The organism is Flexivirga sp. (assembly GCF_051955415.1).
Lineage (GTDB): Bacteria > Actinomycetota > Actinomycetes > Actinomycetales > Dermatophilaceae > Flexivirga.
Genome location: NZ_JBQCGS010000064.1, coordinates 1 through 50,634, shown reverse-complemented (window position 1 = coordinate 50,634; position 50,634 = coordinate 1). Strand labels below are relative to the sequence as shown.

The 50,634-nt window shown below is 69.9% G+C and carries 43 protein-coding genes and 1 pseudogene; 16 read left to right on the top strand and 28 right to left on the bottom strand.

Going from position 1 to position 50,634, the window contains the following annotated elements; genetic code table 11:
- Window positions 1-336: pseudogene (locus tag ACTHL4_RS11000) on the top strand (aminotransferase); the annotation flags it as partial.
- 93 nt (window positions 337-429) lie between these two features.
- Window positions 430-924, top strand: coding sequence for a M23 family metallopeptidase (locus ACTHL4_RS10995; protein WP_440282804.1), 495 nt, complete (start codon window positions 430-432; stop codon window positions 922-924).
- A gap of 14 nt (window positions 925-938) precedes the next feature.
- Here ACTHL4_RS10995 and ACTHL4_RS10990 read toward each other — a convergent pair whose 3' ends face one another.
- From ACTHL4_RS10990 to ngcE, 14 genes are all read right to left on the bottom strand, one after another.
- A complete protein-coding gene (locus ACTHL4_RS10990; RefSeq protein ID WP_440282803.1) occupies window positions 939-1,817 on the bottom strand; it encodes a DUF3152 domain-containing protein in 879 nt (292 codons plus the stop codon).
- Between the two features lie 115 nt (window positions 1,818-1,932).
- Window positions 1,933-2,856 carry a tyrosine recombinase XerC gene (locus tag ACTHL4_RS10985; RefSeq protein ID WP_440282802.1) on the bottom strand — a complete coding sequence of 308 codons (924 nt, stop codon included), beginning with the start codon at window positions 2,854-2,856 and terminating at the stop codon, window positions 1,933-1,935.
- 27 nt (window positions 2,857-2,883) lie between these two features.
- Window positions 2,884-4,134, bottom strand: coding sequence for a DNA-processing protein DprA (gene dprA / locus ACTHL4_RS10980; RefSeq protein ID WP_440282801.1), 1,251 nt, complete (start codon window positions 4,132-4,134; stop codon window positions 2,884-2,886).
- Window positions 4,131-5,663, bottom strand: coding sequence for a YifB family Mg chelatase-like AAA ATPase (locus ACTHL4_RS10975; protein WP_440282800.1), 1,533 nt, complete (start codon window positions 5,661-5,663; stop codon window positions 4,131-4,133). The genes dprA and ACTHL4_RS10975 overlap by 4 nt, the downstream gene beginning before the upstream one ends.
- A 136-nt stretch (window positions 5,664-5,799) precedes the next feature.
- Window positions 5,800-6,210 (bottom strand): YraN family protein, encoded by a 411-nt coding sequence (locus ACTHL4_RS10970; protein WP_440282799.1) that lies wholly within the window; start codon window positions 6,208-6,210, stop codon window positions 5,800-5,802.
- A gap of 102 nt (window positions 6,211-6,312) precedes the next feature.
- The gene (locus ACTHL4_RS10965; RefSeq protein ID WP_440282798.1) at window positions 6,313-6,618 is read right to left on the bottom strand and encodes a DUF2469 domain-containing protein; all 306 of its coding nucleotides are present in this window, start codon (window positions 6,616-6,618) and stop codon (window positions 6,313-6,315) included.
- Window positions 6,619-6,673: 55 nt separating this feature from the next.
- Complete coding sequence (locus ACTHL4_RS10960; protein WP_440282807.1) at window positions 6,674-7,450, bottom strand: ribonuclease HII; 777 nt, start codon at window positions 7,448-7,450, stop codon at window positions 6,674-6,676.
- An 8-nt stretch (window positions 7,451-7,458) separates the two neighbouring features.
- Window positions 7,459-8,247 (bottom strand): signal peptidase I, encoded by a 789-nt coding sequence (lepB, locus tag ACTHL4_RS10955; protein WP_440282797.1) that lies wholly within the window; start codon window positions 8,245-8,247, stop codon window positions 7,459-7,461.
- Entirely contained in the window at window positions 8,244-9,080 is an 837-nt protein-coding gene (gene lepB, locus ACTHL4_RS10950; protein ID WP_440282796.1) for a signal peptidase I, read from the bottom strand. The genes lepB (ACTHL4_RS10955) and lepB (ACTHL4_RS10950) overlap by 4 nt, the downstream gene beginning before the upstream one ends.
- Window positions 9,077-9,766, bottom strand: coding sequence for a signal peptidase I (gene lepB, locus ACTHL4_RS10945; RefSeq protein ID WP_440282795.1), 690 nt, complete (start codon window positions 9,764-9,766; stop codon window positions 9,077-9,079). The genes lepB (ACTHL4_RS10950) and lepB (ACTHL4_RS10945) overlap by 4 nt, the downstream gene beginning before the upstream one ends.
- A 17-nt stretch (window positions 9,767-9,783) precedes the next feature.
- Window positions 9,784-10,146: a 50S ribosomal protein L19 gene (gene rplS, locus ACTHL4_RS10940; protein WP_440282794.1), complete on the bottom strand. Its 363-nt coding sequence runs from the start codon at window positions 10,144-10,146 to the stop codon at window positions 9,784-9,786.
- A gap of 188 nt (window positions 10,147-10,334) precedes the next feature.
- Window positions 10,335-11,279 (bottom strand): carbohydrate ABC transporter permease, encoded by a 945-nt coding sequence (locus ACTHL4_RS10935; RefSeq protein WP_440282793.1) that lies wholly within the window; start codon window positions 11,277-11,279, stop codon window positions 10,335-10,337.
- Window positions 11,276-12,259: a carbohydrate ABC transporter permease gene (locus ACTHL4_RS10930; RefSeq protein ID WP_440282792.1), complete on the bottom strand. Its 984-nt coding sequence runs from the start codon at window positions 12,257-12,259 to the stop codon at window positions 11,276-11,278. The genes ACTHL4_RS10935 and ACTHL4_RS10930 overlap by 4 nt, the downstream gene beginning before the upstream one ends.
- A complete protein-coding gene (ngcE, locus tag ACTHL4_RS10925; protein ID WP_440282791.1) occupies window positions 12,256-13,680 on the bottom strand; it encodes an N-acetylglucosamine/diacetylchitobiose ABC transporter substrate-binding protein in 1,425 nt (474 codons plus the stop codon). Before ngcE ends, ACTHL4_RS10930 begins: the two co-directional genes overlap by 4 nt.
- 213 nt (window positions 13,681-13,893) lie before the next feature.
- On the opposite strand from ngcE, the gene ACTHL4_RS10920 reads away from it, so the two are divergent.
- The gene (locus tag ACTHL4_RS10920; protein ID WP_440282790.1) at window positions 13,894-15,810 is read left to right on the top strand and encodes a DUF5107 domain-containing protein; all 1,917 of its coding nucleotides are present in this window, start codon (window positions 13,894-13,896) and stop codon (window positions 15,808-15,810) included.
- On the opposite strand, the gene trmD is transcribed toward ACTHL4_RS10920, so the two are convergent.
- The 3 genes from trmD to nagA are packed head-to-tail and all read right to left on the bottom strand — an operon-like array spanning window position 15,779 to window position 18,632.
- The gene (gene trmD, locus ACTHL4_RS10915) at window positions 15,779-16,960 is read right to left on the bottom strand and encodes a tRNA (guanosine(37)-N1)-methyltransferase TrmD (RefSeq protein WP_440282806.1); all 1,182 of its coding nucleotides are present in this window, start codon (window positions 16,958-16,960) and stop codon (window positions 15,779-15,781) included. The two genes, ACTHL4_RS10920 and trmD, sit on opposite strands and share 32 nt — an antisense overlap.
- A gap of 2 nt (window positions 16,961-16,962) precedes the next feature.
- Complete coding sequence (rimM, locus tag ACTHL4_RS10910) at window positions 16,963-17,487, bottom strand: ribosome maturation factor RimM (RefSeq protein ID WP_440282789.1); 525 nt, start codon at window positions 17,485-17,487, stop codon at window positions 16,963-16,965.
- Entirely contained in the window at window positions 17,484-18,632 is a 1,149-nt protein-coding gene (gene nagA, locus ACTHL4_RS10905) for an N-acetylglucosamine-6-phosphate deacetylase (protein ID WP_440282788.1), read from the bottom strand. Before nagA ends, rimM begins: the two co-directional genes overlap by 4 nt.
- Window positions 18,633-18,806: 174 nt before the next feature.
- Here nagA and ACTHL4_RS10900 point away from each other — a divergent pair, with 174 nt between their 5' ends.
- Genes ACTHL4_RS10900 through ACTHL4_RS10885 form a run of 4 tightly spaced genes read left to right on the top strand, consistent with a single transcriptional unit; the run spans window position 18,807 to window position 22,382 of the window.
- Complete coding sequence (locus ACTHL4_RS10900; RefSeq protein ID WP_440282787.1) at window positions 18,807-19,691, top strand: SIS domain-containing protein; 885 nt, start codon at window positions 18,807-18,809, stop codon at window positions 19,689-19,691.
- Entirely contained in the window at window positions 19,688-20,623 is a 936-nt protein-coding gene (locus ACTHL4_RS10895; protein ID WP_440282786.1) for an ROK family protein, read from the top strand. The genes ACTHL4_RS10900 and ACTHL4_RS10895 overlap by 4 nt, the downstream gene beginning before the upstream one ends.
- Window positions 20,620-21,549, top strand: coding sequence for a 1-phosphofructokinase family hexose kinase (locus ACTHL4_RS10890; protein ID WP_440282785.1), 930 nt, complete (start codon window positions 20,620-20,622; stop codon window positions 21,547-21,549). The genes ACTHL4_RS10895 and ACTHL4_RS10890 overlap by 4 nt, the downstream gene beginning before the upstream one ends.
- Window positions 21,546-22,382, top strand: a complete 837-nt coding sequence (locus ACTHL4_RS10885) for a class II fructose-bisphosphate aldolase (protein WP_440282784.1) — start codon at window positions 21,546-21,548, stop codon at window positions 22,380-22,382. Before ACTHL4_RS10890 ends, ACTHL4_RS10885 begins: the two co-directional genes overlap by 4 nt.
- A 13-nt stretch (window positions 22,383-22,395) precedes the next feature.
- On the opposite strand, the gene ACTHL4_RS10880 is transcribed toward ACTHL4_RS10885, so the two are convergent.
- The 4 genes from ACTHL4_RS10880 to ACTHL4_RS10865 form a co-directional block, all read right to left on the bottom strand.
- On the bottom strand, window positions 22,396-23,187 hold the full coding sequence (locus ACTHL4_RS10880; RefSeq protein ID WP_440282783.1) for a DeoR/GlpR family DNA-binding transcription regulator: 792 nt from the start codon (window positions 23,185-23,187) through the stop codon (window positions 22,396-22,398).
- A 174-nt stretch (window positions 23,188-23,361) separates the two neighbouring features.
- The gene (locus tag ACTHL4_RS10875; RefSeq protein WP_440282782.1) at window positions 23,362-23,598 is read right to left on the bottom strand and encodes an RNA-binding protein; all 237 of its coding nucleotides are present in this window, start codon (window positions 23,596-23,598) and stop codon (window positions 23,362-23,364) included.
- 4 nt (window positions 23,599-23,602) lie between these two features.
- The gene (gene rpsP / locus ACTHL4_RS10870; RefSeq protein WP_440282781.1) at window positions 23,603-24,097 is read right to left on the bottom strand and encodes a 30S ribosomal protein S16; all 495 of its coding nucleotides are present in this window, start codon (window positions 24,095-24,097) and stop codon (window positions 23,603-23,605) included.
- 920 nt (window positions 24,098-25,017) lie between these two features.
- Window positions 25,018-26,367 carry a serpin family protein gene (locus tag ACTHL4_RS10865; protein ID WP_440282780.1) on the bottom strand — a complete coding sequence of 450 codons (1,350 nt, stop codon included), beginning with the start codon at window positions 26,365-26,367 and terminating at the stop codon, window positions 25,018-25,020.
- A gap of 208 nt (window positions 26,368-26,575) precedes the next feature.
- Between ACTHL4_RS10865 and ACTHL4_RS10860 the strand changes: the two genes are divergently transcribed.
- From ACTHL4_RS10860 to ACTHL4_RS10845, 4 genes are all read left to right on the top strand, one after another.
- On the top strand, window positions 26,576-27,850 hold the full coding sequence (locus tag ACTHL4_RS10860) for a quaternary amine ABC transporter ATP-binding protein (protein ID WP_440282779.1): 1,275 nt from the start codon (window positions 26,576-26,578) through the stop codon (window positions 27,848-27,850).
- A complete protein-coding gene (locus ACTHL4_RS10855) occupies window positions 27,847-28,758 on the top strand; it encodes an ABC transporter permease (protein WP_440282778.1) in 912 nt (303 codons plus the stop codon). Before ACTHL4_RS10860 ends, ACTHL4_RS10855 begins: the two co-directional genes overlap by 4 nt.
- A 69-nt stretch (window positions 28,759-28,827) precedes the next feature.
- Window positions 28,828-29,772, top strand: coding sequence for a glycine betaine ABC transporter substrate-binding protein (locus ACTHL4_RS10850; protein ID WP_440282777.1), 945 nt, complete (start codon window positions 28,828-28,830; stop codon window positions 29,770-29,772).
- Window positions 29,773-29,967: 195 nt separating this feature from the next.
- Window positions 29,968-33,513, top strand: coding sequence for an ATP-binding cassette domain-containing protein (locus tag ACTHL4_RS10845; protein ID WP_440282776.1), 3,546 nt, complete (start codon window positions 29,968-29,970; stop codon window positions 33,511-33,513).
- A 119-nt stretch (window positions 33,514-33,632) separates the two neighbouring features.
- Here the strand turns inward: ACTHL4_RS10845 and ACTHL4_RS10840 are convergent, their stop codons facing one another.
- On the bottom strand, window positions 33,633-35,156 hold the full coding sequence (locus tag ACTHL4_RS10840) for a helix-turn-helix domain-containing protein (RefSeq protein ID WP_440282775.1): 1,524 nt from the start codon (window positions 35,154-35,156) through the stop codon (window positions 33,633-33,635).
- A 168-nt stretch (window positions 35,157-35,324) separates the two neighbouring features.
- Between ACTHL4_RS10840 and aceA the strand changes: the two genes are divergently transcribed.
- The 3 genes from aceA to ACTHL4_RS10825 all read left to right on the top strand — a co-directional run bounded on the left by aceA (window position 35,325) and on the right by ACTHL4_RS10825 (window position 39,655).
- A complete protein-coding gene (gene aceA, locus ACTHL4_RS10835) occupies window positions 35,325-36,617 on the top strand; it encodes an isocitrate lyase (protein ID WP_440282774.1) in 1,293 nt (430 codons plus the stop codon).
- Window positions 36,618-36,818: 201 nt separating this feature from the next.
- Window positions 36,819-38,510 carry a malate synthase A gene (aceB, locus tag ACTHL4_RS10830; protein WP_440282773.1) on the top strand — a complete coding sequence of 564 codons (1,692 nt, stop codon included), beginning with the start codon at window positions 36,819-36,821 and terminating at the stop codon, window positions 38,508-38,510.
- Between the two features lie 116 nt (window positions 38,511-38,626).
- Window positions 38,627-39,655 carry an agmatine deiminase family protein gene (locus ACTHL4_RS10825; protein WP_440282772.1) on the top strand — a complete coding sequence of 343 codons (1,029 nt, stop codon included), beginning with the start codon at window positions 38,627-38,629 and terminating at the stop codon, window positions 39,653-39,655.
- 33 nt (window positions 39,656-39,688) lie between these two features.
- Here the strand turns inward: ACTHL4_RS10825 and ACTHL4_RS10820 are convergent, their stop codons facing one another.
- Window positions 39,689-40,858 (bottom strand): GNAT family N-acetyltransferase, encoded by a 1,170-nt coding sequence (locus ACTHL4_RS10820; RefSeq protein WP_440282771.1) that lies wholly within the window; start codon window positions 40,856-40,858, stop codon window positions 39,689-39,691.
- 48 nt (window positions 40,859-40,906) lie between these two features.
- Window positions 40,907-41,992: an amidohydrolase family protein gene (locus tag ACTHL4_RS10815; RefSeq protein WP_440282805.1), complete on the bottom strand. Its 1,086-nt coding sequence runs from the start codon at window positions 41,990-41,992 to the stop codon at window positions 40,907-40,909.
- A 77-nt stretch (window positions 41,993-42,069) separates the two neighbouring features.
- On the opposite strand from ACTHL4_RS10815, the gene ACTHL4_RS10810 reads away from it, so the two are divergent.
- A complete protein-coding gene (locus ACTHL4_RS10810) occupies window positions 42,070-43,560 on the top strand; it encodes a sigma factor-like helix-turn-helix DNA-binding protein (protein ID WP_440282770.1) in 1,491 nt (496 codons plus the stop codon).
- A 113-nt stretch (window positions 43,561-43,673) separates the two neighbouring features.
- Here ACTHL4_RS10810 and ffh read toward each other — a convergent pair whose 3' ends face one another.
- The 4 genes from ffh to ACTHL4_RS10790 form a co-directional block, all read right to left on the bottom strand.
- Entirely contained in the window at window positions 43,674-45,275 is a 1,602-nt protein-coding gene (ffh, locus tag ACTHL4_RS10805) for a signal recognition particle protein (protein WP_440282769.1), read from the bottom strand.
- A 68-nt stretch (window positions 45,276-45,343) separates the two neighbouring features.
- On the bottom strand, window positions 45,344-47,653 hold the full coding sequence (locus tag ACTHL4_RS10800) for a [protein-PII] uridylyltransferase (protein ID WP_440282768.1): 2,310 nt from the start codon (window positions 47,651-47,653) through the stop codon (window positions 45,344-45,346).
- Between the two features lie 58 nt (window positions 47,654-47,711).
- Window positions 47,712-48,050: a P-II family nitrogen regulator gene (locus ACTHL4_RS10795; protein WP_440282767.1), complete on the bottom strand. Its 339-nt coding sequence runs from the start codon at window positions 48,048-48,050 to the stop codon at window positions 47,712-47,714.
- Window positions 48,047-49,441: an ammonium transporter gene (locus tag ACTHL4_RS10790; RefSeq protein WP_440282766.1), complete on the bottom strand. Its 1,395-nt coding sequence runs from the start codon at window positions 49,439-49,441 to the stop codon at window positions 48,047-48,049. The genes ACTHL4_RS10795 and ACTHL4_RS10790 overlap by 4 nt, the downstream gene beginning before the upstream one ends.
- Before the next feature lie 114 nt (window positions 49,442-49,555).
- On the opposite strand from ACTHL4_RS10790, the gene ACTHL4_RS10785 reads away from it, so the two are divergent.
- Window positions 49,556-50,482, top strand: coding sequence for an oxygenase MpaB family protein (locus ACTHL4_RS10785; RefSeq protein ID WP_440282765.1), 927 nt, complete (start codon window positions 49,556-49,558; stop codon window positions 50,480-50,482).
- Window positions 50,483-50,634 lie beyond the last annotated feature (152 nt).

Sequence of the window (50,634 nt, the reverse complement as noted above, 5' to 3'; positions counted from 1 at the left end):
GGCCTGCGGATGCCGGACGAGGTCTTCGCCTCGCTCGCACGGACCATGCAGCACGGCCGCGACATCCTCACCGCGGGCCTGCGCGATGCCGGCCTGCCGGTCAGCTGCGCCCAGGGCACCTACTTCGTGGTGGCCGACCTGGGCGCCCTCGGCGCGACGGACGCGGTGGACTTCTGCTGGCGGATGCCGGAGCTGTGCGGCGTTGTCGGCGTGCCGGTCTCGGTGTTCTGCGACGACGCGGACATCGCACGCACGCTGGTCCGGTTCGCGTTCTGCAAGCAGCCGCAGGTGCTCACCGAGGCCGCGACCCGCGTGGCCTCGCTCGGTTCACGCTGACCCGCCTCCACATCCCCCGGTGCTGCGCCGGTTCGTCCACAGGTGGACGGTCGGCGACGCACACCGGCCGCGCACCCGCCGCATTCTGCTCGTATGACGACAGGCTGGCCGGGTGTGATCGCGTTCGCGAGTGCTGTGGCGGCGGCGTTCGGCGGGTCGGCGCAACCGGCGCCGACCGGCACCTTCGGCTGGCCGTTGCGACCCCGGCCCGCCGTGGTGCATCCCTTCGACGCGCCACCGGAGCCGTGGGCCGCCGGGCACCGGGGCGTCGACCTGCAGGGCACGCAGGGACAACCCGTGCTGGCCGCGGGTGCGGGGACCGTGTCGTTCTCGGGCGTCATCGCCGGGCGGGGAGTCGTCGCCATACAACATCCGGACGGCAGGCGCACCACGTACGAGCCGGTGGACGACCGTGACCCGAAGGGCACGGTGGAAGCCCGGGGCGAGCCGATCGGCTCGCTGGCCGCGGGCGGCCACTGCGGCACGACGCCGTGCCTGCACTGGGGACTGCTGGTCGGTGCGGACACCTACCGGGATCCGCTGACGCTGGTGGAGGACCGCCGGGTGCGGTTGCTGCCGCTGGGGTGAGGACCCGATGCGCCCTACGCCGTGCCGTGCGCGTCCGGGCGCTTGGGCCAGGGCCAGGGTTTGCAGCCCTGCAGGCCGAGCGTCTGCTGCTGCATCACCGGCGCGTAGGCGCCTTTCGCGGAGCACAGCTGATGGCCGTGGCCGAGTGCGTGACCGACCTCGTGATTGACCATGTACTCGCGGTATTCGGCGAGCTTGCCCTTGAAGTAGACGACACCGTCGGCCCACAACTTGTAGTTGAGGATCACGTGCTGCCCGGTCGCGCAGGACGTGCCGCCGTGGGTGGGCAGCGGCGCACACAGCTTGTCGACCTGGTGCGGGCTGGCGACGCTGATGGTCAGCTGCGCATTGGTGCCCTTGGCCAGCTGCGCCGGGGTCACCTGCACGAACCGCACGTGATCCACGGCCTGCCAGCCACGCCGGTCCAGCAACGCCGCTCCCAGTGTGCGGGCGAGCGCGCTGGTGTCGACGTGCATGCCGCCTTCGACGTTGAGCCGGTAGGTGACCACCCGGCCGGTCTTCGCGCTGGTTCGTTGTGGCACCTGCACCGGCGTGAACGTGCCGTCGCCCGTGGCGGGTACGGCGACCGGGGCGCTGGACACGGGCGTCTTCGTGGCCCGCGCCGCGGTCGTGGCCGCGGTGGCGGTCGTCGCCGAGTGCGCCGAACCGGAGGCGGCCGCGGACGGCTGCGCCGGAGCGGTCGGCGTCGCCGCGGACGCCGACTGGGTCGCTGCCGCCGATCCGCCGACGGGGCTACCGGAGCTGGCACCGGCCGATTGGCCGCGGCCGTGCAGCAGGTATCCCGACAACGCACTCAGTAGCGCCAACAGGACAGCGGCGATCAGGATCGTCCGGATCAACCGGACCTCGCGCGTCGGAGGGGAACCGTGCATAGCGGAAGTAGACCCCATTGCGTGGCGTCCCGCACGCGACTGACCGCAGCGGTGCGCGCCGGCATCGGCGCGCGACTCGCGTCGCGTGCGGGCGCGAGGTTGCCGGGTCGAAGGGTCAGGCACGAGGATGCGCCTGCGAGAACGAGCGGAGCAGCCGCTCGACCGACACGTGTGTGTAGACCTGGGTGGTCGCCAGGCTGGCGTGTCCGAGGAGTTCCTGCACCAGCCGGATGTCGGCGCCGCCCTCGACGAGGTGTGTCGCAGCGCTGTGTCGCAGCCCGTGCGGTCCGAGGTCCGGCGCACCCGGCGTCTCCCGCAGCAATCGGTGGACCACTTCCCGCACGACCCGCGGGTCCACCCGCCGGCCGCGAGCGCCGAGGAACAACGCCGGCCCGGACCCGGGCACGACCAGGTGCGGACGCCCCGCCCGCAGCCATGCCTCCACCGCCTCGAGCGCCGGGCGCCCGAATGGCACGGTGCGCTCCTTGTCGCCCTTGCCGACCACACGCATCACCAGGTCACCGCGGTCCACGTCGTCGACATCGAGTCCGACGAGTTCGGGGACGCGGATGCCGCCAGCATACAGCAACTCCAGCATCGCGCGATCGCGCAGATGGACCGGGTCGGCGTCGTCGGCGGCCACCGCGGCCAGGTCGAGCAAGGCCGCCGCCTGGTCCTGCCGGAGCACGTCCGGCAGCGACGCGACCCGCTTCGGTGCGACGAGCCGCTGTGCCGGGTTGCGGGACACCGCACCGGTCCGGGACGCCCAGGCGAAGAAACCGCGTGCGGCCGCCGACCGGCGGGCCAGGGTCGCGCGGCTGGCTCCGGCTGCGTCCAGCGCGTCCAGCCACGCTCGCAGGTCGGCGAGGGTGACGTCGTCCCAGGAGTCGACGCCGGCCGCGTGGAGGTGGTCGGCCAGGTCGTGCAGGTCGGCAAGATATCCGCGCACGGTGTGGGGGGAACGACCGCGCTCGGATCGCAGGTGTCGCTCGTAACCGGCGACGATCGGCCGGTCGGGGAGCGTGCTCTCGTTGCTCACGTCACGTCCAGGCTAGCCGCGAGCCCGCTACCCGGGCGGGCATCGACACGCCGTGCTGGCGGGCCCGGGCGATAATGCCGGGTCCGCCGCGGAGCGGCGCCAGCCGGACTCGATGCGCTCCACCAGCCCGGCGGCGTGCAGTGCGGCCAGCCCGCGCGTCACCTCCCGTGCGGTGAGACCGGCGCTGATCGCCAGCTTGGCGACGGTGGTGCCGCGCATGACCGGCATGGCGTCGAGCAGCCGCTTGTCCGGTTCGTCCAGCCGGTCGGTGACCGTCGGCGCGGCCCGCTTGACCGGCCCGAGGTCGTCCCCGATCGCGCCGAAGAGCTCGGCGCATTCGTCCACGTCGGTGACCAGCGTCGCCCCGCAGTCCCGGATCAGCTGATGCGGGCCCGCGCTGGCGGGGCTGGTCACCGGCCCGGGCACCGCAGCGAGCAGCCGGCCCAGCCGCCCCGCGGCCGTCGCGGTCGACCGGGATCCGCTGCGCAGACCTGCCTCGACCACGAGGGTTCCCGGCGTCATCGCCGCGATCAGCCGGTTGCGCGAGAGGAACCGCTGCTTCTGCGGCGCCGAACCCGGGGGCAACTCGGTGACGATCACGCCGGACCGCTCGATCTGTTGCAGCAGCCGGGTGTTGGCGACCGGGTAGGCGATGTCGATGCCACAGGCCATCGCGGCGACGGTCACACCGCCGGCGGCAAGGGCGCCGCGGTGCCCGGCGGTGTCGATCCCATGAGCACCGCCGGACACCACGGTGAAACCCCGCTCGGCGAGACCGTGCGCGAACTCCCCCGCCACCTGGGTGCCGTAGGGCGTGGCTGCGCGCGCGCCGACGATCGAGATGCTGCGCTCGCACGCCTGGGCGAGCGAGACGTTCCCGGCGACCCAGAGACAGTAGGGCGGCGAGTCCAGATCATCGACGCCCGCGGGCCATTCGTCGTCGCCCGGTATGACGAGGCGGGCGCCCAACTGCTGAGTGCGCTCCACCAGCGGCCCCAGCCGCAGCGCCTTGAGGCGCGCCGCCGCACGGGTGAACTTGCCGCCGACATCGGTCCGCACCAGCTCCCACGCGGTGAACGGGTCGAGCCCGCGCAACCGTGGCGTCATGGTCCGGTCCTCCGGCTCCACGGTCGCGGCGAGGGCCAGACGCACGGCCAGGCGCGCGTCTCGGCTCTCCCGCAGCTCCTCCTCCCGGACCGGCGACCGGGCACCGTCCGTCGGGTGTCCCCGCGAGGTATCGGAGGGAGGTGCGGGCGCAGAACTGGGCGTGGTCTTCATGCCGCTGCTCCCGTCGAGCGCAGTCCGCGGGCTTCCTCGACCTGCCGGAACCCCGGCCGCGGCGCGCCGTCGAGGTCGGCGATGGTCCAGGCGACCCGTAAACAACGGTCGTAGCCACGCAAGGTGAGCGCGCCGGTCTCCATCGCCTGGTCGAGCCCCCGAGTCACGTCACCGGGCAGTCGCCACGTGCCCGATCGCAGGATGGAGCCGGGCACTTCGCTGTTGCGGGCGCGGCCGATCTCGCGCCATCGAGCGGCCTGTCGCGCCCGGGCCGCCGCGACGCGCACTGCCACCTGGGCGCTGCTCTCCCCGCGCGGCCCGGCCAGCGCCGCCCGCGTGACCGGCAGCATCGTGAGATGGACGTCGACCCGGTCCAGCAACGGCCCCGACATCCGCCCGAGATAGTCGCGTCGGCGTTGCGGGGCGCACGTGCACTTCGACCCCTTGCCGTAGTGCTGTCCGCAAGGGCACGGGTTCGCGGCCAGCACCAGCTGGAACCGCGCCGGGAAGGTCACCACCTGATCGGCGCGTGCGACGTGCACGATCCCGGACTCCAGCGGTTGCCGCAACGCATCCAGCACGTCGCGCCGGAACTCAGGACACTCGTCGAGAAACATCACGCCTCGGTGGGCGCGGGACACCGCGCCCGGCCGCACCCGGCCCGACCCGCCACCGACGACCGCGGGCATGGAGGCGCCGTGGTGTGGCGCGACGAAGGGCGGCTGCTCGATCAGCACCTGGTCCGGCAGCGCGCCGAGCACCGAATGGATGGCGGTGACCTCCAGCGCCTGCTCGCGGGTCAACGGCGGCAGCAGTCCTGGCAGACGTTCGGCGATCATCGTCTTGCCGGCCCCGGGTGGGCCGACCATGGCCAGGTGGTGACCGCCCGCGGCGGCGACCTCCAACGCGTAGCGGGCCTCGTCCTGCCCGACGACATCGGCCAGGTCCGGAGGCGAGGGGGTGACCGCCGCTCGCGACGGCACCGGCGGCGGCTCGGGCAGCGGTCGCCGCCGGGCCAGGCACGTGTAGCGCCGCACCAACGCCGCCAGGTTGTCGATCGGCACGACCTCGATGTCCGGCACCAACGCGGCCTCGGCGGCGTTCGCGACCGGCACCACCACCTGTGTCGCTCCCGCGTCGACGGCGGCGAGCACCGCCGGCAGCACACCGGGTATGGCGCGCACGGTGCCGTCCAGGCCGAGCTCGCCCAGATGGACCACGCCCTCGACCAGGGCAGGGGTGATCGTGCCGCCACAGACCAGCGTCGCGACGGCGATCGCCAGGTCGAAACCCGAGCCGTGCTTGGGCAGCGACGCCGGCGAGAGGTTCACCGTGATCCGCTGCCGGGGCAATTCCAGCTCACAGTTCTTGGCGGCCGCCCGGATGCGGTCGGGCGCCTGCTTGCAGGCGGCGTCCGGCATACCGCTGACGACGAACGCAGGCAGGCCGGGTGCGACGTCCGCCTCGACATCGATGACCCGCCCGTGGATGCCGGTGACCCCGACGCTGCGGGTGCGCCCCAAAGTCATCGGAAACCACCGCGATGCGAATGGGGTCCCCGCGAAGTGTCGGAGGGGCGAGTCGGGGTCCCCGCGAAGTATCGGAGCGAGGTACGAGCGGAGAACTTCGTGGGGTGACGGAGCGGGGGAGAACTTCGGGCGGATCTCATGCGACGTCCTGCAGGTGCTCGATCTGGACGTCGGCACCCGGACGACACAGCATGCCGATGACATCGATCCGCACGCGTGAGGTGTGGATCGCGTGGTCGGCGAGCCAGCGGGCCGCCAGGACCCGCAAGCGGCGCGCCTTGACCGGTGTCACCGCTTCGACCGGCCGGCCGAAGAGTTCACTGGTGCGGGTCTTGACCTCGACCACGACCAGGCAATCGCCGGTGTCGTCGAGGGCGACGATGTCGATCTCTCCCTCGCGGCACCGCCAGTTGCGTGCGATGACGGTCAGCCCCTGCAGTTGCAGGTAGCGTGCCGCCTCCTCCTCACCGCGCCGCCCGAGCTTGCTGCGCTCGGGCTCCTTGCTGCGCTCGGGCTCTCGGTTGCCGGTGTCGTGCATGGTTGCCATCGGGCATCACCTCCGGCACCAGCCTGTGCCGTGCACTGGCGAGGCACCACGCCCGTCGCGGTGCCCTGTGGATGGCGAAAGGGATGTGCACAACCGGCCGGCTCAGTCGGGAAGCTCGATCTCCCGCGGCGGCAGCTCCTCGATGTTGACGTCCTTGAAGGTGATCACCCGGACGTTCTTGACGAACCGCGCGGTCCGGTAGACGTCCCACACCCACGCGTCGTTCATCCGCAGATCGAAGTAGACGCCGGCTCCCTCGCCGCGCACCTGTAGATCGACGTCGTTGCACAGGTAGAAGCGGCGTTCGGTCTCCACGACGTGGCTGAACAGGCTGACCACGTCACGGTATTCGCGATACAGCGAGAGTTCCTGCTCGGTCTCGAACTTCTCGAGGTCCTCGGCGCTCACCTCGGCCCCCTCGTGCCTCGGGTGTCGAGGTGCGCCCGTGCCATCGATCGCTCGCTCACCACGCACGCTCCTTCTCCGGTCCCACGTCATCCACGCTACCCGCCGCAGCAGCCTCCGGCACGAGCGGCTCACCGTTGCAGCGACGCCACGACCGGCGATGCAACGGACAGGGTCCGTGCGCCTCGAGCGCCGCCAGGTGATCGGGTGCCGAGTAACCCTTGTTGCCGGCCCAGTTGTACTGCGGGAAGTCGTCGTGGAAGCCGACGAGCATCGCGTCGCGTTCCACCTTGGCCAGCACCGAGGCAGCCGCGACGGACGAACACTTCATGTCCGCCTTGATCATCGTGGTGACCGGCGGCGTCGCCAGCCCTGCGCCGGGTGCGTCGAGCAACGCCAGCAGGCCGTCCCGCTGCGGGTCGGTCAGCCAGTCGTGATTGCCGTCCAGCACCACCAGATCGGGTATGACGCGCAGCGCGGCCAGGGCACGCGTGCCCGCCATACGCAGCGCCGCCATGATGCCGATGTCGTCGATCTCCTGCGCACTGGCGTGGCCGACGGCGTAGTCGGTGGCCCACCGGCGCACTGCCGGCACCATCCGCTCCCGCGCCATCGGGGACAACAGCTTGGAGTCCTTGACGCCCTGCGGGACGGTGCGGGTCCGCTCGTCGATGACCACCACACCCACCGACACCGGCCCGGCCAGCGCACCGCGGCCGACCTCGTCCATGCCGGCGATCAGCCGGTAGCCGTCACGCTGCAGGGCTCGTTCGACCCGCAGGCTCGGCTTGCTGCTGCGGGACGGCGTGGCCGGGCGTCTCGTGCGGGAGGTCATGCGGGCGGTCACTTCGGATCGGGCACCTTGGCGAAGACGTTGCTGTAACTCTTGAGGGCGTGGATGCGGTCGATCGGCCAGGCGATGGCCACGACCTGACCGGTGATGTCGGACATCGGCACCGATCCCAGTTTGCCCCCGCTGTTGTTGTCGTGCAGCCGCGAGTCGGCGGAGTCGTTGCGGTTGTCGCCCATCACCCAGACCTCGTCCGGCGGGACCGTGATGTCGAACGGCATCGTGCTCGGGACGCTGCCCTTGTTGATGTAGGGCTCGGTGATCTCCACGCCGTTGACGGTGAGCTTGCCCGTCTTGGTGCAGCACTTCACGTGGTCGCCGGGCATCCCGATGATCCGCTTGACCACATGGTCGCCACCGCCGGGGAGCACCCCGACGAAGACCAGGCTGTCCTTGACGATCCGCTTCAGCAGCGACGGGTGGTGCGGGGTCCGCCCCCACGTCTTGGGGTCCTCGAAGACGATGACGTCGCCCCGGTGCAGCGGCGAGTGCTGCGGGGTGAACTTGCTGACGATGATGCGGTCACCGATGTCCAGAGTGCTCTCCATCGACGCCGACGGGATGTAGAACGGCTGCGCCAGGAAGGTCTTGACCAGGAAGCTGAGCACCAGGGCGATCACCACGATCACGGTCAGCTCCCGGGCGAACGACCACCGCGACTTGCTCTTGGGCAGCGTGGTGTCCTCGGGTATGGCGCCGGGAGGCAGCGCACCGTCGTCGCCGGCCCGAGCGGGTTCGGCGGACTGTGGGCCGGCCGCAGCCTCGTCCCGGTCTTGACTCATCGTGAGGGCACCTTGTCGAACGTCGAGGAGTAGTTGCTCAGCCAGCTCATCCGGTCCAGCGGCCAGACGATCATGACTGCCCGGCCGATGATGTCGGACTCGGGCACCGAACCGGTGCGACCCGTGCCGTCGTCGTGGAAGCGCGAGTCGGCGGAGTCACCACGGTTGTCCCCCATGACCCACACTCGGCCGGACGGGACGGTCACCGAGAACTTCTTCTGGTCGGTGCCGCCGCCGGGGTAAATATAGGGCTCGGACAGTCCGACACCGTTGACCTCGATCTGTCCGCGCGTGTTACAGCACTTCACGTGGTCACCGGGCAGGCCGATCACCCGTTTGATCAGGTCGTTGTCACCGGAGGGGTAGAGGCCGAGGAACTGCAGTCCGGACACGATGGCGCCGCCCAGTCCGCTGCGCTCGGCATTGGGTATGTCGAGCCAGTGCGCCGGGTCGTGGAAGACCACCACGTCACCGCGGTGCAGCGCGAACGGCCCGGGTGTGAACTTGGAGACCACGACGCGATCGCCAGGCACCAGGGTGTTCTCCATCGAACCCGAGGGGATCCAGAACGACTGTGCGACGAACGTCTTGATGCCCAGCGACAGGACGAGCGCCACCACGACGACGATGGCGAGCTCGCGCAGCACCCGCGCGACACCGAAGCCGCGCTGCCGCCGGCCGGCCTGTCGCCGTGACCGACGGGTCGTCACGTGGTCCTGCCCGCCGGTCGGTCCGCTGTCGTCGGTCGGCACGTCGGTCGGCACGTCGTCGCTCGGCGGGTCGCCGGGCGGTAGGTCGCCGGTGCGCGGGAGCCGGTGTCGGTGGTCGGTCACCCTGGGAGTCTCCCCCACGAACCTAGCGGCCAGTAGCGCAGCACCACCTTGCCGACGATGTCGTCGATGGGGACCATGCCGCCGCCGGGATCGCCCAGGTGCGACCGGGAGTCGTCCGAGGCGGCCCGGTTGTCGCCCATCACGAAGACGTGGCCCGCCGGGACCCGCACGACGAACGGAATCGTGCTGGCCGACATACCCCGCGGCAGATAGGGCTCGCGCTGCACGGCACCGTTGATGCGCAGCCGACCGTCGTGACCGACCGACACGGTGTCGCCGGGGATCCCGATCACCCGCTTGACGTAGAGCACCTCGCCCAGGTGTATGCCGAGGGCGTCGCCCACCGACCGCAGCATGCCGGACACACCGGTCGGCGGTGCCTCACCGGGGTGCGCGAAGACCTCGGTGCCGTCGAAGACGACGACCTGGCCGCGGTGCACGTCGTGGGCGTGCAGCTTGCCGACCATGATGCGGTCGCCCTGCCAGAGGGTGGGCTGCATCGACCCGGAGGGCACTGTGAAGGTCTCCACCAGCACGCCGTGCACGAGCACCAGGACCGCCACCACCGCCAGCACGGCGATCAGCACGCGGCGCCGGTGGCGCGGCTCGGGATGCGGGTCCGTCGGCGAGTCCGCAGACGCCGAAGGCGTGGAGCCCTCGGCAGAGGACTCCACGCCTTCGGTCACGCGAACGGGAGCTGAGCTCAGGCCTGCTTGGCCGGGGTCTCGCGCTTCTCCTTGATCTTGGCGGCCTTGCCGCGCAGCTCGCGCAGGTAGTAGAGCTTGGCGCGACGCACGTCACCGCGGGAGGCGATCTCGATCTTCTCGATGACGGGGGTGTGCACCGGGAAGGTGCGCTCGACACCCACCCCGAAGCTGACCTTGCGCACGGTGAACGTCTCGCCCACGCCGCCGCCGTGACGACGGATCACGACGCCCTGGAAGACCTGGACACGGGAGCGGTTGCCCTCGACGACCTTGACGTGCACCTTGACGGTGTCACCGGCGCGGAAGTCGGGGATGTCGCTGCGCAGCTGCGCGGCGTCGAGTTCATCGAACTTGTGCATGACGTGCTTCTTCCTCGCGGGCGCCGCAGGTCGCCTGCTGTTGCATGATGGTCGGGTGCGCCGTCCGGTGGGTGAGCCACATGCTCCGGTGGAGATCCACCGTCGCACTCCCCCTGCGGCGGGGGCCGGGCCGGTCAGGCGCTCGCGCAATTCTGCCAGAGGGGTGGGTCGTCGGCGAAATCGGCCGGCTACTTGAGCGTCCCCTGGGACAACGAACCCTGCAGCTGCCGCTGGAAGAGCACATAGGCGATCAGCACCGGCACGACCGTGATGACCACGCCGGCGAACAGCGCACCGTAGTTGACCTCGTAACCCGCCGACGAGACGAAGTTGTACATGCCCTGGGACAGCACGTAGTTCTTCTGATTGGTGTTCAGCGCCACCGGCAGCAGGAACTGGTTCCACAGGCCGAGGAAGTTGAAGATCGCCACCGCCGCGATGCCGGGCTTGGCCATCGGCAGCATCACCTGCACGAAGGTGCGCCAGTCACCGGCACCGTCCAACTCGGCCGCCTCCATGATCTCCGCGGGCAGCGCTCGGAAGAACGGATAGAGGAAGAACACGGTGAAGGGGAAGGCGAAGGCGACATACGTCAGGATCAACCCGGGGAAGGTGTTGAGCAGGCCCAGGTTCTTCAGCACGAAGAACAGCGGCACGATGGCCAGGAAGATCGGGAACGTGTTGCCGGCCAGGATCAGGTAGTAGACGAACCGGCTGCCGCGGAACGGGAAGCGCGCCAGCGAGTAGGCGCACATCGATCCCAGCGCCATCACCAGGACCAGCGCGATGGTGACCACGATGACGGTGTTGAGCAGGTCCCGGCCCAGGCCGGAGTCGTTCCAGGCGGCCGAGAAGTTGCTGCTGACGTTGTGCCAGAAGTGTTCCGGCAGCTTCCACGGACCGTCGAAGATCTCGCTGGTGGAGCGGGTCGCCGAGAAGAAGGTCCAGACCAACGGCAGGACGACGATGAGCGTCCAGAAGATCAGCACCACGTGGGAACCGATGACGATGCCGAGTTCACCCGGCTCGCGTTTGCGGTCCTGCGCGTTGGCCCGGCCGCGTTGCGGCGGCCCGCCGGCGGCTGTGGGCGCCGGCTGCTCGGCCGGCTTGCTCAGGTCGAGGTTCGAGGTCATGAGTCCCTCCCGGCGATGAGCCGGTTGACGCCGAAGACGATCCCCGCGAACGCGAGGGTCAGGACCGCCAGCACGACACCCATGGCGCTCGCGCGGCCGAAGTGGCCCTCGGTGAACGCGGTCTTGTAGAGGTCCTGCGAGATCGTGTAGGTCGAGTTGTTGGGGCCGCCGGTGGGGTTCAGCGCCGCCATGTAGACGAACGCGTCCAGCGCCACCACGCCCAGATAGATGTATGCCGTCTGCACGGTCTCGCGCACCATCGGCAGGGTGACCGACCACATGCTGCGCAGACGTCCGGCGCCGTCGATGCGGGCGGCGTCATACAGCTCGGCGGGGATGCTCTTGATGGCGGCGACGAACAGCACCATGTAGAAGCCGACGAAACCCCAGATGATCACGAAGATGGACGCCGGCATCGCCGTCGTCACGTTGCCCAGCCAGGCGAAGGAGTCGAAGTGATCGCCCAGCCCGAACGGCAGGTGCGTCAGCACGCCGTTGAGCATGCCCTTGGACGGGTCGTAGATCTGCGACCAGATGACGCCGATCACGATCGCCGGGATGGTGTAGGGGAAGAACGACACGATCCGGTAGACGTTCGAGCCCTTCAGGCCGCGGACCGCGCCGGTGTTCGAACCACCCACGGTGACCATGGTGGCCAGCACGAAGCTGAGGACGACCGTCAGCAAGGGGACGACGATCGCCAGGATGATGTTGTTGCGCAGCGTCTTGCGGAAGATGTCGTCGCTGAAGATGTAGCTGTAGTTGTCCAGCCCGATGAAGTTCATCGAGGCGGAGAAGCCGCCCCAGTCGGTCAGCGAGTAGTAGATCGCCTGGATGAACGGCCAGATGACCAGACCGAGGTAGATGACCAGCGGCAGGCCGATCGTCACCAGCAGGAAGCCGATGCGCGACGGGCGCACACGCCTGCCACCACCCCGGGTCGGGGTGGTGGCATGCGCGGCGACCGGGACTCCGGTCACTTGATCTCGACCTTCTTGACCGAGGAGTCGTTGCGCACCTTGTCGGTGATCTGCTGCAACGCCTTGGTCAGGCCCTTGGCGTCCAACTGCCCGGACAGGAAGCTGTTCCAGGGGACCAGCATGTCCGGGTTGGTGCCGTAGAGGTCGACGAAGCGGATGTTGAACACCTTGTCGCCGGCCGCGTCGAGCATCTTGATCTGCGACTGCAGGGCGGTCGAGCCGAAGCCGCTGGCCGGCACGGTGCCCTTGACGATGGTGGGGGCCAGCTTCGTCTTGGCGAAGTTGGTGGCCGCGTCCTTGGACAGCATCGCCCGCAGCAGCTCCTTGCCGCCGGCGACGTTCTTGCCCTGGCTGGGCACGATGAACGGCTCGCCGGGTGCGGCGTTGAGCGCCTCGTAGGGCATCTTGCTGGAGCTGGTCAGCGTCGGCTCCGGGATGCCCTTCATCTTGAAGCCGGACTTTGTCTGGGACTTCATCTCGTTCTCGATCCACGAACCCGACGGGTAGAGGATCGCCGACTCGTCCTTGCTCCACTGCGCCTGCGCCGCGGTGAACTGGGTGCCCGCGCCGCCGGGCTTCATGTAGCCGGACTTGACGATCTGCTCCAGCTTGCCGAACACGCCCTGGATCTGCGGCAGCGACCAGCAGTTGGCCTTGAGGTTCTCCAGCGCCAGGCGCACCTCGTCACCGCCCTCCTTGATTGCCGAGTCCATCGCCAGGGTCTGGTAGTAGGTGGCGGCTTCCTTGCCCCAGACGAAGAGGTACTTGCCCTTGGACTTGGCCTTCGCACCCAGAGCGAGCAGGTCGTCCCAGGTCTTGGGCGGCTGCCAGCCGTTGGCCTCGAAGAGGCTGCTGGAGTACCAGAGGCCGTAGACCGTCATCGCATAGTTGAGCGCGACCATCTTGTTGTCGACCAGGCCGCGCTCCTTGACCCCCGGGTAGAGCGTGTCGGAGATCTTGGTGCCCTCGAAGTTGTTCGCCTCCAGCACCGAGGACAGGTCCTCCAGCTTGCCGGCGATGGTGTTCAGGCCGATCGAGTTGGCGCCGGAGTCGTCCACCAGGTCCGGCGGGTTGCCGCTGACGAAGCGCGGCTGCAGCTGCTGGGCGATCTGCGTCGACGGCGACACCTTGACCGTGCTGCCCGGGTGCTTCTTCTCGACGACCTTGCCGGCGAAGGCGACGTAGTCGGTGCCGTAGCCGCCGTTGAAGATCACCGCGTCGACGGTGCTCTTGTCCGCCATACCGAACGGGTTGTCGGCCGATGTCTTGCCGGTGGCCGCCTTGCTGCCACCGCCGCTCGTGCCGCTGCTGCCACCACCGGCACAGGAGGCGAGCGCGCCCCCGACCGGCAGCGCAAGGCCGGCCGCCAGCGCGGTGCGCATGACCGTACGCCGGTTGACCGTGGAGTCTTTGAGAGTCATGGCCGCGTTACCTCCAGTTGTTACTAGCCAAGGCGCAGTCCTGAGTGGTTCCGGTCGGCTGACCGGCGACTGCACGCCCACACAATATGATTAGTTTTGCCAGTATGTGCGGCTTTCGACGCACAAACAATCACAGATTCGCAACGGAACCCGCCCACCCGACCGTGTTCGCACCGCGTCGGCACTCCCACCACCTGCGAGGCATGAATGCACGTGAACGACTCTGCCGCACCGACCGCTGTCCGAGCCACCCGCCTCGCCGTCACCGGAGCCGGTGTGGGCCCGGAGAGCCCGCTGCCGGCATACCGCCCGATGCGCGCGATGACCACGACGTCGCTCGCCGACGATGCACCCGTCGCGATGCGCGAGCGCGTCGCCCGCGGACGGCTGACCACTCCCCTGCCGTATGGCGTGCAGAGCGACTACGACCGGGGTGAGCGGCCGCTCGACCTGCCGGCCGTGACCCTCGACAACGGCATCCTGCGCGCCACCGTGCTGCCCGGTCTCGGCGGGCGCGTGTGGTCCTTGCGGGACCTGCGCGACGACCGTGAACTGGTGCTGGTCCCCGCGCGCCTGCGCTTCGCCGGCTTCGCACTGACCGACGCCTGGTTCGCCGGCGGCATCGAGTGGAACCTCGGATCCACCGGCCACGCGACCACCACCTGCCGTCCCATGCACGCGGCGGTGGTCGACTCCCCCACCGGCCAGGGCCTTCGACTGTGGGAATGGGAGCGCACCCGCGACCTCGTCCTGGCGCTGGACCTCACGCTGGCCGGCGACCGGCTGATCGTCTCCACCCGCGTGGTCAACCCTGACCCGGAGCCCAAACCGCTCTACTACTGGACCAACATCGCGGTGCCGGAGACCGAGCACACGCGGGTACTCACCAGGGCGTCCCGGGCATGGCGGACCAGTTACAGCGGGTCGCTGGACCTGGTCGACGTCCCGCACCCGGACGGCCCGGTAGACATCAGCTACCCGGCGGCGTCGGCCGCCTCCGCCGATTACTTCTTCGACGTGGCCGATCAGAGGGGGCGATCGATCACCTCGGTCGAGGTGGACGGTCACGGCTTCGCGCAGTCCTCCACCGACGAGTTGCACGGCCGGAAGCTCTTCCTGTGGGGCCATGCACCCGGTGGGCGGCGTTGGCAGCGCTGGTTGGTCGACGACCAGCGGTACGCCGAGATCCAGGCGGGTGTTTGCGCGACCCAGCTGGAGCACGACGTGATCGAGGGGTCGTCGCAGCGTTCCTGGACCGAGGCGTTCGGTGCGACCTCGCTCGACCCGCAGGTGGTGTCCGGCGACTTCGGCGTGGCGGCGGGCGCCGCCGCGGCCGCCGCCGACGCCGCGGCACCCGCCGATGACCTCGAGGCCTGGCACGGCCGCTGGCTGGCCGATGCCGCCACGCAGCCGCCGCGGGCCCGTCTGCACACCGGATCCGGTTGGGGCCGCGTCGAATTGGCGCTGCGCGAGCAGGACGCGCCTGCTGGCCTGCCGTTCCCGCAGGTCGACGACGACAGCCGGCTGGCCGACGACCGGCTCGCCGGCCGACCGGTGGGGTCCACCGGTCGGCCGTTGTTGCCGCTGGTCTCCGACCGCTGGCAGCGGGCCATCGAGCAGGCCCCGACCGGCTGGTGGCGCTCCTACGCACTGGGGGTCACCGCGCACCTCGCCGGGGACACCGGGTCGGCGCGTGATCACTATCGCGCCAGCGTCGCGGCCGAGCCGTCGGCGGTCGCGCTGCGCGGACTCGCCGTGTTGTGCACCGATCCCGACGAAGCCGCTCGGCTGTATGCCGAGGCACGCCACCACGATCCGCACACCCGCGGCCTGCTCACCGAGCAGCTGCAGTTGCTGCTGGACGCCGGACGTCCGGCCGAGGCGCTGCAGGCGATCGACGCGGCCGCGCCCGCACTGCGCGAGCACGGCCGCACCCGGTTGCTGCGGGCGCGAGCTCTTCACGCACTCGGCCGCGACCAGGAGGCCGCCGACCTGCTGACCGGGCTCGAGGTGCCGGACCTGGCCGAGGGCGATATCGCGATCGGCGACCTGTGGCGTCAGGTGCGCCCGGGCAAGCCGGTCCCGGCGCACCTGGACTTCAGCATGACCGGCGATGCTTCGACAGCCTGACGGTGCCTTCCGGGTCGTCGCGGGCGACGACCCGGAAGCCGGCCTTGCGATACATCCGCAGGTTGCGCTCGCTGCGAGCGCCCGTCAGCAGGCTGTATGACGTCACGCCCTCCGGCGCGGCCTGCACGATGAAGTCCAGCAACGCCCGCCCGAAGCCACGCCCGTGCAGGTCGGGAGCGACCATCAGCCGGCCGATGTGCCAGTCGGTGCCACCATCGGGCGACGTGCCGGCACGGCCCCGGACGGCACCGACCAGCCGTCCGTCGACCCGGGCGACGTACGTCGTCCAGTCGCGCAGCGACGCGCTGAGCGAGGCGAGCGTCTCGTGCTGCGCGGGGATGTCCAGCGACCGGTTGGCGATCCCCTCGAGCAGCCAGCAGGCATGGGTCAGGGTCAGCAGTTCGCCGACATCGGCCGGTGTCGCCACCTCGAGGTGCAACTGCTCGGCACCGACCGCCGCAGCGACCGGCAGCAGGTCGGGTCGGCGAGCCGCGGTCCGATGCAGGCGCTGCTCGTGCCGCCAGGAGGCGATGCGTCCGTGGTCACCGCTGAGCAGCACCTCCGGCACCGACAGCCCCTGCCAGTGCTCGGGTTTGGTGTATACGGGGTATTCGAGCAGCCCGTCCTCGTGGGACTCCTCGACGAGGGAGTGGGCATTGCCGATGACGCCCGGCACGAGCCGCGCGATCGCCTCGATCATGGCGAGCGTCGCGACCTCCCCGCCGTTGAGCACGTAGTCGCCCAGCGACAGGACGCGCACGTCGAAATCGTCGGCGGCCCACTGGTAGACACGCTCGTCGATGCCCTCGTAGCGTCCGCACGCGAAGACGAGGTGATCCCGCTCGGCGAGTTCGCGTGCGATGGACTGGTCGAACCGTTCACCGCCCGGCCCGGGGATGACCAGCACGGGGCGCGCATTCGCTTGCCGGACAACGTGATCCAGCGCCTCACCCCAGGGTTCGGGCTTCATCACCATTCCGGCACCGCCGCCGTACGGTGTGTCGTCGACGGTGCGGTGCCGGTCGTGTGTGAAGTCCCGCAGATCGTGCACCCGCAGCTCGATGCAGCCGTCGCGGCGCGCCTTGCCGATCAACGAAAGCTCAAGCGGGGCAAGGTAATCGGGAAAGATGGTGATGACGTCGAGCTGCATCGTCATACCTCGGGCAGGTCGAGCAGGCCGGGTGGTGCGTCCACGACGATCCGGCCGCCGTCGATGTCGACCTCCGGGACGATCTGCTCCACGAAAGGCACGTACCCGGTGGCGCCGCCGACCAGGCGCACCTCGAGCAGATCCTGCGCGGGCCGGTCGTGCAACTCGGCCACGGTGCCCAGTTCCCTGCCCTGCGGGTCGACGACGGTCAGACCGATGAGGTCGTCGGCGTACCAGGCGTCGTCCTCGTCCGCGTCGTCCTGCGCGTCGACCAGCAGTTGGGTACCGCGCAGTTGCTCCGCCGCCGTGCGGTCCGTGGCCTCGTCGAAGGCCAGCAGGTGGATGCCGTTGTGCAGTCGATGTGTGCGCAGCGTGAGCGGCCCGCGTGCCGGCGGATCGGTGCGGAAGCTCGCCCCGACGACGAAGCGCTCCTCCGGTGCATCGGTGTGCACGCGCACCGTGACCTCGCCCTTGAGCCCGTGCGGCTTGCCGATGCGCGCCACCACCAGGTCGTCACCCGCCGTCATCGTGCGGCCTCCGTGCGCGCATCCGCCCAGCTGCCCGCGCGCATGACGCGCTGGACCGCGTGCCGGTCGTCGAGCACGACCAGATCGGCTCGTGCGCCGGGGACGATCGCGCCGCGGTCGGTCAGCCCGATGGCCCGCGCCGGATTGGCGGCGGCCGCCGCCGCTGCCTGCTGCACCGTGACGCCGTCACGGATCGCGCGCGCGAAAGCGCTGTCCATCGTCAACGAGCTGCCCGCCAGGGAGCCGTTCGCCAGCCGGGCCGCGCCGTCGCGGACCCACACTCGTTGGCCACCGAGGTCGTACTCGCCGTCCCCGACACCGGTCGCGTCGATCGCGTCGGTGATCAGCACCAGGCGATCAGCACCTCGCGCCAGCACCTCGCGCAGCACGGCCGGATGCAGGTGGATGCCGTCGTTGATCGTCTCGCACGGCACTCCGGCGTCCAGACTCGCCAGCACCGGCCCCGGCTCGCGGTGATGGATCGGCCGCATCCCGTTGAACAGGTGGGTCGCGAGGGTGGCGCCGCGGTCGAAGGCCGCACGGGCCTGTTCGTACGACGCGTCCGTGTGTCCGACCGCGGCCACGACGCCGGCAGCGACTGCAGCGTCGATCAGCTCGAGTGCGCCGGGCAACTCCGGTGCGATGGTGATGACCCGCAGATGCCCGCGGGCCGCATCGACCATGCGCGCGAACGCGTCGAGATCGGGGTCGCGCAGATGGTCGGGGTTCTGGGCGCCGCAGCGCACGTGGGAGAGAAACGGCCCCTCCAGGTGTGCGCCGGCGATCTCACCGGCGTCGGCCAGGTCGGCAGCCCAGCCCAGCTGCTCGCACAGGGCGTCCACCGGCGCGGTCACGAAGGACACCAGCGAGGTGGTGGTGCCGTGCCCGCGATGGAAACGCACCGCGGCCGCCATGTCGTCGGCGGAGGCGCTCATGTCGTGCCCGCCACCACCGTGGACGTGTATGTCGACGAAGCCCGGCACCACCAGCGCGCCGGCCAGGGATTCGGCCTGCGCCGCAGCGGGTCCGGGACCGGCGACGACCGCGCTGATCCGGTCGCCCGCGATCCGCACGGCACCGTCGACGATCCCGTCCGGGGTCAGCACGCGGGCATCGGTCAGCACCAGTTCCGCCAGGTCATCCATGCGCTCCATCGAACACCACGGGCCAGGCACTCGGTGCGGCAGCGTCACCGACGCGCCCGAGTTGCACCAACCGCACCATTCAATGAACGAAACTGCGTTAAAGTACCTGCTATCGAGCACAAACCATCATCCGCCGTCACGATCGGCGATCCCGAACCGCGAAGGAGTCCGACCGTGTCGCACGTCGCCGCCGAAATCACCAGCCAGCCCGAGGTGTGGGCCCGCGCCGCCGAGGTCGCGGCGACTGCCGAGTCGATCGAGGCCAAGCCGGCCGCCGGTGAACGCGTGGCCGTCGTCGGCTGCGGCACCTCCTGGTTCATGGCGCAGTCGGCCGCCGTGCTGCGCGAGCAGGCCGGCCAGGGCGAGACCGACGCCTTCGCCGCCTCGCAGTTCCCCGTCGGCCGCCGCTACGACCGCATCGTCGCGATCACCCGCTCGGGGACGACGACCGAGGTGATCGACCTGCTGCGCCGGCTCGGCCCGGACCAGCGCTCGACCGTCGTCACCACCGAGGCCGGGCACCCGGTCGTGCCGCTGGCCACCCATCACGTGCTGCTCGGCTTCGCCGACGAGCAGTCGGTGGTGCAGACCCGCTTCGCGACCAGCGTCCTCGCCTGGTGGCGGGCGGCGCTCGGCGAGGACCTCAGTGGCGCGATCGGCGACGCCGAACGCGAATTGGAGGCGCCCCTGGGCGATGAGCTGGTGCGCGCGACGCAGTTCAGCTTCCTGGGTGACGGTTGGACCGTCGGCCTGGCCAACGAGGCGGCGCTCAAACTGCGCGAGGCGTCCCAGACCTGGACGGAGTCCTACCCGGCCATGGAATTCCGTCACGGACCGATCAGCATCGTCGACGAGCGTTCCGTCGTCTGGGTCTTCGGCCCGGCGCCGGACGGCCTGGCCGAGCAGGTCGCCGCGACCGGCGCTCGCTTCGTGCGCAGCGACGTCGACCCGATGGCGGCCCTCACCACCGCGCAGCGGGTCGCCGTCGCGCTCGCCGAGGCCTCCGGCAAGAACCCCGACGAGCCGCGCGCGTTGACGCGTTCGGTCGTCCTCCAGTGAGCCACGACGGGGCTGCGTCCGGTCCGGTCCTCGCGATCGATGTCGGCGGGACCTCGATCAAGGCGGCCGTCCTGGACGCCGACGGCGGCGAGCACCTGCGCAAGGCCGTGCACACGCCGTTCGCGCAGGGACCCGAGGCGATCCTGACGGCGCTGCGAGAGCTGGCGCACGAGCGCACGGCCGCTGCCGGCGCGGCGGGGATGCAGCTCGACGCCGCCGGTGTCGTGGTGCCGGGCGTGGTCGACACCGAGGCCGGTATCGCGCGCTACGCCAGCAACATCGGCTGGCGCGACGTACCGCTGGCCGACATCGTGGCAGACATCGTCAAGGCCCCCACTGCGGTCGGCCACGACGTACAGGCCGCCGGGCTCGCCGAGGCCACCCTCGGTGCCGCGCAGGGTGTCACCGACGCGCTCATCGTGGTCCTGGGTACGGGCGTCGCCGCCGTGGTGCTCTCCGGCGGGCAGCCGGTGCGCGGGGCGGCCGGCATACCGGGCGAGATCGGCCACATCCCGGCCGGCGACCTGCGAACCCGTTGCCGTTGCGGTGCTTTCGGCTGCCTGGAGATGTTCTCCTCGGCCCGCGGCGTCACCCGGCTGTATGCCGAACGCACCGGCCGCACGCTCGACGCGCCCGAGGTGATCGCGCACCTCGACGAGGACCCGGACGCGGCCGCAGCGTGGCAGGAGGCGACCGACACCCTCGCCCGTGGCCTGGTGTGCGCTGCGCTGATCACCGACCCGGCGCGCATCGTGCTCGCCGGTGGACTCTCCCAGGCCGGCGACGCCCTGCTGACGCCGACGCGCGCCGCCTTCACCGCCGGTATGCCGTGGCGCTCCGCGCCCGAGCTGGTCACCTCGCCACTCGGCGGGCGAGCGGGCCTGCTCGGCGCGGGCATCCTGGCGCGGCGAGCCGCCGGAGCGCCGGCGTGATCGTCGCGGTCTGCCTCAACCCGGCCGTCGACGTGACCTACACCGTCGACGCGTTGCGACCCGGCGCCTCCCACCGGGTCGGGTCGGTGCGCCGCCGCGCCGGCGGCAAGGGCGTCAACGTCGCCGCCGTGCTGCATCAGCAGCAGGTCCCCGCGCTCGTCACCGGTCCGGTCGGCGGCAGCGCCGGCGACGAGCTCACCGCGGACCTGGCCGCCGCCGGGATCGATCACCGATTCAGTGCGATCGCCGGGGCGACCCGGCAGACGGTCACCGTGGTCGCTGCCGACCAGGCGACGGTGCTCAACGAACCCGGCCCCGAGTTGACTGCCGACGAATGGCGTGCCTTCACAACCTTTTTCGCCGACACCATCCGCGACGCGTCGGTCGTCACGCTGTCCGGCAGCCTTCCCCGCGGCGTGCGACCGACCGCGTATGCCGAGCTGATCACCCTCGCCCGCGAGCACCACACGGTCGTCGTCCTGGACTGTGACGGGCCGGCCCTGACCGCTGCCCTGCCGACCGCACCGCATCTGCTGAAGATCAACCACCACGAGGCGGCAGCCGCCACCGGCACGGACACCTCCACCGTCGACGGATGCCTGGCAGCCGCCCACGCGCTCCACCAGCTCGGAGCGGTGGAGGTGGTCATCACCCGTGGCGCCGACGGTGTCGTCGCCCGCACCACCGCCGGCTGTTTCCTGGGCACCGACCACGACACGGTGTCCGGCAACCCGACCGGTGCCGGTGACGCCTTCACCGCCGGGCTCGCGGCCGCGACCGCCGACGGTGCGCCCTGGCCGGCACGGTTGCGCCAGGCGAGCGCCTGGGCGGCCGCCGCTGTCGCGATGCCGGTCGCCGGCCAGCTCGATCCCCGGACCGCCCAGCACCACCTGACCACCACCGTCGTCGAGGAGCTTGCGCCATGACCCTGGCCACCACCGCGGATCTCGTTGTCGGAGCGCAGGATTCGGGCACCTGTGTCTTCGCCTTCAACGTCGTCACGCTGGAGCACGCCGAAGCGATCGCCGCGGGGGCCACTGCGGCCGGTCGCTCCTGCATCCTGCAGCTCAGTCACAACTCGATCCGGTTCCACCAGGACCCGGCACCGATCATGGCGGCAACCATCGCCGTCGCCCGGGCGGCGCAGGTCCCACTCGCCATACATCTGGACCACATCACCGACGCCGACCTCGCGCTGCGCGCGGCGGACCTCGGCGCCAGTTCGGTGATGTTCGACGCCGGCGCACTCCCCTACGACGACAACGTCGCCGCCACCGCCGAGGTCACCCGCCGCGCACACGACGCGGGACTCTTCGTCGAGGCCGAACTGGGTTATGTCGGAGGCAAACCCGACGCCCCGGCGAGCGCGCACGCGGCCGGTGTGCGCACCGACCCCGACGAGGCCACCGGGTATGTCGCCGCCACCGCCGTCGACGCCCTCGCGGTCGCCGTGGGCAGCAGCCACGCGATGACCGACAAGTCGGCCTCCCTGGACCACGCACTGATCACCGCGCTCTGCGATGCGACCAGCACTCCGCTGGTGCTGCACGGGTCGTCCGGCGTCCCGGACGAGCAACTGCGTGCCGCGGTCGCGGCCGGCATGGTCAAGATCAACGTCGGCACCGCACTCAACATCGCCTTCACGACGGCAGTGCGCACTACCCTGGCCGGCACCGACAAGGTCGATCCGCGGCCCTACCTGGCTGCCGGGCGCGCCGCGATGGCCGCGGAGGTCGAGCGGCTGCTGCGCGCCATCTGAACGGCGCCGCGGATCAGGCCAGGATCACCTCGATGCCGGCCGCCTCGAACTCCCGCACGACGACCGGATCGGCGGCGTCATCGGTCAGGAGGGTGTCGATCCGGCCGGGCGGGCAGATCGTGCAGAACGCCCGCTTGCCCAGCTTCATGCTGTCGGCGACCACCACCACCCGTTGTGATCGGCTGGTCATCTCCTGGTTGATCTCACCCTCGTCGTCGTGCCGCGTCGCCGCGCCATACCGTGCGGACACCGCGTCCACACCGATGAAGCACAGGTCGATCGTCATCGCCTCGATCACCGGGCGCGCGAAATGGCCCACCAGCTCGAAGGATTGGGGACGTATGACGCCGCCGATCACAACCACTTTCAGCTGGCGCCGGACGGCCAGGTCACTGGCGATGTTGAGCGCGTTGGTGACCACGGTCAGCGAGTTGAGGGCGCCGTCCTCCCCCTCCGCCAGGTCCGCCCGGGACGACAGGCTGCGGGCGACCTCGGTCGTCGTCGTGCCGCCGTTGAAGCCGACGACCGACTGCGGTTCGATCAGCTCGGCGGCCCGGTCGGCGATGCGACGCTTCTGGTCGGACTGCCGGGCGTTCTTGTAGCGCAGGGGCAGGTCGTAGCTGACCGACCCGGCGACCGCGCCGCCGCGGGTACGGGAGATCAGTTGCTGGTCGGCCAGGTCGTCCAGGTCGCGCCGCGCCGTAGCCGGGGAGACGCCGAAGTCGTGCACCAGTTGGTCGACGTCGATGGAGCCGTCCTGCGCGATGCGCTCCAAGATGGCGTTGAACCGCTCATGCTTGCGCACGCACCACTCCTTTGACGATTTTTGCTCCTGAACCCGAAGTTTGCGTCAAAACACTGCACTTGTCGAGTCAGGTCCGCGCATCGGGCCCGCCCATGCGCTGCAGGTGTGCCGAAGGGGTATGCCGCGAGCGATGCTCACGACATACCCCTTCGACATACAGCTGCGGTGATGGCCTCAGCGGTCGGTGTCCACGATGTCCACGCGCACGTTCTTGCCACCGGCCAGCGCCTTGACGACCTCACGCAGAGCCGAGGCGGTGCGACCGGAGCGGCCGATCACCCGGCCGAGGTCGTCCGGGTGCACGCGAACCTCGAGCAGTTCGCCGCGCCGCCCGTTGGTGTGGCGCACGGTCACGTCCTCGTCGTGGTCGACGATGCCCTTGACCAGGTGCTCCAGCGCTTCCTCCAGCACGGGCTCAGCCCTCGGAGGTGGTGTCCGCAGCAGCGTCGGCTGCGGGAGCCTGGTCGGCCTCGACCGCGGCGCTCTCCTCAGTCTTGGCCTCGGCCTTCGGCTCGGCCTTCTTACGCGTGGTCGTCGCCGAGCCCTTGCCCGAGTCGTCGGCGGCGTTCTGCGCGGCGGCCAGGGCGGCCTCGTAGAGAGCCTTCTTGTCCGGCTTCGGAGCGGCGACCTTCAGGGTGCCCTCGGCGCCCGGCTCGCCCTTGAACTTCTGCCAGTCACCGGTGACCTTGAGGATGGCGGCAACCTGCTCGGTCGGCTGCGCGCCGACGCCCAGCCAGTACTGGGCGCGCTCGGAGTCCAGCTTGATGAAGCTCGGCTCCTCCTTGGGGTGGTACAGACCGATCTCCTCGATCGCACGACCGTCGCGCTTGGTGCGCGAGTCCATGACGACGATGCGGTACTGGGCGTTGCGGATGGCGCCGAAGCGCTTCAAACGGATCTTGACGGCCACGTGTGTGGTCTCCTTCGACATGATGGAGAGCAGCGGCGAGACCGGGGTGGGGACACACCGGGGAGCCGTTGCTCGGGGGTAGGCATGCGGCACCGTCGGTGAGAGGGCCTCCGGGCGCACGGGTACGCGCCTCATTCTGCCAGAGCCCGCGCCGGCTGCCCAATCGGCGGCGCTCCACGTACCGAGAGGAGTACCGACTGACCGAGAGGCGTACCGAATGGAGCGGATTCCGTGCGCCTCTCGGTCGTTCGGTACTCCTCTCGATCATCACTGTGGACAACTTCTGCGAGCATCGGCGCGACGGCGCCAGGCTGTCCTGGTATGAGCGCCCGCACCACTTGGAGCACCGCGCCGAGCCGACGTTCGACCCCGACGAACGTGCCTCCTACGTCGCAGGACGGGCGGCGGAGGTACGCCGGCTTCGCGGACTCTTTGCCTCCACTTCCCTGCAGAAGCTCGCATCGATCACGCATCTCGAGCCGTATGGCGAGCCGGGTCACGCCTCGTGGACCCGGCTGCGACAAGCGGCATTCGTGGCAGGTGATCTGGCCCGCCATGACGAACACGAGCGCACCATCCTGGTGGCGATCGCGATGCACCATGCGGCGCAGCAGCCGCCGATCTTCAGTCACGGCACCGCCAGGGCGATCTTGGATCTGCCGTCGATCGGTCGGAGTCCGCAGCTCGTCGAGTGCGTCAAACCGCCAGGCGGGTCCGGAAGGTCTCCCCAGGCACGTAGGCGAAGGACGTCGATCGTGCCGGCCTGCCTGTCGGTGGACGAGTTGCTGGTCACCACCATCGGTGTTTCGCTGACCGGCCCACCCGGCGTCTCAACGACCGAGAGGAGTAGCAACGTACCGAGAGGAGTACGGAATCGACCGAAATTCGTACTCCTCTCGGTCCATCGGTACTCCTCTCGATCAGTGCTGGGACGGGTCGGCGATCTGCCCGAGGAAGAGCGGCGCACCCGTCTGGGTGTCATGGATCGCGAAGAAGAACGCCCGATCGAGGGTGATCCGCTTCGGCAGTTGCGAGGGGACGGCACCGATCTGCATACCGACCCCGGTGGCCGCGGCGGCCTCGGTGCCGTGCTGGTCGACCTTCACCACGGACTGGTGGGTGACCGAACCGATCATGATGTCGCCCGGGTTGCCGGCGATGCCGGACAGGTCCGCCCGCCCGGTGAAGAGCCGGCGGACGCCGAGCGCCTGCAGGGCCTCGACCAGCTGGGCACGGGTGTCGATGGAGAACGGCGGCATGGTCAGCGTCACCTTGCCGTCGGCCTTGCCCTGGACCGCCTTGGGCAGCACGGTCGCCAAGGCGGTGCGTACGGCGCCGAACGCGCCCTTCGCGGGCAGGATGACCGTCATCGCGAGTCCGCCACCGACATACGGGATGGTGACGCTCTGCCAGTTGTCCCCCACCGCCACCGGCATGAGTGCCTTGGCGGTCATGAACGGCACCTTCACCTGCGTGCCGGCGGCCGTGGTGAACGGCCGCGGCGCGGACGGGTCGCCGAACTCCTCCTGCCAGGACGCCTTCAGGTAGAGCGCGTTGACCAGTTCCAGGCGGGTGGCGGGCGTGACCTGGGCCGGCGAGAGCAGGTCCGGGATGAGGCCGTGGGTGCGTTTGCTGACCCACCCGTTGATCTCCTGCAGCGCGCCGGTCGCGTCGTGCTGGTAGTCCACGACGTGCAGCTGCGCGGCATACCCCGTGGCGAGCTCGCGCAGGTAGTCCTTGCGCACCGCGAGTGTCTTGTCCGGCCACAAGGAGTTGGCCCCTCGCACGACCGCGGCGGTCTTGGAGCGCTGATCACTGTCCTTGACCGCCTGGGCGACGGCCGCGTCGATGGCGGTGACGTTGCCCGCCTGCCGCAGCTGATCCCCGCCGAGCGCCTTGTCCAGTTGCTGCCGGCTGACGCCGCGGGCACCGGCGTCGGTCATCGCCAGCGCGGCGTAGACCGAGTAGGGGCTGAGCGAGCCGTTGTCCGTCGCGCCGATCGTGGCGGTCTTCAGCAGCAGCCGCACACCGAAGTCGGTCAGGTCCGCACCGGCGCGGGCATTCGGCCCCGGGGTCATCCGGGCCGCGTCGACCGCGAGTACGCCGTCGGCCGCCGGAGCCACGGTCTGCTGCGAATCGCCTGTGCTCCCAGTGGGTTTCGTGCCCGTGCCGGAGCGTTCGGACGAGGGGCGCGAGGTCGACGAACAGCCGGCCAGGGCCGTCCCCAAGGAGACCAGCGCGAGAGATTGCAGAGCCTGCCGACGGTTCATGTGTGCCCCTTCGTTGACGTGTCCGAGCTGCTGCAGGAAAGACGTCGACACCCTGCGCGAGGTTGCGTCCGGACCGGTCGCGGTTCATCACCGGCAGGTAACAATCGTCTTCAGAATTTGGATATGTGTCCAATCTATGGTCCGGTGGTGAGGCCCGGCCACCGTCATCCCGGCCGGTTCACACTGTTCCAGCAGGAGGAATATCGGCGTGTCGGTGCTTGAGGCGCAACACCTGTACAAGATCTTCGGTCGACGGCCGGACGAGGTGGTGAAGCGGCTCGCAGCGGGCGCCGACGCCGCGGAACTGCGCGAGAAGTATGGCGCCACACCCGCCGTCATCGACGCATCGTTCGAGGTGCAGCAGGGCGAGATCTTCGTGGTGATGGGACTGTCCGGATCGGGCAAGTCGACGCTCATCCGGATGCTCAACGGGCTGCACCCGCCGACCTCCGGCAAGGTGCTCGTCCACGGTGCGGACATCAGCGCGATGGGCGGCAACCAACTGCGCCAGACCCGGCGCGAGCACATCAGCATGGTCTTCCAGCACTTCGCGCTCTTCCCGCACCGCACGGTGCTGCAGAACGCGGCATACGGACTGAAGATCAAGGGCGTCCGCGACAAGGAGCGGCAGGAGAAGGCCCGCGAGGCCCTGAGCCTGGTCGGCCTGGACGGCTGGGCGGACCACAAGCCCGGTGAGCTCTCCGGCGGTATGCAGCAGCGGGTCGGCCTGGCCCGGGCGCTCGCCGCGCAGACCGACATCATGCTGATGGACGAGGCGTTCAGCGCCCTGGACCCGTTGATCCGCCGCGACATGCAGGATCAGCTGATCGAGCTGCAGCAGAAGCTGGGCAAGACCATCGTCTTCATCACCCACGACCTCAACGAGGCCATGCGCATCGGCGACCGCATCGCGATGATGCGCAACGGCCGGATCGTCCAGATCGGCACCGCCGAAGAGATCCTCACCGACCCCGCCAACGACTACGTCGCGCAGTTCATCGCCGACGTGGACCGCACCCGGGTGCTCACCGCCGGCTCGATCATGGAGCCGCCGGTCGCCACCCTCGGCGTCGGCAACGGGCCGAAGGCCGCACAGAAGCTGATGCGCGAACATCAGCAGGCCGGCCTGTATGTCGTCGGTCGCGACCGCACCCTGCAGGGCTACGTGATGGAGGAGACGGTCGCCACGCAGCGTGAGCTGCCGACCATCGAGTCGCTGGTGCAGCCGATCGAGACGGCGGTGTCGGTCGAGGAGCAGGCGGCGCACCTGTTCACACCCGCGGCCAGCGTGCGTCTGCCGCTGCCGGTCGTCGACGGCGAGAACAAGCTGCGCGGCGTCATACCGCGCGTGACGCTGCTGGCCGCACTCGGTCAGGTGGACGGCCACGAGACGGCTACTCGTGACACCGATGCGCCGACGGCCGACAGATCCGATGATGCTCCCGGCTTCGTGGCCGGCGCGACGACAGGAGGTGCCCTGTGAGCACGGTCGTGCCACGTATTCACCTGGGCGACTGGGCCAACGACGTCGTCGACTGGCTCGGCAACCACTGGGGCGGCTTCTTCGACGGCTTCGCCAACGTGCTCAACAGCCCGGTGAACTGGATCGCCGACGGCCTGGTGCACACGCCGATCATCGGCTTGGTCATCGCCTTCGCGGTCATCGCCTGGCTGGCACGCGGCTGGAAAATGGCCATCGCGACCGTGATCGGCTTCCTGCTGATCGACGGCTTCGATCAGTTCGCACCGGCGTTGCACACCTTGTCGCAGATCCTGGTCGGCAGCATCATCGCGATCGTCATCTCGATCCCGCTGGGCATCCTGAGCGCGCGGAACAAGCGGGTGGCCAGCGCGATCCGGCCCGTCCTGGACTTCATGCAGACGCTGCCTGCCTACGTCTACATCCTGCCGTGCCTGTTCCTGATGGGTATCGGCGCGGCGACCGCGGTGATCGCCACGGTGATCTTCGCGATGCCCCCGGGTGTGCGCTTGACCGAGTTGGGCATCCGGCAGGTCGATCAGGAGATGGTGGAGGCCGGCCAGGCGTTCGGCGCGACACCGCGTGAAGTGTTGCGCGGCATCCAGCTGCCGTTGGCGTTGCCCAACATCATGGCCGGGATCAACCAGGTGATCATGCTGGCGCTGTCGATGGTGGTCATCGCCGGTGTCACCGGCGCACCCGGCCTGGGCACCAACGTCTTCGCCGCGCTGTCCCGACTGGACGTCGGCATCGGCGCCGAGGCCGGCATCTCGGTCGTCATCCTGGCGATCTACCTGGACCGGGTCACCGACGGCTTCAGCAAGGGCGAGCTCGGCCTGGTCGCCGAGCTGCGCACGCTACGCCGCCGCAGCCGCGCGAACGCAGCGGTGACCAGCCCGTCGGCCGGCTGAACGTCCCCAGGTGCACCGGCCCGCAGACCAACACGAGTGGACGTGAACGGAAAGAGGAGAGACACACTGATGGAAAACACTCGACGAAACGTGCTCGGCGGCCTGGCCGCGCTCGGCGTGGGCGGCCTGCTCAGCGCCTGCGGCACCGCGGCGTCGTCCGGCGGCTCGAACGACTCCGGCAGCGGCTCCGGCGGTGACTCCGGCGGCAGTGGCGTCGGTGCGAAGGTGGGCCACAAGATCATCGGTATCGAGCCCGGCGCAGGACTGACGATGGCGACACAGCGGATGCTCAAGGCCTATGGCCTGTCGGACTGGACCCTGCAGACCTCGACCACCACCACGATGCTCGCTGCGCTGAAGAAGGCCGTCGACGACAAGAAGCCGATCATCGTCACCCTCTGGCGTCCGCACTGGGCCTACAGCGCGTTCCCGATCAAGGACCTGAAGGACCCCAAGGGGGCCATGGGCAAGCCCGACGGCATCTATGCCGTCGGCACCAAGAGCTTCGCCTCCGACTTCCCCGAGGTCGAGGCGATGCTGAAGAACTTCCACATGACCGATGCGGAGCTGGCCCCCCTGGAGGAGCAGGTCTTCCAGAAGCACAAGAGCAAGCCCGAAGCCGGTGTAGCTGCTTGGATGAAGGCGAACAAGAGCTTCGTCGACAAGTTGTCCGAGGGTGTCACCGCCAAGCCGGGCAAGAAGAGCATCCGGATCGGTTACATCAACTGGGACGAGGACGTCGCGACCACACTGATGTGGAAGAAGATCCTGGAGGGCAAGGGCTACTCGGTCAAGACGACCCAGATCTCCGACGCCGGCCCCGTCTACGTCGGCCTGGCCAAGGGTGACATCGATCTCTATCTCGACGCCTGGCTGCCGGCCACCCACAAGACGTATTGGGACAAGTACGGCGACAACCTGACCAAGATCGTCAAGTGGTACGACAGCGCGCCGTTGACGATCGCGGTCCCGAAGTACATGAAGATCGATTCGCTGGAGGACCTGAAGGCCTGATCCGCACTGCGGCGGCCGAGGAGGTCATGCAGCTCCGGTGACCGTCCCGAGACGGGACGGACGTGCCGATGCGGGCGCGAAATCGACTGTCTACCGGTTGATTTCGCGCCCGCTTCGTGCGCTTGGTCACATCTGCGCCGCCCCGGCGAAAATCCACATGCGCCTGTCGGTGCATCCGCGTAGCGTTGACAGGCGATGACCACCACTGCTACCCGAGCCTCCGACGGCACCGTCACCCAGCCGCCGGCCGCTCCCCCACACGACCACCGTCGACAGCTCGGCTGGCGCCGCCTCGCCGGACTGTCCACGATCTTCACGCTGAGCGTGCTCATGGTCGGCACGGTCGCCCAGACCATGGGCACCGTCGTGGCCGGGCGGCTGGCCGCACACCCGACCAGGACCCTGGTCATCCTGCTGGCGGTGTGCGTCGTCGGCGGCGCTGTCCTCGACACCGTCGGCCGCTACTTCTGGGCCTCGATCATCGACCGGGCCGAGGGGGCGCTGCGCGCCGACCTGCTGGACGCCGCTCTGCACCAACCGCTTTCGGCGTTGTCGGAGCAGGCGGTCGGTGAAGTCCTCGACCGCGTCGACGACGACACGCACGAGGTAGGCACCCTGTTGCGCCAGCAGGTATGGCGATTGCTGCAGACCCTCGTCGCGCTGGTGCCGATGTGGCTGATCGCCGGCTTCACCTGGTGGCCGGCCTGGCTGCTCTTCCCGGCCATCGCCAGCGTGACCTTCCTGGTTATCAAGCCCAAGCTGGGCGAGCTCGCCCGCCGCAAGGTCGCCGAGGAGATCTCCTGGACCGACCACGCCGCCGCCCTCGAGGAGAGCATCGCCGGCGCCGACGACCTGCGTACCAGCCTCGGGCAGCCGTTCGCGATCGCGCGGCTGGCCCGCCTGTCGGCGACCATCCACGCACGCTTCAAGAGTGTGCTGGATCTGGAGTGGCTGCTGACCCTGCGGGCCAGCGTGCTGCTGCACGGCCTGCTGGCCGCCGTCGGTCTGGTCGGCATCGCGTTGGTGGCCGGCGGCGGCATGTCGATCGCCGCGGTGGTGACGCTGGTCCTGGTGACCACGACCTTCGTCGGCCAGATCGACATGACCGCTCGGCACCTGCCCGACCTGCAGACCGGCATCGGTGCCCTGATCCGGCTGCGGCAGATGCTGTCGGTCGAACCCGAGCCGGTCGGTGGCGCGGCCCTGCCCGACGCGCCCCTCGACATACGCCTGGACAACCTCGAATTCAGTTACGACGAGGGCTCGTTCGCACTGCAGGACCTCACGTTGCATGTCCCTGCCGGGCACACGGTGGCGCTGGTCGGACGGACCGGATCCGGCAAGTCGACACTCGCGTCGCTGCTGTCGCGGGCGGTGGAGCCGCCGGCCGGCATGGTCTTCCTCGGCGGCGCCGACGTCACGACCCTCGACCTGGCTCGGTTGCGCTCCTCGGTCGGCGTCGTCACCCAGCGCACCGAGCTGCTCGTCGGCACGCTGGCCGAGAACATCGCGCTCTTCGCCGACATACCGCGTGCGACGATCGTCGACGCCGTCGAGCGGCTCGGCCTGACCGACTGGGTCGACGGTCTGCCGGACGGCCTCGACACGGTGCTGGGCGCCAGTGGCACCTCCCTGTCGGCCGGTGAGGAACAGTTGGTCGCCTTCGCGCGCCTGCTGGTCCGGGACGTCCGGGTCGTCGTGCTGGACGAGGCGACCGCCCGGATGGACCCGCTCACCGAGCGACGCGTCGTCTCTGCCGCGGAGCATCTGCTCGCCGGCCGCACCGGTGTGCTGGTCGCCCACCGGCTGAGCACCATCGCCCGGGCCGACCAGGTGGCCGTGCTCGACCGCGGCCGCCTGGTGCAGAGCGGTCCGCGACAGAAGCTGGCCACGGTCGAGGGGCCGTTCCGTTCCCTGCTCGAGGCGTCGGCCGCGCACGAGGTCGAGGAGCACGAGCAGCAGCGGGCCGAGCAGCACCACGGCGGCGCGCCGGACGGCGACCAGGTCGGTGGCCGGCGGCGTTCCGGGCCTGCGCCGGAGAACGTCGACCCCGGTCACGGACCGTCGCTGGCCCGCGGGGTCGCGCACGCGTTGCGCATCACCCCACGGTGGGGCGCGACGGCGATCGGCCTGTTCTTCGGCTCGGCACTGCTGGGTTCGCTCGGCGCCGTCACGGGCCTGGTGTGGGGCAATGCCGTCGAAGACCTGAAGAACGGCCATACGCCGACCACGCTCGGGGTGCTGCTCGTGGTGAGCCTGCTGGCCGGACCGGTGATGCTGTCCGAGGCGATCCGGCGTTACCCGCGCTGGTGGGTCGAAGTGCTGCTGCGCACCCGGATGTCGGTCCTCATCGGGCAGACCCGTGGTCACCGGCTGGCCAAGACCCCACCGGGCGAGGTCATGGGCCGCGCGCTGGACTCCGACCGGTTCGCGATGTATGCCGACCGGTGGGTCGACTTCATCAACGGCCTGCTGATCGCCGTGGTGACCGCCGTCATCGGTGGCACCGTGCTCGCCGGCCTGGTGCTGCTCGGAGTGATGGTCGGCGCCGCGGTCGCCTCGAGCGCGGGCCGGCCGATCGCCGGACGGTCGGCGGCCAAGGCGTCGGAGTCGCGCGCCAACTTCGGTCGTGCGCTCGTGTCGGCGTTGGAGTCGGCTCGGACGGTCAAGCTGGCCGCGCGCACGCCCGAGGTGCATCGGCACCTGCAGCGTGTCGACGGCGGGCGGGTCGATGCGGCGATCTCCGAGCACCGCGTGCGCGCCATCCTCGACGGTGTGCCGATCATCCTGGTGCAGGTGGGTGTCGTCGTGGCCTGGGCAGCCTTCTTCGAGGGCGTGTGGGGCCTGGCGACCGCGATCCTGGTCGCCAATGCGGTGAGCGGGTTCGACTGGTTCGGCCGGGTCGCCGGGTCCGTGGTGACCGAGGCCCCGGGTGCGCGCGCCTGGCAGAAGGCGACCAGCCGGTTCGCCGGTGGCGTCGACCTGGTCAGCCTGTCCCCCGACATCAACCTGCTGGAGGGCACCGCGCCGACACCGCCACCAGTCGAGCGGAACCCGTTGCAGGAGCTGACGGTTCGCGACTTCAGCGCCATACACGACGACGGGACGATCGGTGTGTCCGGCGTCGACCTGACGGTGCGGCGCGGCGAGTTCGTGCTGCTGCTGGGCCAGATCGGCTCGGGCAAGTCGAGCCTGCTCGGCTCGCTGGCGGGGCTGTTGTCCCACACCGGGTCGTTGCAGTGGAACCACGAGGAGATCGCCGACGCACAGGCCTTCCTCCGCCCGGCGCAGGTCGCGCACGTGGCGCAGGTGCCCCGCGTGCTGTCCGGCACCTTCGCCGACAACGTGCAGCTCGGGCACTCCGACCGCCCGTTCACCGGACCGGTCGCCACGGCCCGACTGGCACCCGACGTCGACGCGGCCGGCGGTCCCGACTCGGTGATCGGTCACCGCGGCGTGCGACTGTCCGGCGGGCAGGTGCAGCGTCTCGCGCTGGCCCGCGCGCTGGCGACGGAGAGCGAGTTGCTGCTGGCCGACGACGTGTCGAGTGCGCTGGACGCCAGCACCGAGATCGAGTTGTGGGCCGCCCTGCGCGAGCGGCACACGACGGTCATCGGCGCCACCTCCAAGCGCGCCGCGCTGGCCCAGGCCGACCGGGTCGTCGTGCTCGTCGACGGTGCGGTCACCGACATCGGCCCGTGGTCCCACCTGCGTGCCCGCTGGGATCACCTGGCCGGCTGAGCGTCATACAGCAGGCCGACCGGCGAACGGCCCGGCGGGAGTTGTCCCGCCGGGCCGTGGTGCCGTGTTGGCGATGACCGCAGCGTCTGTTCCGGCGACCGTTGCCGGTTGAGCGCGCGTCAGACTCCGGTGCTCGCGTGCCGCTCCAGGAAGCGGTAGACCTCGGTGTCGTCCACGCCGGGGAAGACGCCCGGCGGCATTGCCGCCAGCAGGTGTGAGTGCACGCGCGCCGACGGCCATGCCTGCCCCGACCACCGGGCCGCCAGGGCACCCGGCGGCTGGTTGCAGCAGCTCGGGTCGGGGCAGCGGGACACCGCGCGTTCGGTCGTCTCGCGCCCGCGCATCCACTTGACGTGCTGGTAGGGCACGCCGACGTTGACCGCGAAGAGGCCGTCCTTGGTCCGGTCCACGACAGCGGTGCACCAGTACGTGCCCGACCGGGTGTCGGTGTAGGCCTGGTAGGCCTGGGAGAGGTCGGGCTGCTCGAAGATGCGCCGCGCGGTCCACGAGCGGCATACGCGTTGTCCCTCGATCGCGCCGGTCGGGTCGGCGGGGAAGCGCACGCCGTCGTTCTCGTACGCCTTGTAGACGACACCGTCCTGACTGATCCGCATGAAGTGCACCGGCAGCCCCAGATGCCGCGTGGCCAGGTTGGTGAAGCGGTGTGCCGCGGTCTCGTAGGAGACCGCGTAGGCGTCGCGCAGGTCCTCGATGGCGATGTCCTTGTCGGCCTTGGCACGCCGCAGGAAGTCGACCGTCTCGTGCTCCGGCATCAGCAGCGCCGCCGCGAAGTAGTTGATCTCCACCCGCTGCGACAGGAACTCGGCGTAGTCGGCCGGCGGCTGGTGTCCGAGGATCAGGTGCCCGACCGCGTGCAACGCCAGCGACCGCGAATCATGTTGCCCTGCCTCGGGTTGCGGCAGGTAGATGCGGTGGTTGTGCAGGTCGGTGACCGTGCGCGTGGAGCCGGGCAGGTCCGAGGTGTGCACGAGTTTGTAGCCCAGGTGTGCGGCGATCCGGTCGACCGCCGCGCGGCTGATCGGGCCACCCGGATGGTGGATGGCCGCCAATAGCTTCCCGGCCTCCTCCTCGATGTCGCCGAAGTAGTTGTCGGCGGCGCGCATGCGCTCGCGCAGCTGTGCGTTGGCGCGCCGGGCGTGCTCGGGCGTCGCCGCGCTGTCCGCTCGCGCCGACGCCATGGCCTCGTGCATGCCGACCAACGCCTCCAACGCCTCGGTCGGCAGCCGCGGACTCACCTTCACCCGTGGCAGCCCGAGCGCTTCGTATGACGGAAGGCGTTGCGCCCGCTCGAGCCGGATCTCCAGGGCCGCACGGCGACTCGGCGGCGCCGTCGACAGCAGGTCCGACAGCGGTGTGTCCAGTTCGGCGGCCAACGCCGAGATCACCGACAGGCGCGGCTCGCGCTTGCCGTTCTCGATCAGCGAGAGTGCCGAGGTCGACATACCGACGGCTTCGGCCACGTCACCCAACGTGCGGCCGGCCTCCTGGCGCACATGACGCACGCGACGCCCGACCGTCAGTGCGTCGGGAGCGTCGGCCGTCTCCTTGACGGCCTGTTTCGCGCGCGGACGGGTCAGCCGACCCGGATCGCGCTCGGGTGAGGCGGATGTCACAGAGGTCATGTTTTTGACACATCCTTCGTCGAACACGGCAGTGAAACTCGCGGCATGGCACGACAGTATCGCAAATTTGGCAGTTTTTTATCCCGATCTCTCTGTCGACAGGGCTGGTGGTTACCCCAAAGTTGGACGCATCGAAGCACCACAGATCGCGAAAGGACCGCAGGAGCTATGAGCACCGAGCAGCAGCCGAGCACCACCGATCAGGAAACCGCCCTGCAGAACGACTGGCACAGCAACCCCCGCTGGGCCGGCGTCAAGCGCGACTACACCGCCGGCGATGTCATCAAGCTGCGCGGCACGGTGCAGGAGGAGTTCACCCTCGCCAAGCGTGGCGCCGAGCAGCTGTGGGACAAGCTGCACACCGAGGACTACGTCAACGCGCTCGGTGCGCTGACCGGCAACCAGGCGGTCCAGCAGGTCAAGGCCGGCCTCAAGGCCATCTACCTGTCCGGGTGGCAGGTCGCCGGTGACGCCAACCTCGCCGGGCAGACCTACCCGGACCAGTCGCTCTACCCGGCCAACTCCGTGCCGGCCGTCGTGCGGCGCATCAACAACGCGTTGCTGCGCGCCGACCAGATCGAGTTCTCCGAGGGCATCAAGACCGTCGACGAATGGATCGTGCCGATCGTCGCCGACGCCGAGGCCGGCTTCGGCGGGCCCCTCAACGCCTTCGAGCTGATGAAGAACATGATCGCGTCCGGCGCCGCGGGTGTGCACTGGGAGGACCAGCTGGCCTCGGAGAAGAAGTGTGGTCACCTCGGCGGCAAGGTGCTGATCCCGACCCAGCAGCACGTGCGCACCCTGAACGCCGCGCGCCTGGCCGCCGACGTCTCCGGCACTCCGTCGGTCATCATCGCCCGCACCGACGCAGAGGCGGCGACCCTGCTGACGGCCGACGTCGACGAGCGCGACCGTGAGTTCCTGACCGGCGAGCGCACCGCCGAGGGTTTCTACAAGGTCCGCAACGGCATCGAGCCGTGCATCGCGCGCGCGAAGGCGTATGCCGAGTACGCCGACCTGATCTGGATGGAGACCGGCACCCCGGACCTGGAGCTGGCCAAGCAGTTCGCCGACGCCGTGCATCAGGACTTCCCCGACCAGATGCTGGCGTACAACTGCAGCCCGTCCTTCAACTGGAAGAAGCACCTGGACGACGACACGATCGCCAAGTTCCAGCGCGAGCTGGGCGCGATGGGCTTCAAGTTCCAGTTCATCACCCTGGCCGGCTTCCACGCGCTCAACTACTCGATGTTCGACCTGGCCCACGGTTACGCCCGCGAGCAGATGAAGGCGTACGTCGAACTGCAGGAGAAGGAGTTCGCCAGCGAGAGCCGCGGCTACACGGCGACCAAGCACCAGCGCGAGGTCGGCACCGGCTACTTCGACCTGGTCTCCACCGCCCTCAACCCCGACAGCGCCACCACCGCACTGAAGGGCTCCACCGAAGCCGCTCAGTTCTGAGGTTCCCCACTTACCCGGGTCTGCGCGGTCACCTGGCTCCGGCCGCGCAGGCTCGGGTAATCCCCCTTCACGAAGTTCTCCGCTCGTACCTCGCTCCGATACTTCGCGCGGACGCCGAGTCCCAGAGCCGCTGTTTCACCGCATTTACAACGAACACCCCGTGACAGCAAGGCAATTCGCAACCCGGAAAGGACACCTGTCATGTGTGAGACCCACGGCACCCCAGTGGTGCACGGCACCCGACACGCACGCTTCGACCAGATCGTGACCCCGGAAGCGCTTGCCTTCGTAGCCACTCTCGACGGCGCGTTCGCCGGCTGCCGCGCCGAACTGCTCGCCGAACGCCGGCGCCGCGCCAAGGACATCGACGCCGGCGCCGACCTGGATTTCCTGCCGGAGACCGCCGCGATCCGTGCCGATCCGACCTGGAAGGTCGCGGCACCCGCGCCCGGGCTGTCCGACCGCCGATGTGAGCTCATCGCCCCCGCGTCCCCGAGCACGGCCGCACACGCGATGAACTCGGGGGCGTCGACCTGGTTGGCGGACCTGGAGGACGGCGTCGCACCCTCCTGGCGCAACATCGTCGACGGCCAGATCACCTTGTATGACGCCATCCGCGGCGACCTTCGCTACACCTCGTCGGAGGGCACGACGCTGACCACCGACGGTGACGGCCCGACCATCATCATGCGGCCGCGCGGCTGGCACTTGTGCGAGAAGCACATCACCATCGACGGGCGGCCGATTTCCGCGTCGCTGTTCGACTTCGGCCTCTACTTCTTCCACAACGCGCAGCAATTGATCGACAACGGCGCCGGACCCTACTTCTACCTGCCCAAGATCGAGTCGCACCTGGAAGCCCGGCTGTGGAACGACGTGTTCGTCCTCGCCCAGCGCGAGCTCGGCATACCGCAGGGCACCATCCGCGCGACGGTGCTGATCGAGACACTGCCGGCGGCGTTCGAGATGGACGAGATCCTCTACGAACTGCGTTCGCACTGCAGCGGATTGAACGCCGGCCGGTGGGACTACATCTTCAGCTACGTGCGCACCTTCGCCCACCGTGGTGACGAGTTCGTGCTGCCGGACCGCGACAAGGTCACCATGACGACGCCGATCCTGCGGTCGTTGACCCAGCTGCTGGTGGCCACCTGCCACAAGCGGTGGGCCTACGCCATCGGCGGTCCGGCCGCGGTCAACCCGACCGGTCAGGACGAGCAGGCCCGGCACCGGGCCCTGGCGCAGGTCACCGCCGAGAAGCAGCGGGAGGCGACCGAGGGCTTCGACGGCTCCTGGGTGGCGCACCCCGCGCTGGTGGAGACCTGCCTGGCGGCATACCGCAGCATCCTGGGCGAGCGCACCGACCAGCGCTCGCTGCGCCAGGCGGTGGGCATCTCGGCACGCGACCTGGTCTCCCTGGAGGGCACGCAGCAGACGATCAGCCTGCACGGCGTGCGCACCAATGTGTCGGTGGCGCTGCGCTACCTGGCCGCGTGGGTCGACGGCAGGGGCGCGCTCACCATCGACAATCTGATGGAAGACGCTGCCACTGTTGAGATCTCGCGTGCCCAGCTGTGGCAGTGGCTGCACCACGAGTCGCAGCTGGCCGAGGGCCCGCAGGTCACCCGGGAGCTGCTGGACCGGGTCATCGACGAGGAGATCGGCAAGCTGACCCGTGGGCAGGACGACATGACCACGGCACGTTACGAAGCGGCCCGCGAGGTGCTCGAGTTCGTCGCACTGAGCGATTACCTGCCCGGCTTCTTCACCAACTACGCCTACGTCCGCTACCTCACCGAACAGGCGTTGCGGATGAAGCCGACCAGCCGGGAAGACTTGCGACAGTCCGAGCAGGTCACGCCGACGGACGATTCGGCCGAGTCGGCCGCCTGACCCCAGCGGCACCGAGCGGCCCAGGACCCGCGGCATCGTTCGCCGGTTCCTGGGCCGCTGCGTGTGTTTGCGATCCTCCCGGCGCAGGCGTGCCGGGATGTGGGACCGTTGGCGCCATGACTGCACGTATGCCGAGCGAGACCTCCGCACAGGACCGCATCTGGATGGCCTTCCCGTCCCAGGGCTACACCCTCGGGGACACCGCGGCCGAGGCCGACGAGGCCCGCTCGACGTGGGCGGCCGTCGCGCACGCCGCGCTGGAGTTCGAGCCGGTGACCATGGTCGTGGACCCCGAGGACGCCGACGTCGCGCGACGCTACCTGTCGGCGGAGATCGACGTCGTCCACACCCCACTGGACGACGCGTGGATGCGCGACATGGGCCCCACGTTCGTGTATGACGACGGCGCGCTCGCCGGGGTGAACTGGATCTTCAACGGCTGGGGGGCGCAGGACTGGGCGACCTGGGACAAGGACGCGAAGGTCGCGACATACGTCCTGGAGCAGGCGCAGGTGCCTCGGATCGACTCGCCGATCGTCAACGAGGGCGGCGGTTTCCACGTCGACGGCGAGGGCACGGTGCTGGTCACCGAGACCGTGCAACTGGACCCGGGACGCAACCCGGACGCCACCAAGGCGGACATCGAGGCCGAACTCGCCCGCACCATCGGCGCCACCCACGTGGTGTGGCTGCCCCGAGGTCTGACCCGCGACTCCCAACGGTTCGGCACCCGCGGGCACGTGGACATCGTGGCGGCGATCCCGTCCCCCGGAGTGCTGTTGCTGCACGACCAGCGCGATCCGGATCACCCGGATCACGCGGTCATGCGCGAGATCGAGGCGGCCCTGCAGCAGACCACCGACGCCGCGGGTCGCGCGTGGGACATCCGCAAGGTGCCTGCGCCGGCCGTGCTCACCGACGACGAAGGGCCGGTCGACTACAGCTATCTCAATCACCTGGTGGTCAACGACGGGGTCATCGCGTGCTCGTTCGACGATGTCCACGACGAGGAGGCAGCCGCCGTGCTCGCCGACGCCTATCCGGGGCGAAGAGTGGTGACGGTCGACGCGCGACCGCTCTTCGCGCGCGGCGGTGGCGTGCACTGCATCACGCAGCAGCAACCGGTCACACCCGACGCCTCGTAGGGCCGCCGACCGCCAGGGTTCGGCCTGCCCCGATCAGCCCGCGAAGGCGGCTCGTGCGATCAGCGAGGCACGGGTCACGGTGCGGGCGTCCACCGGCCGCGACGTGTCGACGTCGATGCGACGGCCGAAGTCGAATGCGCCCGCGTTGCGGTCGATCCAGTCCCAGTCGAGATCCTGCTGCACGGCAGCGTCCGCGCCGTGGACCGCGTGCCGCCGGCCGGCGCGCACTCGGTCGTCGTGCCGGCGGCGAGCGGTGGCGATCGGCAGGTCGCACCACACGTGCGGCACGGTGCGCGGATCGAAGCCGGCGCTGCGCAGTCCGTCTCTCACCCGTCGGTGATCGTCGGGCCACCAGATGCTCTCCACCACCCCACCCACCGGCGAGGCCGCCAGCAGGCGCCATACCAGCTCGCTCGCACCGGGGCCCAGCGGCGAACCGGCGCCGCCGGTGCCCTGCAGGGCGGGCCGCACCGACGGCGGGAGGAGGTCGAAGATCGTTTCCTTGACGGTGTCCTTGGCGAAGAGCGGCAGGCCGAGTTCGGCGGCGATGCGCGGTGCGAGGGTCGACTTGCCGGAGGCGGGAACGCCGTTGACGGCCACCACCATGCGCACCGGTCTGGAGGGAGCGTATGCCGCCGCCGGCCACTCGTCCCGGGTCAGTGCATGCATGACGTGGTCGCGCCACGCGGCGCCGTCCGTGCTCGGCAGCCACAGCATGTCGCGGACCAGCCCCTCGCGGCGGAAGCCCAGAGAGCGCAGCATGCCGGCCGAGGTGGCGTTGCCCGGGCGCACATTGGCCTCCAGGCGGTGCAGGCCCATCCCTTGCGGTGAGCCGGTGAACGCCAGGTTGATGATCTGCCGCAGTCCTTCGGCGAACAAGCCCCTGCCGACATACGGGTCGTAGGCGTCGTAGCCCAGCACACCGCTCTGGAAGCGGCCGCGAACCACGTTGGTGACATTGACCTTCCCGACGATGCCGTGGCTGCCCTCGGCGTCGGCCGCGTGGATCAGGAACGTGCGGTGTTCCTCGCTCTGTCGCTCCAGGTGCCAGTTGATGTCATCGGGGTTGACGGGGTTCCACACGCCGATGCGTGCGGCGGACTGCTGCACCGCCGTCCGGTATGCCGGGACGTCCTCCGGGCGCACCGTGTGCACCCAGACGCGTCGTCCGGAGGATCGCAACGGAGCAAGTCGCCAACTCACCCGAGCATCCTGCCAGGGTCGACGGCGTGATGTTCGGGCACGGCGTGGTCAGACCTGGCGGCCGCGCAGCACGATGTGGCGCGGATCGGCCAGCACGCCGACGTCCTGGCGTGGATCCGCCTGGTAGACCACGAAGTCCGCGCTCTCCCCCTCCTCGATCCCCGGCCGGCCGAGCCATTCGCGGGCTCCCCAGGTGGCGGCGCTGATCGCCTCGACGTTCGTCATGCCGGCGCGGGTCAACTCGGCAACCTCCGCCGCGGCGAGGCCGTGCGGGAGTTGCCCGCCGGCGTCGGTGCCGACCCAGATCGGCACGCCGGCCTCGTGCGCGGCGGCGATGGTGTCGTAGCGCCGGGCATAGAGGTCGCGCATGTGCGCGCCGTATGCCGGGAACTTCGCCTCACCCGCCTCGGCGAACTGGGGGAAGTTCTCGATGTTCACCAGTGTCGGCACGATCGAAATGCCTTGCCGGGCGAACAGATCGATGGAATCGGGCTGGAGTCCGGTGGCGTGTTCGATGCAGTCGGTGCCGGCTGCTGCGAAGTCCAGCAGGGACTCCTCGCCGAAGCAGTGCGCCGTCACCCGGGCACCCTCTTCGTGCGCGGCCTCGATGGCGGCCGCCAGCGCCTCGCGCGGCCAGCAGGGTGACAGGTCGCCACGGTCGCGATCGATCCAGTCACCGACCAGCTTGACCCAGCCGTCGCCGCGGCGGGCCTCCTGCCGCACGTAGACGACGAGGTCCTCGGGCTCGATCTCGTGGGCGAAGTTGCGGATGTAGCGCTTGGTCCGGGCGATGTGCCGGCCGGCGCGAATGATGCGCGGCAGGTCCTCCCGGTCGTCGATCCAGTGCGTGTCCACCGGCGAACCCGCGTCGCGCAGCAGGAGGGCGCCGGCCTCGCGCTCCCGCAGTGCGTGTTGCTCGGTCGTCGCCTTGTCGACGCCGCCGTGCGCCTCCAGCCCGACGTGGCAGTGGGCGTCGACCAGCCCGGGCAATGTGAATCCCTGCACCGTCTGGGCGTTATCGGTCGACTGCGGCGCGGTCCAGCTGATGCGGCCGTCCACCACCCACATCTCGTCGCGAACCTCGTCGGGACCGACCAGGATCTGGCCGGTCACGTGCAGCACCGGGGAGTCCATCGCCATACCGTCGACCCTATCCGTACTTCTGCGCCGAACCGGGCAGGTATGGCACGTGTGCGGCATACGCTGACCACATGCGGGGGCGAGAGCACCAGGACGAGCGGCTGGAGGAGTTCATCGCGGCCCGCAGCCAGGATCTGCATCATGACGCCTACCAGCTGACCGCCGCGCAGGAAACCGCCGAACACCTGGTGGTCACGGTGCTGGCCGACATGCGCCGCGAGCACGTCGACCTGACCCGGGCCGGCGCCGACGCGCGGCTGCGGATGGCACGCGCCGCCGCGCGACACGATGCACCGACCCGGAGCGTCGACGTGTCGCAGCCGCCTCGACGTTTCCAGGTGCTGGCACGGCTCTCGCCCCGACAACGCGCCGTCCTGCTGGCACAGGTCGTCGACAACCATGACGAGCGGGAGACCGCCCGCGCGCTGGGCCTGTCCACCCGGTCCGTCACCGACACCCTCCGCTCGATCCCGTATGACGAACTACCCGGCGCATCCCCGCACTCCGGCGAACTACGGTCTCTACTGGAGGAATTCGGCGACCTCGCCACCACCCCGGGGCCGGCCACCACCCTCACCGATGTGCGGGACGCACCACCGCCCGCACGACGCCCGCGGTGGACGTATGTCGCGGCGCCGCTGGTCATCGTCCTGACGATCGCATCACTGGTGATCACGCAACGCTGGCACGACGATTGGCTGCGCAGCCCGGAAGGCCTGAACCGCGTGCACGGCACGCACTTCCCGGCATACACGCAGGGCTACCGGCTCGTCGACATCCACGAGATCGCCCCGGGGCCTGCGGTGCCCTTCACCGTGAGCGGGGACGCAGCAGTCGCGGTCCAGTGTGCCGTGGACCGTCGGACGCCGACCTTCGTCGCAACGCTGACCAGCCAGTTGGTCGGCACCTTCCAGGCGCAGTGCTCCGGCCGCCGGGCGGGCATGCATCTGGTCCCCGCGCGCGGGGACACCAGTGTCGCCATACATGACTATCGACGCCCGCGTTGGCCGGTGGCGGTCTACCGCAGGGTGCCATGGGACCAATATCCTGTGGCCACAACAGGTTTCGTCGTTGAGCACGATCAGACGCTGCACGGGGAAGACCCGACGACGTCCAGCGGTTCTCCGCTGCAGCCGTCCTCCGCCGGGCACGTTCTGACCCTCGCCGGGAGCGCCGCCGGGCCGAACGGCACGTTCACCGGTCAGCTCGCCATCCCGGCGGACGTCCCAGGGACGAACCTGGTGGTCTCCGGCCTGCTCTCCCCCACCACCACCGGCCGTTTCAAGGTGGCGGTCGCCGGCCGCACGCCATGGACGACATGCGGCGGACACGACCTGACCTACTACGCCGGCCGCACCAACACGTGGTGTGAGTTCGTCGACCGGCGGGTGCCGCAGGTGCCGTTCACCGAGTTCGAGCCGCCGGCGCCGAGCAGCCGCACGCTGCCGGTGACCATCACCGTCGAGCACGCCCGAGGTCCCTGGACACTGCAGATCGTCGCCGACCGCTACAAATTGGACAACGGCGCAGTCGACGACGCCGGATCGGCCCCGCGCAACTGAACCGCCCCCTGCCTCCCGCGAGGAAGTGACGACAGTAGCGACCTTGTCGCCCGAAAGCCCGTTCCGACGCGAGGAAGTGACAACAGTAGCGACCTTGTCGCCCGAACGGTTGCTCAGTCCTTGTCGGCGCCCGGGCCGAGGAACTTCTCGAAACCCTTGGGCAGCTTGAGGTTGGAGAAGTCCTGCTCCTCCTCCTGCTGACCGAAGGCGCTGCCCATCGCCTTGTCGCGTGCAGCGGTCGCCTTGTCCGCTGCCGCCTGCTCCTGCTGGGCGCGCTTGGCCGGGTTGCCGCTCTTGCCCTTCTTCTTCTTGGCCACCTGCTTGCCGCGCTTGCCGCCGCCACCGGGCATCCCCGGCATACCGGGCATGCCGCCGCCGCGGCGCATCTGACGCATCATCTTCTGCGCCTGGCCGAAACGCTCGAGCAACTGGTTGACCTCGGACACGGTCGTGCCGGCACCGCCGGCGATGCGGGCCCGGCGCGAACCGTTGATCTGCTTGGGATGCGTGCGCTCGAAGGGGGTCATCGAGCGCACCATCGCCTCGACCCGGTCGAACTCCCTCTCGTCCAGGGCGTTCAGCTGGTCCTTCATGCCCGCCATACCGGGCATCATGCCCATCAGCGCCTTGAGGTTGCCCATCTTCTTGATGGCCGCCATCTGCTGGAGGAAGTCATCGAAGGTGAAGTCCTCCTCGTCCATGAACTTGCGGGCCATCTCCGCGGCCTGCTGCCGGTCGAAGGCCTTCTCGGCCTGCTCGATCAGCGTGAGTATGTCGCCCATGTCCAGGATGCGCGATGCCATCCGGTCGGGGTGGAAGACCTCGATGTCCTTGGTCTGCTCACCGACCGAGGAGTACATGATCGGCCGCCCGGTGACCGACGCCACCGACAGCGCCGCACCGCCGCGCGCGTCACCGTCCAGCTTGGACAGCACGACACCGGTGAAGTCGACACCCTGCTGGAACGCGAGCGCCGTCTCGATGGCCGCCTGGCCGATCATCGCGTCGATCACGAACAGCACCTCGTCGGGCTGGATCGCCTCACGGATGTCGGCCGCCTGCTTCATCAGCGCCTCGTCCACCGCCAGGCGACCGGCGGTATCGACGATCACCACGTCGTACTGCCGCACCTTGGCCTGACCCACACCCGCCTGGGCGACCCACACCGGGTCGCCGTACGACTGAGTGCCCTCGCCGGTCGCAGCATCGTGCCCACCCTCGTTGCCCCGCTCCGGAGCGAAGCACGGCACGCCGGCGCGCTCGGCGACGACCTCCAGCTGGGTGACCGCGTTGGGGCGCTGCAGGTCCGCTGCGACGAGCACCGGGAAGTGCCCCTTGTCGCGCAGGTGCCGCGCCAGCTTGCCGGCGAACGTCGTCTTACCCGAGCCCTGCAGGCCGGCCAGCATGATGACCGTCGGCGGCCGCTTGGCCAGCTGCAACTCCCGGGTCTGACCGCCGAGGACCTCGATGAGTTCCTCGTTGACGATCTTGACGACCTGCTGCCCGGGGTTGAGCGCCTGGCTCACTTCCGCGCCCAGCGCCCGCTCCCGGACCCGCCCGGTGAACTCGCGCACCACCGGCGTCGCGACATCGGCGTCGATCAGCGCCAGCCGGATGTCGCGGATGGTGGAGTTGATATCGGACTCGGACAGGCGACCCTTGCCCCGGAGGTTCTTGAAGGTCGACGTCAGGCGGTCGGACAGGCTGTTGAACACGCAGGCAAGGTTAACTGACTCGACGATGCGTTCCTCATCCTCGAGTCGGTTCACGAGCCCTTGGCCGGTCATCCGGCCGGCGCGCCATCGCACGCGTCGATGAGCGCCGCGATGATGCGTGCCACCTCCGGCGGCGCGGGCGGCCGGCCGTCGACGGGCACCGCGTAGAAGGTGTCGAGCGTTTGGCCGGCATACGTGGCCACGTGCGCCGATCGTATGGCGAGCCGGTGCGCGGCGAACGTCTCACCGAGATCGCCGAGCAGACCAGGACGGTCCTGCGCGCACACCTCGATGACCAGAGCATCCTCGGAGCCGGCCGGCACGAGCGTCGCCCGCGACGGCGGGGAGCCGTATGCCCGGCGGGGCGGGGCGGTCGCCCGTTCTCGACGCGGCACCCCCTCACGCAGCCGCCGGCCCAGCTGCTCCGCGTCCGGCAGGTCGGCCAGCGGCGCCTCCACCCGCCAGGTGTTGTGCGCGATGCCGCCGGTCGTGCGGATCCGGGCGGCCCGCACCGTCATACCGAACGACGCGAGCACGGCGGCACTGTGCGCGAACAGGCCGGGGCGGTCCCGGTCGGCAATCCGGACGATCGCGCCGGATGCGGTCGCAGTCACCAGCACGTATGGCGCACCGGCGCCGACCCGGGCGCGGATCTGCGCACCGAGCGGCTCGACGCACTCGGGCGCGGCCGGGTGCCGGCCGCTCAATGCGGCACGGCCGTGCTGCGCCAGCCGGTGAACGAGTTCGGCCCGCCAGGCGGTCCAGGCCTGCGGGCCGGCCGCGAGGGCGTCCGCCTCGGTCAGCGCCACCAGCAGCTCGAGCAGGTCGGCGCGTTCCGCCACGGCCGTCACGAGCGCGTGAACGGTCGCTGGGTCGTCCGGGTCCCGGCGGGTCGCGAGGTCCACGGCGGTGAGGTGCTCACGCACCAGCAGCTCCACCGTCCGCACGTCCTCCGGCGGGTAGCCCATCCGCCGCGCGACGTTGCCGGCGACCGGTGCCCCCTCGACCGCGTGGTCGTGCACGCCGGCGATCTTGCCGATGTCGTGCAGCAGTGCGGCGACCAGCAACAGATCCGGCCGCCGCACCCGGTGCCGCAACGCCGCGGCGCGCACCACCGTCTCGACAAGGTGCCGGTCGACGGTGTGCCGGTGCACCGGATTGCGCTGCGGACGGCTGCGCACCGCCGCCCACTCCGGCAGCCAGGCGCCCACGACACCGGCCAGGTCGAGCGTCTCCCAGACCTGCGGCAGGCCGGCGCCGGCCGCGAGCAGATCCACGAACGTCTCTCGGACCTGCTCCGGCCACGGGGCGGGCGGCACCGGCATCGGATCGGTGAGGTTCGCGACGGTGGCCGGCCCCAACGGCAGGCCGTGGCGGGCGGCGGCGCCGGCGGCACGCAGCACCGTCAGCGGACCACCACCACCGACCTCGCGGCGGCCGAGGACCACCTCACCGTCGTGCCGGTAGAGGCCGTGACCGAGCGGGTGCAGCACCGGCCGCCGGGGGCCGGTCCGCAGGGTGCGGGCACGTTGCGACTGGCCGGCCCGCCGGGCGGTGTCCTCCAGCGCATGGGCGATCGCGCGTCCGGCCTGCACGACCGAGGTGAGCAGGGCGTCGGCGTCGTCGTCGCCGAGCAGCGCGGCGACCGCGTCCTGCTCCTGGCGGGTGAGCCGGTCACGCCCGCGGCCGGTGACGACGTGCAACGCGTCCCGCACGTCCAGCAGCCGCGCGTAGGCGGTGTCCACCGCTCCGTGCGGCCGGTCCGCCAGCCAGGTCGCCGCGAGCGCCCGCAGCACCGTCATGTCGCGCAGCCCGCCGGCCGCCTCCTTCAGATCCGGCTCCAGGTCGTGGGTCAGGTCGCCGTGCCGGCGGTGCCGGGTCTGCACCGACTCCAGCAGTTCGGGCAGCCGTCGGCGGGAGTTCGCCCGCCAGTCGTGGGCGATGTCCTGCCGGACCTGGGCGACCAGCAACGGGTCGCCGTTGACGTGCTCGATGTCCAGCAGCCCGATGGCTGCGGTCAGGTCGTCGGCGGCGGTCGCCCGGCACTGCTTCGGCGTGCGCACACTGTGATCGAGGCGAATCCCCTTGTCCCACAACGGATACCACACACGGTCGGCGAATCCCGGCAGGTCGTGTGGTCCGCGACCGTCGTGCAACAGCACCACGTCGTAGTCGGACAAGGGCCCGCTGTCCCCGCGGGCGATGCCGCCGACCACCGCCAGCGCGACACCCGCAGCCGGTGGCTGCGCCTCCTGCCAGACCTGTGTCAGCACTCCCCTGGTGTATGCCGTCAGGCGTGCCCTCCGACGCTGTCCCGCCCCGGCCGTGGCGAAGTCGCGGGTGCCGGCCAGGTCCAACCGTGCCCGGTCGACGCCCATGATCTCGATACGCTCCTTCGTCGCTACTCGATCGGCTGGAGAGTCGCTACTCGATCGGCTAGAGAGCCGAGTCGCCGTGCTCGCCGGTGCGAACCCGCACGACATCCTCGATCGGCAGCACCCAGACCTTGCCGTCGCCGATCCGCCCGGTCTGCGTGGTCTTGACGATGACATCCACCACGCTGCGGACGTCCAGGTCCTCCACGACCACCTCGAGCCGGATCTTCGGCACGAAGTCCACGGCATACTCGGCGCCGCGGTAGACCTCGCTGTGCCCCCGCTGCCGGCCGTAGCCACTGGCTTCGCTGACCGTCATACCGCTGATGCCGTAGGCCTCCAGCGCCTCCTTCACCTCCTCGAGCCGGAACGGCTTGATGATCGCGGTGACGAGTTTCATGCCTGCACCTCTTCCTTGGTCGCCGTGCGGGCCGGCCGCTCCGGCCGGTGCCCGATCCGGCTGGCGGAGAAGACACTGCCGAAGTCGTATGCCGTTTCGGCGTGTTCGGCCTGGTCGATGCCCTCGGCCTCGTCCTCGGCGCTGATCCGCCAGCCCATCGTCACCTTCAGCGCGACGCCGATGACCGTGGTGACCACGCCGGTGTAGAGCAGCGCCACGCAGACGATGGCGAATTGCACGACCAGTTGCCGCCACTCGCCGTACGCCAGGCCCGTGCCGCGGGCGAAGACGCCCAGCGACAGGGTGCCCCACAGGCCGGACACCAGATGGACGCCGACCACGTCGAGCGAGTCGTCGAAGCCGAAACGGAACTTCAGCCCGATCGCGTATGCCGACGCCACCCCCGCCACCGCTCCGACGCCGATCGCACCGAGCGGGGTGACGTTGCCACAGGCCGGTGTGATCGCGACCAGTCCGGCGACGATGCCGGACGCGGCACCGACCGACGTGGCGTGGCCGTCGCGCAGTTTCTCCAGCACCAGCCAGCCGATCATCGCGGCGCACGTCGCGACGGTGGTGTTGACCCACACCAGGGCGGCGGATTCGTTGGCGCCCAAGGCGGATCCGGCGTTGAAGCCATACCAGCCGAACCACAGGATGCCCGAGCCGAGCATCACCAGCGGCACGTTGTGCGGCCGCATCGGTGAGCTGCCGAATCCGGCGCGCTTGCCGATCAGCAGCGCCAGGACCAGACCGGCGATGCCCGCGTTGATGTGCACCACGGTCCCGCCGGCGAAATCGATGGGGGCCACTTTCGCCATACCGTCGGCCGTGCCGAAGAGTTTGGCGGCGATCCCGTCGGCCGACCCGGAAAGCAGGCCACCGCCCCAGACCATGTGCGCCAGCGGGAAATACGCCACGGTGACCCACAGCCCGGAGAACACCAGCCAGGTGGCGAACTTCGCCCGGTCGGCGATCGCACCGCTGATCAGGGCGACGGTGATCGCGGCAAAGGTGAACTGGAATCCGGCGAACACCAGCGTCGGTATGCCGCCCGCCTGCAGCACGGTGCCGCCCGGCTCACCCGGCAGCAGACCGGACAGCCCGAAGAACTGGAACGGACCGGCGAAGATCCCGAGATGGTCGTGGGTGCCGAAGGACATCGAGTAGCCCCACAGCACATAGATGATCCCGATGACGCCCAGCGCTCCGAACGACATCATCATCATGTTGAGCACTCCGCGTGATCGCCCGAGTCCGCCGTAGAACAGCGCGAGCCCGGGGATCGTCATGAAGAGCACCAGGGATGCCGAGATCAGCATCCAGGCCGTGTTGCCGGTGTCGAGTGTCGGTGGCGCCGCCGCCGACAACCCGTGCATCAAGGAGGTCATGCGAAAAACCTTGGCAACGGCCGGTTTCGGTCAGCGTCTCGTGCGTGTTACGGCCGTGTTGCGTGTTCGGCAGTGCGTTACCGGCAGGTTTCGCTCGCCGCGCATAATGGCGGTATGACGTCCCTCGTGCTGCCCGGCCCGGTGCGCCGCATGCACGACGCGGTGCGGCATCGAGCCGCCGTACAACTGCGCGAGCGGGTGGCGGGTGAGGACGCGCAGCGGCGCGCGGACGGCATCTGGGGCAAGCCGGGGCAGCGCTGGTTCACCCCCGATGACCCGATCTGGCGGGTGCACCTGGATGCGTCCATGTTCGTCGCCGGGATCCGCGCACTGCTGTTGCAGTCGTTGCATCCGCTGGCGATGGCCGGGGTCGACCAGCACTCCAACTATCGCGACGACCCGTGGGGTCGGCTGCAGCAGACCAGCAACTTCATCTCCACCACGACGTTCGGCACCATCCCGGACGCGGAGCGCCTCCTGGCGCGGGTGCGCGGCATCCACCGGCGAGTGCACGGCACCTTCGAGGGCGTCGACTACCGCGCCGACGATCCGCACCTGCTGGCCTGGGTGCATGCGGCGGAGGCCGACAGCTTCCTGACCTGCTATCGCGCCTTCGGTGGCGGCACGCTCAGCGACGCCGAGGCCGACACGTATGTCGCTCAGATCGGCTCGGTGTCGAGTCGGCTCGGCTTCGGCGACGCTCCGGCCAGCGTCGCGTCGCTGCGCGAGACGCTCGCGTCATACCGCCCGCAACTGCGGGCGACGCCGGCCGCGCGCGAGGCGTTGCGCTTCATCCTGTGGGAGCCGCCCCTGCCGCCGGCCGCACGGCCGGGCTACCTGAGCCTGGTCGCCGGCGCCATCGGGACCCTTCCGCCATACGCCCGCCGGATGCTGGGCCTGCGGATGCCGCCGGGCGGGGCGGCGTTGCTGCGCGGGGTCGGCGTCGCCGGCGCCAAGGGCGTGCGCTGGATGCTGGCCGACCCGCAGGTGCAGGCCGACCGCCGCGTCAACCAGGCCGCTGAGGCTTTCCGCGACTCCTGACCAGGTATGGCGACAGCGCAGGTCAGGTGACGGCAGAACGAGCCCACTCGCGATGGAGCGACGACTGAGAAGGGGGGGGGGGCCCCACCAAAAAGTTGGGTGTGGGGGCCCCCCCCCGCCGCCCGGGCGCCAAAAAAAAAAACAAAACACCA

Bases quoted from the DNA above. Each gene is read 5' to 3' on its own strand.
- ACTHL4_RS10850 (WP_440282777.1), top strand. From the start codon at position 28,828: ATGGAAAACACTCGACGAAACGTGCTCGGCGGCCTGGCCGCGCTCGGC.
- ACTHL4_RS10795 (WP_440282767.1), bottom strand. From the start codon at position 48,050: ATGAAACTCGTCACCGCGATCATCAAGCCGTTCCGGCTCGAGGAGGTG.
- ACTHL4_RS10785 (WP_440282765.1), top strand. From the start codon at position 49,556: ATGACGTCCCTCGTGCTGCCCGGCCCGGTGCGCCGCATGCACGACGCG.
- ACTHL4_RS10865 (WP_440282780.1), bottom strand. From the start codon at position 26,367: ATGAACCGTCGGCAGGCTCTGCAATCTCTCGCGCTGGTCTCCTTGGGG.
- ACTHL4_RS10790 (WP_440282766.1), bottom strand. From the start codon at position 49,441: ATGACCTCCTTGATGCACGGGTTGTCGGCGGCGGCGCCACCGACACTC.
- ACTHL4_RS10800 (WP_440282768.1), bottom strand. From the start codon at position 47,653: ATGGGCGTCGACCGGGCACGGTTGGACCTGGCCGGCACCCGCGACTTC.
- dprA (WP_440282801.1), bottom strand. From the start codon at position 4,134: ATGAAGACCACGCCCAGTTCTGCGCCCGCACCTCCCTCCGATACCTCG.
- rplS (WP_440282794.1), bottom strand. From the start codon at position 10,146: ATGCACAAGTTCGATGAACTCGACGCCGCGCAGCTGCGCAGCGACATC.
- ACTHL4_RS10810 (WP_440282770.1), top strand. From the start codon at position 42,070: ATGCGGGGGCGAGAGCACCAGGACGAGCGGCTGGAGGAGTTCATCGCG.
- ACTHL4_RS10970 (WP_440282799.1), bottom strand. From the start codon at position 6,210: ATGGCAACCATGCACGACACCGGCAACCGAGAGCCCGAGCGCAGCAAG.
- ACTHL4_RS10995 (WP_440282804.1), top strand. From the start codon at position 430: ATGACGACAGGCTGGCCGGGTGTGATCGCGTTCGCGAGTGCTGTGGCG.
- ACTHL4_RS10975 (WP_440282800.1), bottom strand. From the start codon at position 5,663: ATGACTTTGGGGCGCACCCGCAGCGTCGGGGTCACCGGCATCCACGGG.
- ACTHL4_RS10960 (WP_440282807.1), bottom strand. From the start codon at position 7,450: ATGACCTCCCGCACGAGACGCCCGGCCACGCCGTCCCGCAGCAGCAAG.
- ACTHL4_RS10815 (WP_440282805.1), bottom strand. From the start codon at position 41,992: ATGGACTCCCCGGTGCTGCACGTGACCGGCCAGATCCTGGTCGGTCCC.
- lepB (WP_440282797.1), bottom strand. From the start codon at position 8,247: ATGAGTCAAGACCGGGACGAGGCTGCGGCCGGCCCACAGTCCGCCGAA.
- aceA (WP_440282774.1), top strand. From the start codon at position 35,325: ATGAGCACCGAGCAGCAGCCGAGCACCACCGATCAGGAAACCGCCCTG.
- nagA (WP_440282788.1), bottom strand. From the start codon at position 18,632: ATGGATGACCTGGCGGAACTGGTGCTGACCGATGCCCGCGTGCTGACC.
- trmD (WP_440282806.1), bottom strand. From the start codon at position 16,960: ATGCAGCTCGACGTCATCACCATCTTTCCCGATTACCTTGCCCCGCTT.
- ACTHL4_RS10845 (WP_440282776.1), top strand. From the start codon at position 29,968: ATGACCACCACTGCTACCCGAGCCTCCGACGGCACCGTCACCCAGCCG.
- ACTHL4_RS10840 (WP_440282775.1), bottom strand. From the start codon at position 35,156: ATGACCTCTGTGACATCCGCCTCACCCGAGCGCGATCCGGGTCGGCTG.
- ACTHL4_RS10935 (WP_440282793.1), bottom strand. From the start codon at position 11,279: ATGACCTCGAACCTCGACCTGAGCAAGCCGGCCGAGCAGCCGGCGCCC.
- ACTHL4_RS10990 (WP_440282803.1), bottom strand. From the start codon at position 1,817: ATGCACGGTTCCCCTCCGACGCGCGAGGTCCGGTTGATCCGGACGATC.
- ACTHL4_RS10885 (WP_440282784.1), top strand. From the start codon at position 21,546: ATGACCCTGGCCACCACCGCGGATCTCGTTGTCGGAGCGCAGGATTCG.
- ACTHL4_RS10825 (WP_440282772.1), top strand. From the start codon at position 38,627: ATGACTGCACGTATGCCGAGCGAGACCTCCGCACAGGACCGCATCTGG.
- ngcE (WP_440282791.1), bottom strand. From the start codon at position 13,680: ATGACTCTCAAAGACTCCACGGTCAACCGGCGTACGGTCATGCGCACC.
- rimM (WP_440282789.1), bottom strand. From the start codon at position 17,487: ATGACGGCGGGTGACGACCTGGTGGTGGCGCGCATCGGCAAGCCGCAC.
- aceB (WP_440282773.1), top strand. From the start codon at position 36,819: ATGTGTGAGACCCACGGCACCCCAGTGGTGCACGGCACCCGACACGCA.